This window comes from Acinetobacter sp. 231_lipA (genome assembly GCF_058243005.1).
The window spans coordinates 2,767,536-2,825,206 of sequence record NZ_JBZAYU010000001.1 but is presented as its reverse complement, the minus strand read 5'-3'; the positions used below and the strand labels follow the sequence as shown (position 1 = coordinate 2,825,206).

General features: G+C 40.9%; 61 protein-coding genes and 1 tRNA gene (2 of these 62 cut by a window edge). 29 read left to right on the top strand and 33 right to left on the bottom strand.

The features are described from left to right. Nucleotides 1-596: the 3' portion of an SDR family oxidoreductase gene (locus tag AC4CUX_RS13860; RefSeq protein ID WP_151836712.1), read on the top strand. Its footprint begins 256 nt before the window's first position; only the last 596 of its 852 coding nucleotides appear in the window; its start codon lies off the left edge, out of view; the stop codon is at nt 594-596. 52 nt (nt 597-648) lie between these two features. Here AC4CUX_RS13860 and AC4CUX_RS13855 read toward each other — a convergent pair whose 3' ends face one another. The 6 genes from AC4CUX_RS13855 to uvrB all read right to left on the bottom strand — a co-directional run bounded on the left by AC4CUX_RS13855 (nt 649) and on the right by uvrB (nt 7,918). Continuing rightward, a complete protein-coding gene (locus AC4CUX_RS13855; RefSeq protein WP_151836713.1) occupies nt 649-1,329 on the bottom strand; it encodes a hypothetical protein in 681 nt (226 codons plus the stop codon). Between the two features lie 8 nt (nt 1,330-1,337). After that, entirely contained in the window at nt 1,338-2,054 is a 717-nt protein-coding gene (locus AC4CUX_RS13850) for an MFS transporter (protein ID WP_151836714.1), read from the bottom strand. Between the two features lie 288 nt (nt 2,055-2,342). Further along, the gene (locus AC4CUX_RS13845; protein WP_004980374.1) at nt 2,343-3,800 is read right to left on the bottom strand and encodes a glyceraldehyde-3-phosphate dehydrogenase; all 1,458 of its coding nucleotides are present in this window, start codon (nt 3,798-3,800) and stop codon (nt 2,343-2,345) included. Between the two features lie 323 nt (nt 3,801-4,123). After that, complete coding sequence (gene rarD, locus AC4CUX_RS13840; protein ID WP_151836715.1) at nt 4,124-5,059, bottom strand: EamA family transporter RarD; 936 nt, start codon at nt 5,057-5,059, stop codon at nt 4,124-4,126. 149 nt (nt 5,060-5,208) lie between these two features. Continuing rightward, nucleotides 5,209-5,793, bottom strand: a complete 585-nt coding sequence (locus AC4CUX_RS13835) for a lipocalin family protein (protein WP_004693638.1) — start codon at nt 5,791-5,793, stop codon at nt 5,209-5,211. A gap of 103 nt (nt 5,794-5,896) precedes the next feature. After that, nucleotides 5,897-7,918 carry an excinuclease ABC subunit UvrB gene (gene uvrB / locus AC4CUX_RS13830; protein WP_151836716.1) on the bottom strand — a complete coding sequence of 674 codons (2,022 nt, stop codon included), beginning with the start codon at nt 7,916-7,918 and terminating at the stop codon, nt 5,897-5,899. Nucleotides 7,919-8,093: 175 nt separating this feature from the next. Between uvrB and AC4CUX_RS13825 the strand changes: the two genes are divergently transcribed. The 3 genes from AC4CUX_RS13825 (at nt 8,094) to AC4CUX_RS13815 (ending at nt 11,391) form a co-directional block, all read left to right on the top strand. Next, a complete protein-coding gene (locus AC4CUX_RS13825; RefSeq protein ID WP_151836717.1) occupies nt 8,094-8,885 on the top strand; it encodes an A1S_2505 family phage non-structural protein in 792 nt (263 codons plus the stop codon). A 330-nt stretch (nt 8,886-9,215) separates the two neighbouring features. Then, nucleotides 9,216-9,749 (top strand): hypothetical protein, encoded by a 534-nt coding sequence (locus AC4CUX_RS13820; RefSeq protein ID WP_201950918.1) that lies wholly within the window; start codon nt 9,216-9,218, stop codon nt 9,747-9,749. A 196-nt stretch (nt 9,750-9,945) separates the two neighbouring features. After that, nucleotides 9,946-11,391: a sensor domain-containing diguanylate cyclase gene (locus tag AC4CUX_RS13815; RefSeq protein ID WP_201950916.1), complete on the top strand. Its 1,446-nt coding sequence runs from the start codon at nt 9,946-9,948 to the stop codon at nt 11,389-11,391. 63 nt (nt 11,392-11,454) lie between these two features. Here the strand turns inward: AC4CUX_RS13815 and AC4CUX_RS13810 are convergent, their stop codons facing one another. Beyond that, nucleotides 11,455-11,634, bottom strand: coding sequence for a hypothetical protein (locus AC4CUX_RS13810; protein ID WP_004693646.1), 180 nt, complete (start codon nt 11,632-11,634; stop codon nt 11,455-11,457). Between the two features lie 217 nt (nt 11,635-11,851). Between AC4CUX_RS13810 and AC4CUX_RS13805 the strand changes: the two genes are divergently transcribed. Next, nucleotides 11,852-13,078, top strand: coding sequence for a pyridoxal phosphate-dependent aminotransferase (locus AC4CUX_RS13805; protein WP_005399684.1), 1,227 nt, complete (start codon nt 11,852-11,854; stop codon nt 13,076-13,078). Nucleotides 13,079-13,179: 101 nt separating this feature from the next. Here the strand turns inward: AC4CUX_RS13805 and AC4CUX_RS13800 are convergent, their stop codons facing one another. After that, nucleotides 13,180-14,049, bottom strand: coding sequence for a DMT family transporter (locus AC4CUX_RS13800; protein ID WP_151836720.1), 870 nt, complete (start codon nt 14,047-14,049; stop codon nt 13,180-13,182). 131 nt (nt 14,050-14,180) lie between these two features. Further along, nucleotides 14,181-14,600: a GFA family protein gene (locus tag AC4CUX_RS13795; protein WP_151836721.1), complete on the bottom strand. Its 420-nt coding sequence runs from the start codon at nt 14,598-14,600 to the stop codon at nt 14,181-14,183. 341 nt (nt 14,601-14,941) lie between these two features. Between AC4CUX_RS13795 and AC4CUX_RS13790 the strand changes: the two genes are divergently transcribed. Further along, nucleotides 14,942-15,376 carry a PaaI family thioesterase gene (locus AC4CUX_RS13790; RefSeq protein ID WP_062032408.1) on the top strand — a complete coding sequence of 145 codons (435 nt, stop codon included), beginning with the start codon at nt 14,942-14,944 and terminating at the stop codon, nt 15,374-15,376. Between the two features lie 69 nt (nt 15,377-15,445). Here AC4CUX_RS13790 and AC4CUX_RS13785 read toward each other — a convergent pair whose 3' ends face one another. Continuing rightward, entirely contained in the window at nt 15,446-15,904 is a 459-nt protein-coding gene (locus AC4CUX_RS13785) for a hypothetical protein (protein ID WP_201706341.1), read from the bottom strand. Nucleotides 15,905-16,155: 251 nt separating this feature from the next. Between AC4CUX_RS13785 and AC4CUX_RS13780 the strand changes: the two genes are divergently transcribed. Beyond that, nucleotides 16,156-16,231: transfer RNA gene (locus AC4CUX_RS13780), tRNA-Asn, on the top strand. Between the two features lie 797 nt (nt 16,232-17,028). Here the strand turns inward: AC4CUX_RS13780 and AC4CUX_RS13775 are convergent. The 11 genes from AC4CUX_RS13775 to AC4CUX_RS13725 all read right to left on the bottom strand — a co-directional run bounded on the left by AC4CUX_RS13775 (nt 17,029) and on the right by AC4CUX_RS13725 (nt 26,274). Continuing rightward, nucleotides 17,029-17,682, bottom strand: coding sequence for a MiaE family protein (locus tag AC4CUX_RS13775; protein ID WP_201706340.1), 654 nt, complete (start codon nt 17,680-17,682; stop codon nt 17,029-17,031). Nucleotides 17,683-17,706: 24 nt separating this feature from the next. Further along, nucleotides 17,707-18,432 (bottom strand): pyridoxine 5'-phosphate synthase, encoded by a 726-nt coding sequence (gene pdxJ / locus AC4CUX_RS13770; RefSeq protein ID WP_195728888.1) that lies wholly within the window; start codon nt 18,430-18,432, stop codon nt 17,707-17,709. 13 nt (nt 18,433-18,445) lie between these two features. After that, a complete protein-coding gene (gene recO, locus AC4CUX_RS13765; RefSeq protein WP_004980401.1) occupies nt 18,446-19,156 on the bottom strand; it encodes a DNA repair protein RecO in 711 nt (236 codons plus the stop codon). A gap of 10 nt (nt 19,157-19,166) precedes the next feature. Then, complete coding sequence (locus AC4CUX_RS13760; protein ID WP_004693662.1) at nt 19,167-19,364, bottom strand: NF038104 family lipoprotein; 198 nt, start codon at nt 19,362-19,364, stop codon at nt 19,167-19,169. A gap of 35 nt (nt 19,365-19,399) precedes the next feature. Continuing rightward, a complete protein-coding gene (era, locus tag AC4CUX_RS13755; RefSeq protein ID WP_004693663.1) occupies nt 19,400-20,428 on the bottom strand; it encodes a GTPase Era in 1,029 nt (342 codons plus the stop codon). A gap of 6 nt (nt 20,429-20,434) precedes the next feature. Further along, on the bottom strand, nt 20,435-21,127 hold the full coding sequence (gene rnc, locus AC4CUX_RS13750; RefSeq protein WP_087010951.1) for a ribonuclease III: 693 nt from the start codon (nt 21,125-21,127) through the stop codon (nt 20,435-20,437). Further along, nucleotides 21,099-21,473, bottom strand: a complete 375-nt coding sequence (locus tag AC4CUX_RS13745) for a DUF4845 domain-containing protein (RefSeq protein ID WP_151837136.1) — start codon at nt 21,471-21,473, stop codon at nt 21,099-21,101. The genes rnc and AC4CUX_RS13745 overlap by 29 nt, the downstream gene beginning before the upstream one ends. A gap of 21 nt (nt 21,474-21,494) precedes the next feature. Then, nucleotides 21,495-22,322 (bottom strand): signal peptidase I, encoded by an 828-nt coding sequence (gene lepB, locus AC4CUX_RS13740; protein ID WP_151837137.1) that lies wholly within the window; start codon nt 22,320-22,322, stop codon nt 21,495-21,497. 20 nt (nt 22,323-22,342) lie between these two features. After that, nucleotides 22,343-24,160, bottom strand: a complete 1,818-nt coding sequence (gene lepA, locus AC4CUX_RS13735; RefSeq protein WP_005399692.1) for a translation elongation factor 4 — start codon at nt 24,158-24,160, stop codon at nt 22,343-22,345. Nucleotides 24,161-24,305: 145 nt separating this feature from the next. Further along, nucleotides 24,306-24,782 carry an acyl-CoA thioesterase gene (locus tag AC4CUX_RS13730; RefSeq protein WP_490792458.1) on the bottom strand — a complete coding sequence of 159 codons (477 nt, stop codon included), beginning with the start codon at nt 24,780-24,782 and terminating at the stop codon, nt 24,306-24,308. A 112-nt stretch (nt 24,783-24,894) separates the two neighbouring features. Next, nucleotides 24,895-26,274: a Do family serine endopeptidase gene (locus AC4CUX_RS13725; protein WP_195728887.1), complete on the bottom strand. Its 1,380-nt coding sequence runs from the start codon at nt 26,272-26,274 to the stop codon at nt 24,895-24,897. Between the two features lie 170 nt (nt 26,275-26,444). Between AC4CUX_RS13725 and AC4CUX_RS13720 the strand changes: the two genes are divergently transcribed. Both AC4CUX_RS13720 and nadB read left to right on the top strand, forming a co-directional pair. Beyond that, a protein-coding gene (locus tag AC4CUX_RS13720) for an IS4-like element ISAba1 family transposase (protein WP_088631513.1) occupies nt 26,445-27,535 on the top strand; the annotation gives its coding sequence in 2 pieces (ribosomal slippage) (nt 26,445-26,985 and nt 26,985-27,535; 1,092 coding nt in all). A 157-nt stretch (nt 27,536-27,692) separates the two neighbouring features. Next, the gene (nadB, locus tag AC4CUX_RS13715; RefSeq protein WP_151836250.1) at nt 27,693-29,327 is read left to right on the top strand and encodes an L-aspartate oxidase; all 1,635 of its coding nucleotides are present in this window, start codon (nt 27,693-27,695) and stop codon (nt 29,325-29,327) included. Between the two features lie 54 nt (nt 29,328-29,381). Here nadB and AC4CUX_RS13710 read toward each other — a convergent pair whose 3' ends face one another. The 4 genes from AC4CUX_RS13710 to pabC all read right to left on the bottom strand — a co-directional run bounded on the left by AC4CUX_RS13710 (nt 29,382) and on the right by pabC (nt 32,355). Further along, entirely contained in the window at nt 29,382-29,798 is a 417-nt protein-coding gene (locus AC4CUX_RS13710) for a PaaI family thioesterase (RefSeq protein WP_010326437.1), read from the bottom strand. An 87-nt stretch (nt 29,799-29,885) separates the two neighbouring features. Continuing rightward, complete coding sequence (tmk, locus tag AC4CUX_RS13705; RefSeq protein ID WP_151836251.1) at nt 29,886-30,485, bottom strand: dTMP kinase; 600 nt, start codon at nt 30,483-30,485, stop codon at nt 29,886-29,888. After that, on the bottom strand, nt 30,486-31,487 hold the full coding sequence (gene mltG / locus AC4CUX_RS13700; protein ID WP_373868112.1) for an endolytic transglycosylase MltG: 1,002 nt from the start codon (nt 31,485-31,487) through the stop codon (nt 30,486-30,488). A 55-nt stretch (nt 31,488-31,542) separates the two neighbouring features. Further along, nucleotides 31,543-32,355, bottom strand: coding sequence for an aminodeoxychorismate lyase (gene pabC / locus AC4CUX_RS13695; protein WP_490792457.1), 813 nt, complete (start codon nt 32,353-32,355; stop codon nt 31,543-31,545). Nucleotides 32,356-32,519: 164 nt separating this feature from the next. On the opposite strand from pabC, the gene AC4CUX_RS13690 reads away from it, so the two are divergent. The 8 genes from AC4CUX_RS13690 to AC4CUX_RS13655 all read left to right on the top strand — a co-directional run bounded on the left by AC4CUX_RS13690 (nt 32,520) and on the right by AC4CUX_RS13655 (nt 39,345). Continuing rightward, a complete protein-coding gene (locus AC4CUX_RS13690) occupies nt 32,520-33,530 on the top strand; it encodes a sulfate ABC transporter substrate-binding protein (RefSeq protein ID WP_201950898.1) in 1,011 nt (336 codons plus the stop codon). A 37-nt stretch (nt 33,531-33,567) separates the two neighbouring features. Next, complete coding sequence (locus AC4CUX_RS13685) at nt 33,568-34,173, top strand: RBBP9/YdeN family alpha/beta hydrolase (RefSeq protein WP_201950896.1); 606 nt, start codon at nt 33,568-33,570, stop codon at nt 34,171-34,173. 85 nt (nt 34,174-34,258) lie between these two features. Next, complete coding sequence (gene cysT / locus AC4CUX_RS13680) at nt 34,259-35,092, top strand: sulfate ABC transporter permease subunit CysT (RefSeq protein WP_004693816.1); 834 nt, start codon at nt 34,259-34,261, stop codon at nt 35,090-35,092. Continuing rightward, entirely contained in the window at nt 35,089-35,970 is an 882-nt protein-coding gene (gene cysW / locus AC4CUX_RS13675) for a sulfate ABC transporter permease subunit CysW (RefSeq protein WP_004693818.1), read from the top strand. Before cysT ends, cysW begins: the two co-directional genes overlap by 4 nt. Before the next feature lie 12 nt (nt 35,971-35,982). Beyond that, nucleotides 35,983-37,044: a sulfate/molybdate ABC transporter ATP-binding protein gene (locus AC4CUX_RS13670; RefSeq protein WP_004693820.1), complete on the top strand. Its 1,062-nt coding sequence runs from the start codon at nt 35,983-35,985 to the stop codon at nt 37,042-37,044. Between the two features lie 57 nt (nt 37,045-37,101). After that, the gene (locus AC4CUX_RS13665) at nt 37,102-38,025 is read left to right on the top strand and encodes a CysB family HTH-type transcriptional regulator (RefSeq protein ID WP_201950895.1); all 924 of its coding nucleotides are present in this window, start codon (nt 37,102-37,104) and stop codon (nt 38,023-38,025) included. Nucleotides 38,026-38,138: 113 nt separating this feature from the next. Next, entirely contained in the window at nt 38,139-39,116 is a 978-nt protein-coding gene (locus tag AC4CUX_RS13660) for an outer membrane protein transport protein (RefSeq protein WP_227556999.1), read from the top strand. 58 nt (nt 39,117-39,174) lie between these two features. Continuing rightward, entirely contained in the window at nt 39,175-39,345 is a 171-nt protein-coding gene (locus AC4CUX_RS13655; protein ID WP_227556998.1) for an outer membrane protein transport protein, read from the top strand. A 60-nt stretch (nt 39,346-39,405) separates the two neighbouring features. Here AC4CUX_RS13655 and carO read toward each other — a convergent pair whose 3' ends face one another. Continuing rightward, complete coding sequence (gene carO / locus AC4CUX_RS13650; protein WP_201950893.1) at nt 39,406-40,122, bottom strand: ornithine uptake porin CarO; 717 nt, start codon at nt 40,120-40,122, stop codon at nt 39,406-39,408. A 302-nt stretch (nt 40,123-40,424) separates the two neighbouring features. Between carO and dapD the strand changes: the two genes are divergently transcribed. The 6 genes from dapD (at nt 40,425) to AC4CUX_RS13620 (ending at nt 44,421) form a co-directional block, all read left to right on the top strand. Then, nucleotides 40,425-41,246 carry a 2,3,4,5-tetrahydropyridine-2,6-dicarboxylate N-succinyltransferase gene (gene dapD / locus AC4CUX_RS13645; RefSeq protein ID WP_004693827.1) on the top strand — a complete coding sequence of 274 codons (822 nt, stop codon included), beginning with the start codon at nt 40,425-40,427 and terminating at the stop codon, nt 41,244-41,246. A gap of 95 nt (nt 41,247-41,341) precedes the next feature. Next, nucleotides 41,342-42,052 carry a 7-carboxy-7-deazaguanine synthase QueE gene (gene queE, locus AC4CUX_RS13640; RefSeq protein ID WP_201950891.1) on the top strand — a complete coding sequence of 237 codons (711 nt, stop codon included), beginning with the start codon at nt 41,342-41,344 and terminating at the stop codon, nt 42,050-42,052. 43 nt (nt 42,053-42,095) lie between these two features. Further along, entirely contained in the window at nt 42,096-42,764 is a 669-nt protein-coding gene (gene queC, locus AC4CUX_RS13635) for a 7-cyano-7-deazaguanine synthase QueC (RefSeq protein ID WP_005399706.1), read from the top strand. 16 nt (nt 42,765-42,780) lie between these two features. Continuing rightward, on the top strand, nt 42,781-43,188 hold the full coding sequence (locus tag AC4CUX_RS13630) for a hypothetical protein (RefSeq protein ID WP_004980581.1): 408 nt from the start codon (nt 42,781-42,783) through the stop codon (nt 43,186-43,188). Between the two features lie 72 nt (nt 43,189-43,260). Next, nucleotides 43,261-43,953: a Dph6-related ATP pyrophosphatase gene (locus tag AC4CUX_RS13625; RefSeq protein WP_201950888.1), complete on the top strand. Its 693-nt coding sequence runs from the start codon at nt 43,261-43,263 to the stop codon at nt 43,951-43,953. Between the two features lie 9 nt (nt 43,954-43,962). Then, on the top strand, nt 43,963-44,421 hold the full coding sequence (locus AC4CUX_RS13620; protein ID WP_201950887.1) for a peroxiredoxin: 459 nt from the start codon (nt 43,963-43,965) through the stop codon (nt 44,419-44,421). Between the two features lie 72 nt (nt 44,422-44,493). Here AC4CUX_RS13620 and AC4CUX_RS13615 read toward each other — a convergent pair whose 3' ends face one another. Next, nucleotides 44,494-45,093, bottom strand: a complete 600-nt coding sequence (locus AC4CUX_RS13615) for a LysE/ArgO family amino acid transporter (RefSeq protein ID WP_114837103.1) — start codon at nt 45,091-45,093, stop codon at nt 44,494-44,496. A 118-nt stretch (nt 45,094-45,211) separates the two neighbouring features. On the opposite strand from AC4CUX_RS13615, the gene AC4CUX_RS13610 reads away from it, so the two are divergent. Then, nucleotides 45,212-46,102, top strand: coding sequence for a LysR family transcriptional regulator ArgP (locus AC4CUX_RS13610; protein WP_195728880.1), 891 nt, complete (start codon nt 45,212-45,214; stop codon nt 46,100-46,102). Between the two features lie 38 nt (nt 46,103-46,140). Here AC4CUX_RS13610 and AC4CUX_RS13605 read toward each other — a convergent pair whose 3' ends face one another. Together AC4CUX_RS13605 and AC4CUX_RS13600 are read right to left on the bottom strand one after the other, a co-directional pair. Next, entirely contained in the window at nt 46,141-46,737 is a 597-nt protein-coding gene (locus tag AC4CUX_RS13605; RefSeq protein WP_195728879.1) for a YceI family protein, read from the bottom strand. Between the two features lie 43 nt (nt 46,738-46,780). Then, complete coding sequence (locus AC4CUX_RS13600; protein WP_126036059.1) at nt 46,781-47,350, bottom strand: nicotinate-nicotinamide nucleotide adenylyltransferase; 570 nt, start codon at nt 47,348-47,350, stop codon at nt 46,781-46,783. A 104-nt stretch (nt 47,351-47,454) separates the two neighbouring features. Between AC4CUX_RS13600 and AC4CUX_RS13595 the strand changes: the two genes are divergently transcribed. Together AC4CUX_RS13595 and AC4CUX_RS13590 are read left to right on the top strand one after the other, a co-directional pair. Then, the gene (locus AC4CUX_RS13595) at nt 47,455-48,255 is read left to right on the top strand and encodes an enoyl-CoA hydratase-related protein (RefSeq protein ID WP_201706274.1); all 801 of its coding nucleotides are present in this window, start codon (nt 47,455-47,457) and stop codon (nt 48,253-48,255) included. A gap of 104 nt (nt 48,256-48,359) precedes the next feature. Next, complete coding sequence (locus tag AC4CUX_RS13590) at nt 48,360-49,115, top strand: nitroreductase family protein (protein ID WP_490792456.1); 756 nt, start codon at nt 48,360-48,362, stop codon at nt 49,113-49,115. A 232-nt stretch (nt 49,116-49,347) separates the two neighbouring features. Here AC4CUX_RS13590 and AC4CUX_RS13585 read toward each other — a convergent pair whose 3' ends face one another. The 4 genes from AC4CUX_RS13585 to purL all read right to left on the bottom strand — a co-directional run bounded on the left by AC4CUX_RS13585 (nt 49,348) and on the right by purL (nt 54,742). Continuing rightward, on the bottom strand, nt 49,348-49,662 hold the full coding sequence (locus AC4CUX_RS13585) for a YqfO family protein (RefSeq protein ID WP_201706272.1): 315 nt from the start codon (nt 49,660-49,662) through the stop codon (nt 49,348-49,350). A 4-nt stretch (nt 49,663-49,666) separates the two neighbouring features. Further along, nucleotides 49,667-50,437 carry an abortive infection family protein gene (locus tag AC4CUX_RS13580; protein WP_201706271.1) on the bottom strand — a complete coding sequence of 257 codons (771 nt, stop codon included), beginning with the start codon at nt 50,435-50,437 and terminating at the stop codon, nt 49,667-49,669. A gap of 124 nt (nt 50,438-50,561) precedes the next feature. Then, entirely contained in the window at nt 50,562-50,690 is a 129-nt protein-coding gene (locus tag AC4CUX_RS13575; protein ID WP_004693854.1) for a KGW motif small protein, read from the bottom strand. Nucleotides 50,691-50,905: 215 nt separating this feature from the next. After that, nucleotides 50,906-54,742, bottom strand: coding sequence for a phosphoribosylformylglycinamidine synthase (gene purL, locus AC4CUX_RS13570; protein WP_201950876.1), 3,837 nt, complete (start codon nt 54,740-54,742; stop codon nt 50,906-50,908). Between the two features lie 436 nt (nt 54,743-55,178). On the opposite strand from purL, the gene AC4CUX_RS13565 reads away from it, so the two are divergent. The 3 genes from AC4CUX_RS13565 to ruvB all read left to right on the top strand — a co-directional run. After that, complete coding sequence (locus tag AC4CUX_RS13565; protein ID WP_151836263.1) at nt 55,179-56,519, top strand: deoxyguanosinetriphosphate triphosphohydrolase; 1,341 nt, start codon at nt 55,179-55,181, stop codon at nt 56,517-56,519. Nucleotides 56,520-56,644: 125 nt separating this feature from the next. Continuing rightward, nucleotides 56,645-57,247: a Holliday junction branch migration protein RuvA gene (gene ruvA / locus AC4CUX_RS13560; RefSeq protein ID WP_151836264.1), complete on the top strand. Its 603-nt coding sequence runs from the start codon at nt 56,645-56,647 to the stop codon at nt 57,245-57,247. A gap of 247 nt (nt 57,248-57,494) precedes the next feature. Beyond that, nucleotides 57,495-57,671: the 5' portion of a Holliday junction branch migration DNA helicase RuvB gene (ruvB, locus tag AC4CUX_RS13555; protein WP_151836265.1), read on the top strand. It continues 828 nt past the right edge of the window; only the first 177 of its 1,005 coding nucleotides appear in the window; the start codon lies at nt 57,495-57,497; its stop codon lies off the right edge, out of view.

The following is a 57,671-nucleotide window of genomic DNA, read 5'->3' as shown; positions in this document are numbered from 1 at the left end:
AAGCAGTGATTAATGCTGCGAAAGTGGCAGGCGTACCTTACCTTGCTTATACCAGCTTACTACGTGCAGACACTTCCCCACTCGGCTTAGCGCAAGAACACCGTGAAACCGAAAAACTGATTCAAGACAGTGGAATCACTTATACCTTCTTAAGAAATAACTGGTATAGCGAAAACTACCTTGCAGGTGTTGCTCACACCATTGAAATTGGGACGCTTTTTGGCGCAGCTCAAGATGGCCGAATTAGCTCGGCATCGCGTATAGATTATGCTGAAGCTGCAGCTAAAGTCTTAACCTCAACGGGCCATGATAATAAAACCTATGAACTAGCAGGTTCAGAAAGTTTTACTAAAGCTAATTTGGCTCAATTCATCAGTCAGGCAGCACATAAGCCAGTCATCTATCAAAATTTGTCCGCCGATGACCTGCGTCAAGGCTTAATTCAAGCCAGCCTCCCAGCACACTTGATCGATGTGATTGTGTATGCCGATGTGCAAACCGCCAAAGGTGCGATGTATAGCGACAGCAAAGACTTAGAACAATTGATTGGACGTAAGGCCACCAGCATTCAAGATGCGATCAAAGCCGCACTTTAAGCCACTCTTTTAATATCCACATTCAAACACCACCAATGATTGGTGGTGTTTTTTATGGATGAATGTTCTTCACGGGCAGTGTCATATTCATCTCCAAGTTCGCAGTCGTACTTCGCTCTATGTTATACATGGTGGCATTGAAGCTTGCTATTTTGCGCATAGTCATTGGGTCATTCAAATTTAACTGTGGCGCAAACTGATGTAACACATGCAGTCGTACTTGTTCATCAAACTCAAAATAGACCAAGCCATTAAACATAATTTTGATCGGGACCTGATAGTCTTGCTTTAAATAAAATGGCACAGCCAGCTTAATTGGAATATCTAAAGTGAGTGGAAATTTAGGCAACAGTTTATTCTGATAAATTAGATCTGTAGTTGTCTCCAACGGCATGTTTTGATCAATCAGAACCTCGGTTTGATAATCAACCGATACTGAAACGGGTATTTCTACTTCAAACTCTAAATTTGCCAAATATTTCCCAGTCAAAGGCAGGTTGATTTTCTGATCAATTTTCAGCTGTGTATCTAAAGTCCCAACAGATTGGGTTTCTAAATAATTACCCACTTGGATTTTTGTCGGTAAGGAGTCTGATAGTTGAATTTGGGCTTCACTCGCAGACACTTGCATACTGGCTTGAATATTCAGGTACAACCAAAACAGCGCACCCACTAAAATTACAACGCACACAAAACTCAGTACAAGCCGCTTCGCAGACTGGAATATCCACATACTCCCTCCTATGGCTTCACGTGTTCTTGAGGTAGAGGTTTTTCACGCAGTAATTGCAAGCTATTAAGTGGAATTTTCAACTCACCCTGCTTGATTTCAATTGGTAATGTATTTTGTACATCCACCGACGCTTTCAATGCCGTTTTAATTGGAACGTTTAAATGGCCCTGTATTGGAATATTGGTCTTAACCACTGTATTTACTGGAATATGTAGATTTTCTTTCAGTACGGTTTTCACAAGTGCATCAAATTTGAGGTGTACCTGTTGTTCAAGTGGTACATCGATATGAATCGGCACATCCAACTGAATTGGAATATTTCCTTTTAAAGGTAAAGTCACATCTCGTCCCATGACTTTCACCTGTACCTTGGTATCTACAGGCATGCTTTGATTAATTTTCAAGGTTTCACGCACTGGAATGGTGGTTTTAATCGGCACCTGATTATCAAAATATACCCGTGGAGTCAAAGTTTGGGTCAGTGGAATATTCAGGTTTTCACGAATCGGTATTTCTGCATTCACGCGCCCTGTAACATCCACATCTAAGGCATCATGAATTTTAACCTCGGCTTGTAAAGGCTCTTGCAGATCAATACTGACCTTTTGATTTTCTAAGGGAATATAAATATTAAAGTGTTTAAACATCCAAATAGCGATAAGCACACCGCATACAGATGCCAACACAATGAATGCCAATCCACTTAGCACATGCTTCACTTGCAAATTCAAATTCCTTTTGTTTTATTTTCTTTTTATCTGACAAATATCATCCTTTTGTCAGCCTAGAAAGTCATTGAGGGCGGTATACCAACCAGACTCTATAATTTTTATCACCCTATTCTACACAGTATTCTAATTATTCTAAGTAAATTACTAGGGATTAAACATTCGCAACTCTTACCACTCAAGCCAATACTTATGTCACCCCAATACTCCTGATCAGCCTCAACCCACAACAACAGCGCAAAAAAAAGAGCCTCAATTGAGGCTCTTTTCAACTGATATTACAAATTATGCATTTGTTTCAGCTGGAATTTTTGGATAGCTTACGCCGCCCATTTGCTCTGCAATACGTAACACTTGGCAGCTATAACCCACTTCGTTATCGTACCAAACATAAGCAGTTAAACGGTTGCCCGAAGTGATTGTTGCTTGCGCATCAAATACACCTGCTGTACGCGAACCGATAAAGTCAGATGATACAACTTCAGTTGAGTTGGTATAACCAATCTGACCTTGAAGGCTAGAGCTGATTGAGATTTTACGAATGTATTCATTCACTTCATCACGATCAACTTCTTTATCTAAAGTTAAGTTCAAAATCGCAAGTGAAACGTTTGGTGTTGGAACACGTACAGAGTTACCTGTCAGTTTACCTTGAAGTGCTGGAAGTGCTTTAGCAACTGCTTTAGCCGCACCAGTTTCAGTAATCACCATGTTCAACGTTGCAGCACGACCACGACGGTCTGCTTTATGGTAGTTATCAATTAAGTTTTGGTCGTTTGTAAACGAGTGAACTGTTTCAACATGACCATTCAACACTGTGTATTTGTCATGCAAAACTTTAAGTGTTGGTGTAATTGCGTTGGTTGTACAGCTTGCAGCAGAGATAATCGTATCTTCATCGAGAATGTCTGCTTGGTTCACACCAAACACCACGTTCTTCATGTCGCCTTTACCTGGTGCAGTCAAGATCACACGTGCAGCGCCTGGGCACTTAAGGTGTTGAGCAAGACCTTCCGCATCACGCCATTTACCCGTGTTGTCGATCACTAATGCATTGCTAATACCATAATCGGTATAATCAACTTCAGTTGGGTTCGACGCATAAATCACTTTAATGAATTGACCGTTAGCAATGATTGCTTCGTTTTCTTCATCAACTGAAATCGTACCAGAGAATGGACCATGGATTGAGTCACGACGTAATAAAGACGCACGTTTTTCCAAATCACCATCAGATGACTTACGAACCACAATCGCTTTTAGGTTCAAACCACGGCCAAGACCAGACTGACCAATCATTAAACGTGCAAGGATACGACCAATACGACCAAAACCGTAAAGGACAACGTCACGACCTTCTACTGAAGTCGCACGACCTTCTACAGATTTAACAGCGGCTGCAACAAATGCATCAACATCGCCACCTTGCTCTTTAAAAGCAACGGCTAATTTGCCTAGATCAATTTCAGCAGTACCGATATTTTCAATTTTAGCCAACGCTTCAAGAATTGGGAACGTGTGTACAACTGAAAGCTCAACGTCCATCATACGAGTGAAACGGTGCGCTTTTAAAATTTGGATAACTGAACGGTTAACTAAAGAACGTCCAAACACTGAAACCACAATATTTTTTTCACGGTAAAGCTGACCGATCAAAGCGATCATTTGTTCCGCGATTTCTTCACGGTTTTTCCAGCGACCTTGGTGTTCTGCGTGTAGGGCGATGATAGTCTCTTTGCTCACAGATACGTCCTCTAATTAATTTAATCTAAGCATAAATTTTAAAACCCAACAATTGTAAAGGATTTAGCGCCAAGTTTGAATCGAAAGCTGTAAATGCATGATGTTTTTTGTCGTATATTCATTATTAATTTAAGAAATGATTGCATTTAGTCTTATGATTTTGCAGTATAAAAATTAAAAAATTATTTTTTCAGATAAAAAATAAGCAGTTACACAAATGATGTTTTATCAAACAGTCAACTATTCTTGAAGAGCAAGAAACAAATTAGAAACTTGCTGATCGCCCAAATTCCAGCCCACTGACAGCTCCGAACATCATCAAATTAGTCTGAATGTTGCTGTTTTTCAAAATGCTCAATATTTCGTTCGAGCTGTTTTTTATTTTGTTGCTGTTTATATAAATGCAACACACCTTCAATAATAAGCAATAAGACTGCGAACCAAATTGGAATATAAGTAAACCACTCACCTGCCTCTATACGCTCTCCCATGGCAACTGATGCTCCTGCCAGTAAAACTGGCTCCAAATAACTCAGCAAACCAAAAATCACAAAAGGTAAATAACGACTCGCGAGTATATAACTTCCGAGCCCCATCGCACTTAAGAAACCCAGTCCGATGACCGCCAAAATAAGATGTGAAAACTGTTGTATCAAAGCCAAACTATCGCTATGCACAAAGCCCAAATAGAACGCGACAGGTAAAATTAAAAACAGATCCCACCAGAAGCCACCCAAATGATCCGTTTTACAAACACGGCGCAGGAAAAAATACAAAGGATAAGCCAAAGCGATATAGACCGTTTCCCATGCCATGCTACCAATACGCCAAATTTCATGTCCTACCCCAAGCACAGCAAGGGCCACCGCGGCCATTTGCCAGCGGGATAGCTTTTCCTTGTAAAGGATGCAACCAACCAACACCATGACCAAAGGCAGTAAAAAATAGCCGAGCGACACCTGTAGGCCGCGACCATTCATGGGCCCCCATAAAAATAGCCACAACTGCGTGGTACATAAAACCGAACTAAACAATAACCAAGCAAACATCCAAGGTTGTTTAAAGATACGCTTAAACAACTCCGAAATGAGTTTTAAATCGCCACTCCACCACATGAACGCGGTGAGAAATGGCAAGGTCGAAAGCATACGCCAAGCAAAAGTTTGTTCACTATCTAAAGGCTTTAAAAAAAAGGTATAAAAATACAAAACCCCAAAAGTGACGGATGCTAAAACCGATAGTGCAACACCTTTATACATCCTTCACTCCACATTGATTTACACGATTTTTTACCAAGTTCCGATTATAAAGCGTTCGACTGTATAAAGCTTTATTATTCAAGTTTTAAAATACGTATATGAAACTAAAAAAGCCATGCTTCAGCATGGCTTTCAAGGCTTAATAGATTTTACTTTTGCAATTGTTTGGTATGAATCAGATCATTCAAATCATAACCCACTGACTTTGCATATTCTAAGTACTCATTAATGACTTTTTGGTCTGGTTGAGGCGAACGAGAAAGTACCCACATATACTTACGTCGTGGCTCACCCACTAAAACCGTTTGATAGTCATCATCAATTTTTAAAATCCAATAATCCCCTCGTGCCACAGGTAACCAACGCACCGCCTCAGGTAAAAAACTCACTTTCAACTTACTATTAAAAGGTGGGTTTTGTACAAATGCTTCACCTATGGACTGCATCAGCTTGCCATCTTGAGCATAACAGCGGTTATCTACTGTCACATTGCCATTTTCATTCAGGGTATAGGTAGCCGAGACATTACTTCCGCATTTATTTTGGAAGTACATGGGCTTACGTGCAATTTCGTACCAAACACCCAAATAACGGTCTAATTCAACCTTATCCACCACGGCTAAGGGTTTGCTCTGGGCATAAGCCATGGTTGCCATGCCTAACCCGACTAAAACAGCACCACCTACAGCAATTTTGGCAAGCGTAAAACCCGCCTTTGGAAGATTTGCAGACATAAACTGTACCTTTAATATTTCAGAATTTATGATCTAAAAATAAACATCTCTTTAAAAAATAATGCTTTCTGCCCAAATTACTGTAGCGTTATGTAAATGCAACTTAGGTTAGAAGTTGTGCTTTTAAGCGCAAAATTTCATCTCGCAGACGTGCAGCTTGCTCAAACTGTAGCTCTTTAGAAGCTTTTAACATTTCTTTTTCCAGCTTGCTTAAGTGCTTGGCAAGAAGTTTCGGATCGGACAGCAAATGCTGCTCATCTGCACTGAGCGTTTGGTGTTGATCTGTGATACCACTTTCAACTTGATCGTCTGTAAGCACTTCACCTGTATCAATATCCTTTTTATTTTGTCTGATGGTGCTACGCGGAATAATGCCATGCAGCTCATTAAAAGCCATTTGTTTTTCACGACGGCGGGCAGTTTCATCGATGGCTTTTTGCATCGAATCGGTAATCCGATCACCATATAAAATCGCTTTGCCTTTTACATTACGCGCTGCACGACCAATGGTTTGAATCAAAGAGCGCTCAGAACGCAAGAAACCCTCTTTGTCCGCATCCAAAATCGCCACCAAAGACACTTCAGGCATGTCCAAGCCTTCACGCAGTAAGTTAATCCCGACGAGGACATCATAGACACCTGAACGTAAGTCATGAATAATTTTCACCCGTTCAACGGTATCAATATCTGAGTGCAGATAGGCAACCTTGACGCCATATTCTTTTAAGTACGAACTTAAATCTTCTGCCATACGTTTGGTTAAGGTGGTAACCAAAACGCGCTCATCTAGATCTTTACGGATATTGATCTCAGACAAGACATCATCAACTTGAGTCAATACCGGACGCACTTCAATTTCGGGGTCAATCAACCCTGTAGGACGAACCACCTGCTCGGCCACTTGTTCGGCTTTTTCAAGCTCGTATTTGGCTGGTGTGGCACTGACATAAATTGTAGCTGGGGTAATCCGCTCCCACTCTTCAAACTGCATTGGACGGTTATCTAGAGCACTAGGGAGACGGAAACCATAATTCACCAAGTTTTCTTTACGCGAACGGTCACCTTTATACATCGCGCCAATTTGCGGCACAGTCACGTGTGACTCATCAATAATCAGTAAGGCATCGTCAGGAACATAATCAAATAAGGTTGGCGGCGCTTCGCCCGCAGGACGACCTGACAAATGACGTGAATAGTTTTCAATACCGTTGGTATAGCCCAACTGCTGCATCATTTCCAAATCATAACGGGTACGTTGTTCAATTCGCTGTGCTTCAAGCAATTTGTCATGTGCACGGAAGAATCCTAAACGATCTTTTAACTCTTCACGAATCGTCCCAATAGCGCGTTCTAAATTATCTTTCGGTGTTACATAGTGACTTTTTGGATAAATTGTTACACGCGGAACTTTACGTACCAGTTTGCCTGTCAGTGGATCAAACCAACGAATCAAATCGACTTCATCATCAAACAACTCAATCCGAATTGCGTGCTGGTCCGATTCCGCAGGGAAAATATCAATAATTTCCCCACGAATACGATAGGTACCGCGTAAAAACTCAAGCTCATTACGGCTATACTGCATTTCCACCAAACGACGAATGATGTCATCACGCGCAATACGATCACCCTGTACAATATGTAGCAACATGCTCATATAGGCATTGGGATCACCCAAACCATAAATAGCAGAAACTGAAGCAACAATAATTGCATCGCGACGTTCTAAGAGCGACCGTGTTGCAGATAAACGCATTTGGTCAATGTGGTCATTGATCGCTGAATCTTTTTCAATAAATGTGTCTGAAGATGGCACATAGGCTTCGGGTTGGTAATAGTCATAATAACTGACAAAATATTCGACGGCATTGTTCGGAAAGAAAGATTTGAACTCACCATAAAGCTGTGCGGCTAAGGTTTTATTATGTGCCATGACAATGGTCGGACGTTGCGTCCGCGCAATCACGTTGGCCATGGTATAGGTTTTACCTGAACCCGTAACCCCAAGTAACAACTGGTCGTGATAGCCCTTTTCTATTCCAGCAACAAGCTTTTCGATGGCTTGCGGCTGATCACCTGCGGGTTGGTAATTGGTGACTAAATCAAAAGGTTGTTTCTCACTCACAGACATATCCCAAGATTTGCTTCTTCAACCGACTATTTTAACAGATTCAATCCCGAGCAATTCTTGCTTTTAGATTTTTAATGTAATTTACTGAAAATATTACAAAGATTTTTCACTTGACCCTCCCGTATTTCAAGGGCAACATGAAGTGAAGAAGAGCGAAAAATCAGAGCCTATGACTTACCAATATCATGACGAAAGCATCGTCAAAAACCTAGATGAACATACCGTATTTGTGTTTGGTAGTAACATGGCAGGTCAACATGCGGATGGTGCTGCCCGAACTGCACTTGAACACTTTGGCGCAATAAAAGACGTCGGACGTGGTTGGTCAGGGCAAAGTTATGCCATTCCCACCATGAACGAACACTTACAGCAAATGCCGCTCTCGCAAATTCAACACTATATTGATGACTTTAAAATCTATACCAAAAATCACCCTAAAATGACTTACTTTCTAACCTCTATAGGCTGCGGTATTGCAGGTTATAAAGTTGAAGAAATTGCTCCTATGTTTAAAGGCATTTCTCATAATGTTATTTTCCCTGCATCATTTCGCCCATTTGTGGAAAGAACACTACCACGTCTAAATAAAAAGTTTTTGCATACCATTTTTAACGATGCTGTGATTTTCAGCACCCAAAATGATGACATGCTGATTCAACATTTGGCCTTAACCGATAATGAAAAAAGCTTAGCCAAAATTATTCTCAACACACGCATGTATCCAACTGACAGTAATGGTCGCGATCGTGTGTTTGAAATTGAAGATATTCTACATGCGCTGTCGGGGAAAATATTTGATTTTGAGACCAACGCTGAGGGGCGCATGCTTTTTGGTGGTGCCATTCTAGCGCTGTTGGAACTTTATAATATCAATGAACAAGACTTCATTGAGGTTTGGCAAGGCACACGAGAAATCGCACCGCCGAAACCCGAACATCGTGCGCGGAAAGCCTCACGTTAAGTCCAATCTTTTCAAAAAGCCAATCCATCAGATTGGCTTTTTAGTTAAAAATAATAGAGTTATTGGAATCTTCCCTCCCCCCCAATCACCAACTACTACAAAAATAGACAGCTTAAAGCTCTAAAATCCAGAAGAAACAAGCATGCACTTTTCAGTATGGTTATTGCCGTTGTCATTCTGATTGCATTTTATCAACTGCCTCAATTTCAGTATTTTAATTTTATAAATCTATCCCCAGTCTACTTTATCTTCATTGTATGCTTATCCTTCCTCAAAAAGACAAAGAACGAACAACCGAAAAAGAGCAACCTCCTGTTAAATATTTTATTCATGACGGCGCCCTTCTTCATCATTAATGTTTTTGCACTTTCCAGTCTCAGCAAATTTACTGACTATTCGGCTGTGCGTATTGCACACCATATACCCAACCCACAACACATCGAGGGCCAAATTCTCTTAAATAGCTACACTGTGGGCTCTGGGCGTAATAAATCACATTATGCAGATGTTGTATTAAATGAGCCTTCTCAGCAGCAACCACTAAGACTGGTCTGTAATTTTATGGATCGCTTTAAGAGCTGCCCGCTCTTAGAAGACTTTCAACAACAAAAAGTCAGTATCCGTTATTATTCAGACAGCCGTCAGTTTATCTACCCAGAAGTTTTGGTGTTATCGGTCACAGCGGACAATACAACCATCAGCAGCCAAGACTTCATGCGCATCTACCAACAACAACGAAGCAATTTTTTGATGTATTTATTCTTCATGGTATTGATTCCAAACCTGTTGGTGATCAATTTATTTTGGCGCGACCATCAATATCAACAATTACAGACTTTTCGCTATCGACCTCAAAGCATTTAGCGCTTATGACTATCAGCATACACACTCTTTCAGCTCCAAAACCATTAGTTTCTATGAGCAATCAATATGCATTTTTTGACTAAATCACTCCATAAACTCACATAAATTTTAAAAATAACTTTTTTTATCACATTATTTTAAAAAGTTTTTTTAGCGCTTATACTGCTTTAAATTCCAACATAAAAACGAGATATAAATGCAATTATTGGACTCTCCTATTTTTGAATTATCTCCCATTGCCATGTGGTTAGAAGACTTTAGCGAAGTACAAAAACAATTCGATCTTTGGCGGAGTGAAGGTGTTGAAGATATTGCGTCTTTTCTGTTGGAAGACAAATCACGTATTTTAAGTTGTGCGCATAAAATTAAAGTCCTGCATGTCAACCCGCAAACTTTAAAACAATTTGAAGCCCAAAGTTTTGAAGACTTAACCGCAAACCTTGCGCAAATTTTTAAAGCAGATATGTCAAGCACTCATTTAAATGAGTTGGTTGCGCTTTGGAATGGTGAGACCTTATTTGAAAATACTGCAGTAAACTATACACTTACAGGTCATCGGCTTGACATTCGCTTGCGTGGAACAGTACTTCCTGGTCATGAACACGATCTTTCATTGGTTCTGATCACCACGGAAGACATCACACCTTATACCCATGCGCAACGTTTAGAAGAAAAAAGTCGTTTAATTGCTGAAGCACGTTTTCAATACTCGCCTACTTCACTTTGGGTTGAGGACTTTAGCCGAGTCAAAGCGCGTTTAGATCATTTACGTCGTTTGGGAATCAGTGACTTTAAAACTTTCCTTGATGTCCACAATGACTTTATTAATGAATGTCTCAGAGACATCATGGTTACCGATGTCAACCAAGCCACACTAGATTTGTTTGCTGCACGTGACAAAGACCATTTACTTAAAAATTTGCATAAAGTCTTTCAGAACGAAACCCAACAGACCTTTCGACATCAGCTGCTCGAACTGTGGGATGGCAATATTCAACATAACTGCGAGGCGGTCAATTACGCACTCGATGGCAGTATTCGCCATGTGCTATTACATTTTGCCGTGTTTCCAGGCTTCGAAGACGATTGGGGTATGGTTCAACTGGCGCTCACCGATATTACTGCACGTAAAAAAGCCGAGAATTATCTTGAGTACTTAGGCAAACATGATGTCTTAACCAAACTTTATAACCGCTCTTTCTACAGCACCGAAATCAACCGACTTGAGCGCAACAACCTACGCCCTGTGTCTTGTATTTTCCTAGATATGAATGGCTTAAAAGCCATCAATGACAACCTTGGTCATGACCAAGGTGATAGCTTATTACGCCGCATGGGTAATACCCTGAATCAGTTAATTGAAAATACCCAATACTCTGCTTCAAGGATCGGTGGTGATGAGTTCGTGGTGCTATTACCTGCCGCCGATGAAGCCGCATTGAACCACTGTATTGAAAGTTTGCATGAGCTTTTAATGGTGGATAACCAATTTAATAATCATCAACCGATTAGTGTGTCGGTTGGCACTGCTACCAGCCATCCAAATGAGAGGGTTGAAGATATGCTTAAACGTGCAGACACTGCGATGTATGAACACAAAAAAACCTACTATGCAGAAAATGATCGACGAGTTACCAATTAGAATCCACCGAATGATCAATAAAAAAGCGCCCTAATCAGGACGCTTTTTTATCTCAATGGCGAATCAACGTTTACCCATTGAACGACGGGTACCACGTGGTGGCATCCAAGTACGATCTGCATATTGTTCAGGTTTTGGACGAACCTGATTATGTGCAACATCGTCAGCACTTTGTTCTGCATTTGGCATTGGGAATGGGAGATTCACCAAAGGTTTTTTTGAAGTAGGCTGTTGCTTACTCATGACCATCACTCTCATCAAATTGCGCTTATTTTAAAGTTTTTTTCATAAAGATGCGAGAAACTTCCTAATTCTGTACATTTTTGAAATCATTACTTCAAAATTGAATTTTTTTTATGTTTTTTGCAGAAAATCTGTGTTTTTAAACGCCTTGCTTGAGTTTTTTAAGCTAAGATAGTGTGCTTTTTATTTTTTAAACCCTATAAGAAGGAATACTGCCGTGGACGTACGTCTCTCTGATCGTGTTAATGCCATCAAACCGTCCCCAACTCTTGCTGTTACCAACAAAGCTGCTGAATTAAAAGCTGCTGGCAAGAACGTTATTGGCTTGGGCGCAGGTGAACCTGACTTCGACACCCCACAACACATCAAAGATGCAGCAATTGCAGCGATTAACAACGGTTTCACAAAGTACACCGCTGTAGATGGTACGCCTGGCCTTAAAAAAGCGATTATTGCAAAATTCAAGCGTGACAATAACCTTGATTATGCTGCAAACCAAATTTTGGTTTCTTGTGGCGGCAAGCAGTCATTCTTTAACTTAGCATTAGCTTTGTTAAACAAAGGTGATGAAGTGATCATCCCTGCACCATTTTGGGTAAGCTACCCAGATATGGTAATTATCGCTGAAGGTGTTCCTGTTATTGTAAAATGTGGTGAAGAACAACGTTTCAAAATCACACCTGCTCAACTTGAAGCAGCGATCACAGACAAAACTCGTTTAGTGGTTTTAAATAGCCCATCAAACCCAACAGGTATGATCTACACTAAAGCTGAATTAGAAGCTTTGGCTGACGTTCTTCGTAAATACCCAGAAGTTTATATCGCTTCTGACGATATGTACGAACCAATCCGTTGGGATGACGAATTCTACAATATCGCAACAGTTGCACCAGACCTTTATGACCGCACAATCGTGTTAAACGGTGTGTCTAAAGCGTATGCAATGACTGGCTGGCGTATTGGCTATGCAGCGGGCCCTGCTAAGCTCATTGGCGCAATGAAAAAAATCCAATCTCAATCAACTTCAAACCCAACTTCAATTTCACAAGTTGCTGCTGAAGCTGCGTTGAATGGTCCTCAAGACGTTCTTGAGCCAATGATTGAAGCATTCAAACGCCGTCATGACTTAGTTGTTAGCGGTTTGAACGACATCAACGGTATTTCTTGCTTACCTGCTGATGGTGCATTCTATGCATATGCAAACATCCGTCCATTAATTCGTGCGAAAGGCTTAAAATCTTGCACAGAATTCTCTGAATGGTTATTGGAAGAAACTGGCGTTGCCGTAGTTCCTGGTGATGCATTCGGCTTAGGCGGTTTCATGCGTATTTCTTATGCAACTGCTGATGAAGTACTTGTAGATGCGCTTGCACGTATCAAAAAAGCGGCTGATTCAATCGAAGGCGTAGATGCTGCGATTGCTTCAATTGCTGCTGAAAAATAATTTAACCTTTTAAAGTTAGATTAAAAAAACCCGCGAAGTTCGCGGGTTTTTTTATTTTAAACAAAATCTAAAAATTTGCTCTTAAGCCCGTTTAAATAATTTTAGAAACGTCTAGTACCAGCAGAATCTATGGTATCTACGTCTTTCTTGCTAGATGACGCCGAAATCACCAAGGCAATGCCTGCCAGAATAATCGTCGCAGAAATAATGATTCGGAAGCTCAATGCTTCCCCAATAAACAATGCTCCACCCAGAATCGCCAAACATGGCACGGACAATTGCACGCTACTGGCCGTGACCCGATCAATTTTCTTCACTATTGCATACCAAAGTACATATGCCCCACTCGATGCCAAACCACCAGATAAGAGCGCCAACAGCATACCTTTTGGCTGGATAAAACTCTGTGTGTAAAAAAATAAATAGACCAAGACAACAAAAGGAATCGCCACTACAAAATTTGCCAAGCTACTGGCCAGTGGATTATGCATATTTTTACCTGCGATGCTATACATCGCCCAACCTATGCCTGAAAACACCATCAATGCAGCATAATCCAAAGGGGGTGCCGAAGCCCCTGGAAGCAATAAAATCAAAAGACCTAAAATAGCAATCGACAACCCCAACCCGCGTCGCAAATTTATTTTTTCACCATGACACAGGCCATAACTGACCATACTTAACTGCACTGTCCCAAACAGTAGTAATGCACCTACACCCGCATCGATATGCAAATAGGCCAGTGAAAAAGCCACAATATATAAGGCAAGAAAAAATCCGTTTTTTATACTCCACTCTATTTTGGCCTTATGAGTAGAGAGCATATACAGTAGAAATAACACCATTGCACCGCTACAGACCCGAAGTAAGCTAAAACTCATCGGGTCAATCTGCTGCTCAGCCAACGCTAAACGACATAGCACTGAATTGGCTGCAAAGGCCAACATCGCAATGGAAATTTTAAGCAGCATGTTTGAGCATCCTTATTCAACAGCCTGCTTTAGATATATCGAATATATCTTATTAAATCTAGAGAGTTTTGCTCATGAAATTTATCAGTAATATCAATGTGCAACTCAGATGATTCAACCTGAATACCTTATTATTTAGCATCATCTGGTGAAAATAAAGCAATCACATCAGCTTCCGTGAGCTGCTCCGTAGAATACTTGAATTGGTAAAAATCAGGCTTATTATCAATATAAATTTCTGTTGTAAGCTTTAAATCTTTTGGCTGTACTTCCATTGCAAATACATTGATATTGCAATAGCTGCCGTCCTGAGTTCGCCAAAAAAGTGACGTGCCACATTCGCTACAAAAACCACGCTCCCCCCAATCCGACGACTTGAATAATTTTAAATATTCTTGATTGTCAAACTTTAAACTACTAGGTTCGACATCAATACTCATGAGCACCCCGCTCGACTGCTGGCGGCACATAGAACAATGACAAGCATGCACATCATGATTTTTGAGTGCGGCTTGGAACTTGGTTTTACCGCATAAACAGGACACGTTCATTGTGAGTTCCTTCTTCATATGAAGACTGTGTAAATTACTAAAACCTTGTTTATCTTATATATAAATACAAAACAAAAGAGTGTATAAATTTTGTGCACAACTTTTTATACAATGATCACATCTAGCTTGCTCAGTTCCATCAACACTCAAATTATCAAAATGAATAATCCTAAATCTTTTCCCTACAATATGTTCATAGCATGAGCTCAATCCATGATTACGATTTCGTTGATTTTGTACTGATCAATCCAATACTGAATATTGACGAAAAGACTGAATTTTGTTTAATTGGACAGCAAGTTCCGAAAAGGAACTCATAGATAAATATAGGAATGAACAAGATGAATCCCAAAGAAATGACAGGACTACAACTCTTAGAAGCCATGTGTACAGGAAAAATTCCACCTGCAAGTATCAGTGAAACCATTCCCATGCAGCCTTTTGAAGTTTCTGAAGGGAAAATTAGTTTTAAAGCAAAAGCAGATCATCGCCATTTAAACCCGCTTGGTGGCGTGCATGGTGGCTTTGCAGCAACAGTACTCGACTCAGTGACGGGTTGTGCCGTACATACTATGCTTGAAGCTGGTGTTGGCTATGGCACCATTGATCTGAATATTAAAATGTGCCGACCGATTCCAAGAGACAAAGAACTACTTGCCATCGGCAGCGTGATCAACATCAGTAAGAACTTAGGTATTTCTGAAGGTAAAATTGTAGATGAAGACGGTAAACTCTACGCCCATGCCACAGCCACCTGTATGATTATTCGCCCCTAAAAACGAAAGGCACTGATAATATTCAGTGCCTTTTTCATGTCAAAGAAAACTTTAATGCAGCACGACAGATCAAATTGCGGTTTTAAACGTCTTCAGCGTCTGCAATTTTGAGGCATCAGGACGCTCAGCTCCTTTATAAATACAATAGTATTTAAACGCGCTGTCTAAACTTACGTCTAAGCTTTTGTCTTCAGCAGCAGACCAGACTTTTGAACGATTACTGCCTGATAAAGCACTGCCTGACAACTGATACAAATACAGATCATGTTCTCGCTGCACAGCCTTTTTAAGAGTAGTCGTCGACTGTGTTGAAAGCAACTGACAAGGACTGTTGACCAGCCAACGCTCACTAAACCAAAGTTGTAATAAATCACCCAAATACAAGTCTGTACAACCGACTGGCCAAACATCAATATAGGCTGACTCTACAGGGGTATAGTATTGTTCAGGGTTTGAAATAATAAAGAGATACTGATCTTGATAATCAGCTAGGTTTGCAAAAATATCGGAAATGGTAAGCGTATTCATTCGCTTTCTCCTGTTTAGCCATTTTAGTGCTGGCAAGTTGGTTATAAATCCACACTGTTTAAGTTTTCACTTAAACGCTCTGTTGTTGAAATCAGACTATCAACGACTTTTCAACATTGCAAGCACTTCAATACGATTTTTTTGAAAATGATTTTTTTTGTTCAAATAAAGAGCATCCAATATAAAAATGACAGCAACATGACATTTTAGACTTGACCCACTATGAAATGTCCTTATAATCGCATGCAGATTCTCCAATAGCTCAGTCGGTAGAGCGACGGACTGTTAATCCGCAGGTCCCTGGTTCGAGCCCAGGTTGGAGAGCCAAATTCAAGAAGCCCACTATATGTTGTGGGCTTTCTTCTTTTCTACGTCTTAAAAGTTTCGCTGCTTAAGATGTAAATCTTCCAGCTAAACCCAACAGAAAGCCAGAACTAAAGCATTCTCGAAAAATAACTTATCTTAGAAACACTAAAAAATGATTCACAAGAAAAATCATGAGCATATTTAAAATACATATGGATGTTCGTTCAGATCACTTCCCGATCACAGCAATTGAAATGAAAAAATGAGAGGAGCAAATTTTTGGTGAATTTTTAGCCCAACATCTTGCTAAACAACTCAATCAACAACAACTCGAAATCTCTACAATTCACAATGAAGATTGAGGATACTTACTTAGTTTTAGTCATCCCACTTTATTAGATGTAATCGTTATGAGAAAAATGACAACTTATTTTTAATTTTTATTCACCCATCACAACCAATCATTAAAAAATATTTTTTTAAGAAATTAGATCTTTCAACCCAATTAAGTCATGTCTCTGAGACTTTGCGAAATACTCTTTCTGATGCAACAATTTTTCATGACGTGCAATGGTGGAACATTGAAGATATAAAAAAGTACAATAAATCATCGTCAAAATTCTAAGCACACCTACTCAAATAACTCATTCCACTGACTCATATTTCGCGATTTTATTGAAAGAAATTACAGCTCTCAATACATCATATCTACCCTTCTTTAATAAAAAAGCCCAATCGATAAAGATTGGGCTTTTTAATGAGTCAGGACCATCTACACTGAAAATCTGCATAAACTGTAGCATTCACCCACTTTATTCCTAAGCCGCTTCCACAGGCACACCACTATGGAAACGGAACACATCATCAGATGTACTAATTAGCTCTTTTTCGACATTACGGATATGATCAATACGGGCTTGAATATCTTCTTTCGGATTTTTCAATTTCCCCGTTTGCGCAACCTCTAAAGCCAAAGCCAAGTAGTCTTCATAATGGCGTGATTCAGACTTTAGCAAGTAGCGATAGTAACGACCTAATTCTTCATCCACCAAAGGTGCTAACGCGTAGAAACGCTCACATGAACGTGCTTCGACAAAGGCACCAATGATTAAAATATCAATTAAAGCCTCGGGCTCATAAGTCCGCACTTCTTTACGTAAACCACCCGCATAGCGCCCAGCACTCAGATTGCTCCACTCTAGCCCGCGCTTTTTCATAAATTCAAGCACTTGCTCATAATGCAGCATTTCTTCACGAACCAGTTGTGCAAGCTTGACTTGCAAATCGGTAAAAAAACTATAGCGAAACATCAGGTTCATTGCTGTACCTGCAGCTTTCTTCTCACAATTCGCGTGGTCTTGCATCAGCACATCAAGATTATTCAGTGCTTCAGTCAACCAAGCTTTAGGTGTTTCACAACCCAAGAAGTCCATGACGGGCTTCATGAGTTCATCATAATCGATATTCGACATATTCAAATCTTAAAAACTTTAAAATTAACGTGCAGCTTTAATCACTGCTTTCATTTCGCGTACAGCTTGTTCTAAGCCGACAAAAATAGCATCGGCAATCAGTGAATGACCGATGTTTAATTCATGAATCTGTGGAATTTGCGCAATTGGCGTCACATTTTCAAGGTTGAGTCCATGCCCAGCATTGACTACTAACCCTTTCGATGCTGCATATTCAGCACCTTTTACAATACGTTCAAGCTCGTGTTGTTGAGCTTCTGGTGTTTCTGCATCAGCATAAGCGCCTGTATGAATTTCAATGGTTGGTGCACCACAAGCAACTGCTGCATCAATTTGTGCAAAGTCAGCATCAATAAACAATGACACATCACAGCCAATCTCAGACAGGGCATGAGTTGCTGCTTTGACATCGTCAAAATGTCCAACCACATCCAAACCACCTTCGGTCGTCACTTCTTGGCGCTTTTCAGGAACGAAACACACATGGTGCGGTTTAATTTCTTTGGCAAATGCAATCATTTCATCTGTAACTGCAAGTTCCAAATTCATACGTGTTTTTAGTGCTGGACGCATACGACGCACATCATCGTCCTGAATATGACGACGGTCTTCACGTAAATGCAAGGTAATCCCTTCCGCCCCTGCTTGCTCACAGATCAGTGCTGCATTGACTGGATCAGGATAAGAAGTCCCACGCGCTTGTCGTAAAGTTGCCACGTGGTCAATATTTACACCAAGTAATGCAGCCATATTCATTTCCTAATTACGATTGAGTTTGAGTGTTCTGAATCCACAACTGACGACTTTTTAACGGGCGATCGCCCAACAATGAACTGATCATTTGTCGATACAACTTGGTCAGCAATTGTAACTGTTCCAAACCAAAATCCCTACCCTTTTCATATTGGCACATGCTTAAAATTTGCTGTCCATTTAAGGTCGCTCGCGAAGCTTGTGCAGTAGGAATAAAGCCTTCATTCAGCTGGAATATATAGTTGAGTGATGCTTGAATTTCTAGTTGATTGGCATCGGTCGAAAAATCTAAGGCATAACCTAAATCTTCCAGCAGTTCATGCTCAAACTGTCTTAGAATTTGTTTTAAAAACTGATTAGGATCGGCTTGCTGCGCCAGTTGTTGTAATTGCGTTAGCGTATGCGCATATTGAGCAAAACTTTGCTCCATTTGTACTTCGAGAGGACACAGCCTGAGTAGGATCTCATTGAGATAAAAACCTGAAAAAAAAGCATCCCCGAAGAAAAAAATCGGCTGATTGACAATTTCAAGTTTTGTAAAATTTTTGAGCTCAGATTTGCCCGAAGCTTGTAAACAAATCGGCTGATATTGTGGCGGCGGAGTTTGTCTTAAAATACCATCAACTCGCCCATGCTCTTGGGTAAATAAATGCACAATATGACTACGTTCACGGTATTTTCTATGGTGAATTAAATAACCATGCAGTACTTCATTGCGCATGAGAAATTAACTAATCTTTTTTATCTTTATCATTCTGTTCACTGTCTTCATCATCCCCATCTGGGATAACAGCACCAACCACAGCTGCGGTTCCTTTCACCACACCTTTTGTGGTTTTATACGCAATCTTTACAGGAACGGTGACAATCTTGTGTATACAACCTTGCAAAAACAACATACAAGCCATTACTGCGAACACTTTGACCATAACACCATCCCTATAAAAATTTGTTTTCTTAAAACTTAGATATCGCTATAACCTAAGCTTTTCAATGCACGTTCATCATCAGACCAACCGCCTTTCACTTTAACCCAAAGGGTCAGCATGATCTTTTGTTCAAACATTTTTTCCATATCGATACGGGCATCCATACCGATTTTCTTAAGCTTAGCGCCTTTTTCACCAATCACAATCGCTTTTTGGCCTGGACGGTCTACAAAAATCGTTGCATCAATATACGTACACGCTGGTTTTGGACGACCTGTTTTTTCATTTACCGTTGCTTCTTCAGTCTTAAACGACTCAATTTGCACGGTTAAATCATAAGGTAGCTCCTCACCTAACTGACGCATAATCTTTTCACGGATAATTTCTGATGCCAAGAAACGTTCAGAACGATCTGTCAGCTGATCCAATGAATACATCGGTGGCTGGAAAGGTAAATATTTTTCAATGGTATCGCGCAGATGGTCTAAGTTTGCACCACGTAGTGCAGAAACAGGAACAATCTCAGCAAAATTCATTAATTTTGCACGTTCTTGAATCAAGGGTAATGCATGGTTTTTATTTTCAAGTGTATCAATTTTATTGATCACCAGAATCACCGGCATCTCAGCATTTTTGAGTTTTTCCAAAACGAGCTCATCGTTTTGAGTCCACTTGTCTGCATCTAGAACAAACAATACCAAGTTGACATCACGCAATGCAGAAGACGCAGCACGGTTCATCATTTTATTGATGGCGCGTACTTCTTTTTTATGCATCCCTGGTGTATCCACAAATACCGCTTGAGATTTTGCACGTGAATCAATTCCCACAATTTTATGACGTGTGGTTTGTGGTTTACGTGAAGTAATCGATAATTTTTGACCCAACAAATGGTTCATCAACGTAGACTTGCCTACGTTTGGACGACCGACAATTGCCACAAAGCCGCTACGAAAATCTGTTGGGATTTCTGTGCCTTGTTCGCTAAAAAACTGGCTAATTAAATCATTACTGTCGCTTTGCGACTCGTGATCAGCATCGATGTGATCGGAAGAATTTGACATGGCAGATTACTGCTCCAAAAGTTTTAAAATATCCGCCGCAGCAGCTTGTTCAGCAAAACGGCGACTGGTGCCCTCACCATTTACAACAGACAACCCATCCACTTTACATTCCACCCTGAAATGCTGATTGGGTGCATCACCTTGAATATCGACCACATCATAAACTGGGAGAGCTTTTTTTCGTGCCTGAAGATATTCTTGTAAACGAGATTTAGGATCTTTAAGTTGATCGGTTGGCTCGATATGATCCAAATATGGCTCGTACCATTTTAACACAATCGGTTCCAACACCGTTAAATCACTACAATCCACATAGATTGCACCAATAATCGATTCAACCGTATCCGCAAGGATGGACTCGCGATGATGTCCACCTGATTTTAACTCGCCTGTACTTAAAATTAATGACTGGCTCAGTTTTAAATCATTTGCAATTTTACCTAAAGCTTCCTGACGAACCAAGGTTGCACGCATACGCGTCAAACGGCCTTCGTTCTCAGTTGGATAAGCTTTATAGAGATAATTTGCAATAATCATCCCTAACAAAGAATCGCCTAGAAACTCTAGGCGCTCATAGTTGTATTTGTGGCTCACCGATCGGTGGGTCAGTGCAAGCTGAAGTAACTCAGGTTGTTTAAACTGATAACCGATACGGCTCGCTAAGCGGGCTTCACTTAGCTTGGACTGAGCTTTGATCAAAACTTTTCTCGAACTTTAATACTAAATCTATATTCAGCAAGAATGGTTTTCTTACCTCATACTCCTTTTTCACCTGCAACCCTTCGGTATTAGTGACTTGCATAATTTCTTTAATCTTCACATCACGAATACCATTCATATCTAGACGTTGCGAAAGTTTACTTTCGAACTCCGCGGGCTGAATATTTTTCGGGCTATTTTGAATAACTTCCTCAATTTGGCTATTGATCATCCGATCATCAAAATAAGGAGCCCAAACTGCAATCGCCACTTTCGCCATAAATGCAAACCCCATGATTGCAAATAAAATGGCGATATAAGATGCCCCTTGTTGATTCTTGCGCATTTTTTATTTTCCGAATCGATATTAGTCAATGCTACCGTTACGGTTAAATGACGGCAACTTAAAGCCAGGCTCTTTATGCATCCAAATATAAAATGCACGACCTGTTAGGTTCTGTTCAGGAACCATTCCCCAGAAACGACTGTCAGCACTTTGGTCGCGATTATCCCCCATCGCAAAGTACTCACCTTCTTTTACTTTCACTTCCCAATATAAACCATTTTCAGCAGAGTATTTACCATTTTCTACAAAGTTAATATACGGTGCTTGGCGTGCAACATTAACACCCTCTAACTCACGCATGGTAAAGGTATGCTTGCCAATGGTTTCTTTATGATATATCGAAGTAGGCGTATCTAAACTGTCTTTTTCACGGCTAAATTCAACAGGCACTTTAGCAATTTTTTGACCATTAATGGTTAATTGGCCATGATCAAAAACAATGTGATCGCCAGGAATACCAACCACACGTTTGATATAGCTGATCGTCGGTTGCGGTGGATAACGGAAGACTATCACATCGCCACGCTCAGGCTCACCCACATCAATCACTTTTTTATTCACAATCGGCAGGCGCACACCATAGTCAAACTTGTTGACCAAGATGAAGTCACCAGTTTCTAATGTCGGCACCATCGAGTCCGAAGGAATATTAAAAGGTTCATAAAAGAATGAACGTAAGCATAGAACAATCGCAAGGACTGGCCAGAAATCATAAGCCCACGTAATGACAAAATTTTCATTTCCCTTACCTTTCGTCGCTCGTTGTTTAAATACAAACTTATCGAGCAACCACACCAAAAAGAAAATCAGTGTGACAGGAACAAGTATCAAATTAAAATCAAAATCCATGGGCTTATATTCCTACCTTTTTATCTTTCTACTTTCAACACAGCCAAGAACGCTTCTTGTGGGATTTCTACACTTCCCACTTGCTTCATGCGTTTTTTACCTTCTTTTTGCTTCGATAGCAGTTTCTTCTTACGAGAAACGTCGCCACCATAACATTTCGCCAATACGTTTTTACGCATTGCCTTTACGGTTGAACGAGCAATAATTTGTGCGCCAATGGCTGCTTGAATTGCCACATCAAACATTTGACGTGGAATCAAATCTTTCATTTTTTCAACCAATGCAATACCTCGGTGACGCGCATCTTGACGGTGACAAATCATTGCCAAGGCGTCTACTTTATCGCCATTGATCAATACATCGACTTTTACCAATGATGAACTCTCAAAGCGTACAAAGTTATAATCGAGCGACGCAAAACCACGTGAACACGACTTCAATTTATCAAAGAAGTCCATCACCACTTCCGCCATTGGAATTTCAAAGGTAATTGAAACTTGGTTCGCCATAAACTTCATGTCTTTTTGAACACCACGGCGTTCCACACATAAAGTCATGACATTACCCAAATACTCTTGCGGTACAAGGATATGGCACTCAGCAATCGGCTCACGTAAGTCTTCGACCGTTGAACCATCTGGCATTTTAGATGGGCTATCGATATAAATCGTTTCACCATTCTTCATCACCGCTTCATAAATCACAGTCGGTGCAGATGAAATGAGGTCTAAATCATACTCACGCTCTAAACGCTCTTGCACGATTTCCATATGTAGCATGCCTAAGAAGCCACAACGGAAACCAAAACCTAAAGCATCTGAGCTTTCAGGTTCAAAGAATAACGCCGAGTCATTGATCTGAAGTTTATGCAAAGCTTCACGGAACGGTTCAAATTCACTGGAATCAATTGGGAACAAACCTGCATAAACCTGCGGCTTCACTTTTTTAAAGCCTGGCAAGGTTTTGACTTCTGGTGTGTTGGCAAGGGTAATCGTATCACCCACTGGAGCACCAAAAATATCTTTAATCCCTGCAATTACGAAACCAACTTCACCCGCTTCAAGGATGTCTGTCTCAGTATGCTTAGGATTGAAAATACCCACAGAAGTAATGATGTGCGTTTGGCCTGTTGATTTCATCAACATCTTGTCGCCCTTACGCACACGACCTTCTTTCACGCGCACCAAAGAAACCACGCCTAAGTAGTTATCAAACCAAGAGTCGATAATTAAAGCTTGTAATGGCGCATTACGATCACCAGTAGGTGCAGGAATGACATTAACAAGGGTTTCTAAAACGCTATCAATCCCAAGACCTGTTTTTGCCGAACAGGTCGGTGCTTCAGTTGCCTCAATACCAATGATGTCTTCAATTTCTTGAATCACACGTTCAGGCTCAGCCTGCGGTAAATCAATTTTGTTGAGCACTGGTAGAACTTCAAGACCTTGCTCAATTGCGGTATAACAGTTCGCAACTGACTGTGCTTCCACGCCTTGCGCTGCATCTACAACCAACAATGCACCTTCACAAGCAGCCAATGAGCGTGACACTTCATATGAAAAGTCGACGTGCCCTGGTGTATCAATAAAGTTCAATTGATACTCTTGACCATTTGGATGAGTGTAATACAAAGTAACCGACGCAGCTTTAATGGTAATACCACGCTCACGTTCAAGTTCCATGGAGTCAAGTACTTGAGCTTGCATTTCACGATCTTGCAAACCACCACAGGTTTGAATAAAGCGGTCAGCGAGCGTTGACTTCCCGTGGTCAATGTGAGCAATAATACTGAAATTACGGATATTTTTAATATCAACAGATTTTTTAGCTTGCGCCATGGGCTACCTTGAACAAAATGAAGCGTTATGCAGACAAATTTCGATGCACAACAAAAGCCGAATAGAAATTGCGAAGGATTATAACAGATGGTTTTTTTAAAGTATCCATATTAATACGCTTCCTTTTCACAACTCTGACGCTTTTTTACGTGTTTTCGCTTTTCACTGGGCTTTTTGAATAATCCATTGAAAAATCTAGAGCATTCACATCTTTTGCAAGCGGTTGGTAAGCCTGGGTAAAACTGGGTGACATACGTTTCGCACGTCCTGTTTCAATCTCTACGCAAGCCCACTTGGTTTGTGCAACAAATAAAATACTATTGTCTTTGGGTCTATAAAACACATATTGGCGTGATGAATATAATGCGATTATATCATCAAACCATGTACGTAAGATTATTTCATCCTCTTCAAATGCAGCTTTTCGGTACTGCACATGATGCTCAACTGCAACCATGGCATGTTTTAACTCGATATATTCTTTTAAGCCTAAACCCAATGCATCAATATGTGCTGTTGCGACATCCTGCATCCAATGCATATAAACCACATTATTCACATGGCCTAACTGGTCGATATGTTCTGCTTGTACCTGAAGTCTTAAGTCAAAAATACTACTCATAAACACTCTATTTAATCTAAATATCCTTATGAAGATGGCAGTGTACGCAAATAACAGACATCATCAAATTGCAAAAAATAAAAAACCACTCCGAAGAGTGGCTTTTTTTCGCTTATTGGATGCGCATCCCTAAAATGGCCGGTGTGCCTTGTCGGATGATTCCAACGCGGGCAACCTGACCTTTTTTCAACTCAGATGCCGCTTGGACAAAATCATTCGTGTCTTTTACGACTTTATTATTAATGTGAGTGACCACATCACCAGCCGCCATGCCTGACTGTGCTGCTGCGCCACCACGTTTCACTTCTTGAATTAACACACCACCTTTCACATTGAGCTGTGACAATTCAGCAGGTGCTAAATTTCGGATAGCAATACCTAACACAGGCCCTTTACTTTGTGTGACTGTATCTGATTTTGGAGGTGTATCATCAGGTGCTGTGGTTAATGTTGCCGATATATTACGCTTTTTATCATCACGCAGTACTTCAAGCTGTACCGTTTGATTTGGCATAGTACGATTTAAATAGTTCAATAACTCAGAGGTCCGTGAAATCGGCGTTCCATTGAATTTTAAAATAATATCGCCTGCTTTTAGCCCAGCTTTCTGTGCAGGTGAATTTGGCTGAACATTGGTAATCAATGAACCTTCAGGTTTTGGCAAATTATAAGACTCTGCCAAATTGCGGTCTAGATCTTGTAGATTGAAGCCTAAATAAGAGCGCGTAACTTTACCTGTTTTCTTAAGTTGGTCAGCAATATCCATTGCGACATCAATTGGAATCGAGAAAGACAGCCCCATATAGCCACCCGTACCACTGAAGATACGCGAGTTCACCCCAACCACTTCACCCTGCTGATTGAATAGCGGGCCACCTGAATTTCCTGGGTTGAGAGCCACATCGGTTTGAATAAAGGGTACTGATGTCTCCCCCATCATATTACGCATTTTCGCACTCACGATTCCCGCTGAAGCCGAGTAATCGAAACCAAACGGTGAACCGATCGCAAGCACAGGTTCGCCTACACGTAGTTGATCAACATTGCCTGCACGGAGTGATGGAAAATTTGTACCATTTACTTTAAGCAAGGCCACATCAGTTCGTTCATCACTCCCCACCACGGTCGCATCCAGTTCACGACGGTCATTAAACATAATCGTGACTTTAGATGCATCTTCTACGACGTGGTGGTTTGTCAGTAAATACCCATCTTTACTAATAAAAAATGCGCTGCCATAAGCCGTTTTTTCTTGCGGCGCTTGCTGCTGCGGAATAATGACTTGATTACCAAAAAAACGCTTCAAAATCTCAGGTATTTGCTGCTGCAGTAACTCTTCTTGAGTCATCTTTTTAACCACATTTACACTAACTACAGCAGGGCTGACTTGCTCAACTAAGTTTGAGAAATCAACAGGTGCTGCTTGTGTTTGCACCGCAGCCATTGTGCATGCAACAGCAAAAAAACCAGTTTGTATCGAGCGACTTTTCATATCAAGTATTGACCTATATGTTTGTTATCAATTTATGTATTAGCGTTTTTAGCATAATCTTTGTCTATCTTGGGTAATAATATGTTCTATTATGTTTGTCTCTGTACACGACAAAAATAGATAACTCATTGAAATAATGTCATAATAATTGTTTTCTAACGACGAATACTATGACACATCTCAATGAGTTATATCTTATCTTAAACAAATATCTAAAATGGAACAAGTCACATTTAAAGTGCTTTGCGCTCATCATGCTTGTGATTATTTTAAAGCAAACATGTAATCTTTCTTCTGCATCTAAAGCCTTGCCCATCAAGTGCTTACCACAATCATTTTATCGACGTATGCAGCGCTTCTTTGCAGGTCAGTATTTTGATTATCGTCAAATTTCTCAGTTGATTTTCAATATGTTTTCATTCGACCAAGTGCAACTGACTTTAGATAGAACCAATTGGAAATGGGGAAAACGAAATATTAATATCCTGATGCTCGCAATCGTTTATCGTGGAATAGCGATACCTATCCTTTGGACATTGCTTAATAAACGTGGAAATTCAGATACGAAAGAGCGCATTGCTTTGATTCAACGCTTTATAGCCATTTTTGGTAAAGACCGTATTGTGAATGTGTTCGCAGACAGAGAGTTTATCGGTGAGCAGTGGTTTACATGGTTAATTGAACAAGACATCAACTTCTGCATTCGTGTTAAAAAAACTTCATTGTCACCAATCATTTAGGAAAGAATCATAAAATTAGTGATTTATTTCGCCATCTTAAAGTTGGTCAAATTGAATGTCGTAAACGACGGATTTTGGTTGGTCGGGTGAAACTATATATAAGTGCACTACAGTTAGAAAATGGAGAGCTTTTACTCGTCGTTTCTCCTCAGTTTAATGCCAATGCTATTCAGGATTATGCATTACGCTGGGAAATTGAAACCTTATTCAGTTGTCTCAAAGGACGCGGGTTTAATCTTGAAAATACGCGCTTGACAGACCCTAGACGAGTGAAAAAATTGATTGCGGTGTTAGCTATAAGCTTCTGTTGGTGTTACTTAACGGGTGAATGGCAACATGATCAAAAAAAAGTGATAAAAATAAAGAAGCATGGACGACTCTCAATGAGTTTATTTCGCTATGGTTTAGACTATGTTCAAATGGCGATTCAGCGTTTAATTGGTTTTGGGAAAAAAGAAGAGTTTAAGGAAATTTTGGCAATTTTAAGAAGGCAGAACCCTGATAGGATAAGGGTTCTGTGAAATTTGTCGTGTACAGAGTATGTTTGTATAAACAAGAGCTTAAAATTTGCTTAAAAAATACGTTCTTTATTTATATTTTCCATCAATTGTAGAGATTTTACCCTTGCCTTTTCGTGAAAAAAGCGCTGTCATTAGCGAACTTTTTCCAAATTAGCTGATGGACATGTCTAATTTAAACACAACACATCATTTTGATGTGATTATTGTGGGAAGTGGCGGTGCAGGCCTGAGCTTAGCCTTATCGTTGCCTCAACATTTCAATATTGCTGTTCTTGCAAAATCAAATCTGACCGATGCCAGTACCTTCTATGCGCAAGGTGGCGTTGCCGCTGTTTTAGATGAAACGGATTCCATCGAACAGCACATTGATGACACAATGATTGCTGGTGCTCACTTGTGTGAGACCGAAGCCGTAAAGCAAACCGTTGAAGGCGGTAAACCTTCTGTTGATTTTCTACTAAAACACGGCGTGCAGTTTACCCTTGATGATCAAGAACAATTGCATCTAACACGTGAAGGTGGACATTCTCAACGCCGTATTATTCATGCCGCAGATGCTACAGGTCGTGCCATTTCAACCACCTTAGTTGAACGTGCGATTGAAAAAGACAACATCACCATTTTTGAAAATTACATCGCTATCGATTTAATTACCTCTCAAAAACTGGGCTTAGAAGAACAAAATCGTGCATTAGGACTCTATGCACTCGATGAAAAGACTGAAAAGGTACATACCTTTTTAGCGCCCTTCACCGCGCTGGCGTGTGGCGGTGCCATGAAAGCCTATCTGTATACCTCAAACCCAGACATTGCAACAGGCGATGGTATTGCCATGGCGTTTCGTGCGGGTTGCCGCGTGGCCAATATGGAATTTAACCAATTTCACCCAACCTGTTTATACCACCCACAAGCGCGCTCTTTCCTCATTACTGAAGCAATGCGTGGTGAAGGTGCTTATTTACGTTTACCCGATGGCGAACGCTTTATGTTGCGCTTTGATGAACGTGCAGAACTTGCTCCACGTGACATTGTAGCGCGAGCGATTGACTATGAAATTAAACGTTTAGGTATTCGTCACGTTTGGCTCGACATTAGCCATAAGCCCGAAAGTTTTATTAAAGAACATTTCCCAACCTTGTACGCACGCTTACTCGAACTCGGCATCGACATTACCAAGGAAATGATTCCTGTTGTTCCTGCTGCGCACTATACCTGTGGCGGTGTGGTGGTTGATGAACATAGTCAAACTGACATTGCAGGTCTCTATGCGATTGGGGAAACCTCATACACAGGTTTGCATGGCGCCAACCGTATGGCCAGCAACTCACTGTTAGAATGTTTTGTTTATGGCATGAGTGCGGCAGAACACATCGAGAAAAGTTTTGATTCAGGTTACCAATCCCCAACTGCTCCGTCTTGGGATGACTCGCAAGTGATGAATCCTGATGAAGATGTGGTGATTTTGCAAAACTGGGATGAACTCCGTCAAACCATGTGGAACTACGTCGGTATTGTACGTACCACGAAACGCCTTGAACGTGCGCTACACCGCATTGAAATGTTGAAGCGGGAAATTACCGAGTATTATCAAGATTACCAAGTCAGCAAAAACTTGATTGAACTACGTAATTTAGTTTTAGTCTCCGAAATGATCGTGCGCTGTGCCATGGAGCGTAAAGAATCACGCGGTCTGCATTACACTTTAGATTACCCTGAACTGTCGAATGAACTGCGTAAAACCGTACTCACCCCTTTAAATTTTAAAGTTGAAACCCCTTTAGTGAATAACTAATTTTAAAAAAAATAAAAGCCTGATTCGTCAGGCTTTTTTTATGCGATCATTATTTTAAGATTTGGGTGGAATAGAATAAGTTCCCACCACGTGTGCAATGGGTTCATCCTTACCCACTGAATACAACCACACATCCCCAACCACCAATGCTTTGCCAACTTTCATTAACTTACATTCACCGCGGATATTTGTAGAGGCTGCGGGTTTACTTAGAAAATTGACCGATAAATTGGTGGTCACGGTTAAACCGACCAGCCCAATTTCCCCTAAAATAGCGATATACAATGCATAGTCTGCAAGAGTCATCATGGTTGGGCCTGAAACCGTTCCACCCGGTCGCAAATCGCGCTCATCGACCTGATATACAACTGTTGCTGCACGCTCAGTGACAGATTCGATACGACATTTTTCTAAACTTTGCGGAAATTCCTTTTCTAAAAAAGCCACAATCTCAGTTAAGTTACTTTTCATTTTTCCTTCAATATACAGTCCTTTGTCACTGACTATAAAAGAAAAATGCATTTCACTACAGTCTGAAATAACATTTCAGGCATATTTTTAGTTTAAATATTGCAACGCTTGTGCAAAAACCTGCTCGGGTGACTGGGTTGCATCCAAGCGTTTGACCCGCTCAGGATACTGCTCCCATAACTGCTGATAACCCGCTCTGACTTTTTCAAAAAAAGTGACTTTTTCTTGTTCAAAACGGTCCAAAGCCCCCCGTTCCCGCGCACGAGACATGCCTGTTTCAATCGGGGCATCGAGCCAAAATGTAATATCAGGCATATGGCTGACAAAGTTCTCATTCAGTAGTTGCAGCTTCGACTGGCTTAAACCACGTCCTGCACATTGATAAGCAAAGCTGGCATCGGTAAAACGGTCACACAATACGGTTTTATGTTCCGTTAAAGCAGGCATGATCACTTGTTGTAAGTGCTGTGCACGAGCCGCGTACATCAGCAGCAGTTCAGTATCATTCGACATCGACTCTTCATGATTGACTGATAATAATAGTGAGCGAATTTGCTCAGCCATCGGTGTACCACCTGGCTCACGCGTTAAAACAACACTCTGACCTTGTTGTTCTAGATGCTCATAAATTTTGCGAATCAGTGTGGTTTTACCGACACCTTCTGTGCCCTCAAAACTAATAAACATCTATTCATCCTTCTTGGTTTTTAAAACGCTGAGATATTCTTTTACAGCTTGGTTGTGCTGCTCTAAAGTCTCACTAAATGTGTGCCCACCATTACCCGTTGCAACAAAGTAGATGTTTTTGCTGTTGTCTGGATGCATGGTAGCTTCAATGGCTTTTTTACTTGGTAAAGCAATTGGCGTAGGGGGTAAGCCATTGATGGTATAAGTATTATAGGCTGTTGGAGTACGCAAGTCTTGGCGGGTAATATTGCCTGTATATTTATCGCCCATGCCATAAATCACGGTCGGATCCGTTTGCAAACGCATGCCAAGTTGAAGGCGACGCGCAAACACACCCGAAACTTGCTCCAGTTCACGGTCAACATTGGTTTCTTTTTCAATAATAGAGGCCATGATCAGGGCTTCGTATTTGTCTTTATACGGCAAATTCGCCGCACGGTTTGCCCACGCTTCATCTAAAGCTTTCATTTGGCGTTTGTATAAATCCGTTAAGATTTTTTTGTCTGACTCCCCTTTGGCGAAGAAGTAAGTATCGGGGGCAAAAAGCCCTTCAGCATGCGTATACGGAATATCTAAGGCTTTTAAAAGCTGATCCATGGATAAACTGGAGACTTCCTTTTTAACCAATGCATCCTTCTTCAACGCCTCGATCAACTGTTTAAAGGTCGTCCCCTCAATCACCAATATACGATTCATCTCGGCATTATCGACATTGGAAATCATATCCAAAACTTGGCGAATACTCATACCTTCACGCACTTCATAAACACCGGCTTTCAACGTGTCATGAATAAATATTTTTTGGTAAAGCTTTAAAATAATAGGAAAACTAGCCATGTCTTCTTTGGCTAAGCGGTCAATAAAACCGGAATAGGTATCACCAGAGTTAATTGCCAATAACTGCTTTTTACCCTCAACAGGATAAGATTTAAATAAACTCGACCACAGTACAATCATCAATAAAACAATGATGCTCACAGCAATCAATAACAACCCTTTCATTTTTCGTTGGGGTGGTTGCGTTTTCTTTTTCGATTTGGTTTTGGCTGCGGACATACTACTGCATCTGATTAAGTTGAAGACGATGGAACAAATCTATACACGGCTGAACATCTAAGTGCTGATGATTCAAACTTTTGGCTATTTTCATAGGACTCAAGGCATTGCAGAAAAATAAACTTTGAAAGCGTGGAATTTCTTCCATATCAATCATTCTCAGCTCACAGCTCATTCCTTGTTGCTGCATCCGTGCCAATATTTCGGCACGCATGACACCATGTACGCCATTATAACGAAGTTCGGGACTAATCCATCGATCATTTAGCAGAATGAAACAATTACTACTCACACCTTCAACGACAGAACCTTGCACATCTGTGACCAAAGCTTCCAACCAACCGTGTTGTTCTGCCTCATGCTTAAGTAAAACTTGTTCTAAACGGTTTAAGCTTTTCACACCCACCATTTGCGGCATACTTAACCCCATCGCATGTTGCAGTACCCCTGAATCAATTTCGCTGTATGTCAAAACCTCTGATGCTTGCGGATAGAAAAATACCCAAACGTCAGCAGGATGTGCTGGCAAACTATAACCGCGCTGCCCTTCACCCCGACTAATAATAATTTTCAGCGTTCCGTTTAAGTGTGCATAGGTTTGTTTTAATTGTACGATGCTGCGCTGAATAAAGGCTAAATCTGCTGACAACAACAGTCTTTCACAGGCCAATTTCAAGCGTGCTATGTGTAGAGACTCTAGCTCAATCACACCCTCACGGATACGCGCTGTACTAAAACAACCATCTACATAGTGAAATGCACGATCTAATAATTCTATTTGTTTGATTTCTTGTGCATTTTTATAGCAATGCATGCCAATCTACCCTGAAACAATCTTCTGCTTTAGTTTAATGAATTCTAGGCTGAACTCTTTTTCTTTTTTATTCATATAAAATTCATTTTTTATTATTTTTTTTGCAATAAGACTCACAGTATTCTTGCCTCATGTTTAAGAACGTTTAAAATTTGAGGTCTCACATGAGCTTATCTAAGTTAAAAATTGGGGTACTAGCAGCGCTAGTTTCAGTCACATCTTTTGGTGTTGCAGCAAAAGATTTCCTTAACGTGTCGTATGATCCAACACGCGAACTGTATGAAGATGTCAACAAACAGTTTGGCGCTTATTGGAAACAACGCACAGGACAAGACATTAACTTCAAACAGTCTCACGGCGGCTCGGGTAAACAAGCCCGTTCGGTAATTGATGGTTTAGGTGCAGATGTTGTGACACTTGCTCTTGCAGCAGATATCGATGTGATTGCTGAAAAAGCAAAACTTTTACCGCCCAACTGGCAAAAGAAATTACCCAATAACTCGACACCATATACTTCAACTATCGTGTTCCTCGTCCGTAAAGGTAACCCACAAGGCATTAAAGACTGGGGCGACCTTGTTAAGCCGGGTGTTGGCATTATTACACCAAATCCAAAAACCTCAGGTGGTGCACGCTGGAACTACTTAGCAGCTTGGGCTTGGGCGAAACATCAACCTGCGGGTAACGATGCAAAAGCACAAGAATTCGTGCGTAAAATTTATAAAAATACCAAAGTTTTAGATTCAGGTGCACGTGGGGCAACCACAACCTTTGCTGAACGCGGTATCGGTGATGTTCTATTAGCATGGGAAAACGAAGCACATTTAGCGATTCGTGAACAACCGGGTAAGTTTGAAATCGTGACGCCTTCGCTATCTATTTTGGCAGAACCACCCGTTGCCATTGTTGAAAAAAATGCGGAAAAAGACGGCAATCTGAATCTGGCAAAAGCATATCTCAACTATTTGTATTCACCTGCTGGACAGGAAATTGCGGCGAAAAACTTCTATCGCCCACGTAATGCAAGCGTCCTGAAAAAATATGCAACCACTTTCAAACCGTTGAAGTTGGTGACCATTGATAAAGAATTTGGCGGTTGGACCAAGGTACAAAAACAGCACTTTGAAAATGGTGGTGTATTTGACCAAATTGTGAAAGCCAATACGACGAAATAAAACCGAGTCCAGTAAATAGCTGTAAGGGAGCATCGACATGATTCATACTGTAATTGTACCGGGCGTGGGTGGAAGTGAACATGACCACTGGCAATCGTGGTTACAACGTCAGCTCAAGTCATGCTCTCGTGTCCAGCAGCAGGATTGGAATAAACCCGTACTCCATGAGTGGATTGAGCAATTTTTCAAAACAGTTCAATCCATTCAGGAACCGATTCAAATTGTGGCGCATAGCTTTGGCTGTTTAACGACAGTCGCTGCTTTAGCACAGCATCCTGAACTAAATCAAAACATCAAAAATTTAGTTCTGGTTGCACCGGCCAACCCTGCTCGCTTTGGTGATGCTGGTTTTGCTCGTGAGAGCCAAAACGACTATCAACAGTATTTCCACCAACTCAAGCTACAAGTTCCTACCCAAATGATCATCAGTGAAAATGATCCTTGGCTCAATTTTCAAGATGCGCTGCAACTGGCAAAAGCATGGAAAATTAGGCCTAAGAACTTGGGCCAAGTTGGACATATTAATGTTGCGTCAGGTTTTGGGCCATTTCCTGAAATTTATGATTTTTTGATTTCAGAAAATGTGCTAAAAAACATTAGTTTTTACAATGAAAGCAAGTATTTATTTAAATTTGCAATTTAAACACTGTAAATGATACTTGTGCCGAAATTCAGTTTTATTTGAGCTGACTCTTTTTAGGTCAGCTTTCTCTCTTTGAGGAGTAATCATGTCGCAGCGATCCCGAGTGCTGCCAGGATTTGGTCTTTCTCTAGGCTTTACCCTAGCATATTTGTCATTAATCGTTCTCATTCCGTTGTCCGCTGTTTTTATTAAATCTTTAGGCATTGGTTGGGATGGTTTATGGGAAATTTTAAGTTCAGAACGTATTTTAAAATCTTTGCAGCTCAGTTTTAGTACAGCCCTGATCGCCGCGTTTATTAATGTGGTTTTTGGTCTCCTTCTAGCGTGGTGTCTGGTTCGTTATCGTTTTCCGGGTAAACGCATTGTAGATGCCTTGGTCGACTTGCCGTTTGCCTTACCCACCGCGGTTGCAGGTATTGCACTCACCTCGCTTTATGCGCCTACAGGTTGGATCGGTCAGTATCTTGAGCCTTTAGGGATTCAAGTGGCCTATACCCCAATTGGTATTACATTGGCACTGATTTTTATTGGTATTCCTTTTGTGGTGCGGACTGTGCAACCTGTTCTCAGTGACTTGGAAACAGAGTTAGAAGAAGCAGCATCAGCATTAGGTGCCAACCGTTTACAGATTGTGACCAAAGTGATTTTACCGATTTTATTTCCAGCACTCATCACCGGTTTCGCACTTGCCTTTGCACGCGGCGTCGGTGAATACGGTTCAGTGATCTTTATTGCCGGGAACCAACCGTTTAAAACAGAAATTGCACCGCTCATGATTATTTCGCGCCTAGAAGAATATGACTATGCAGGTGCAACCACGATTGCAGTCGTCATGTTGGTACTGTCTTTTGCCATTTTATTCCTGATTAACTTGTTACAAGCATGGGCAAGCCGTCGTACAGGGAGAACAGCACGATGAATATCAACAGTAATGCGCTTGCTGAAAAGCTACAATCGCGTGATGCAACACGTGAGCCAACTTGGGTTCGCTACACCCTGATTACGATTGCTCTGCTGTTCTTTTTGAGCTGTTTGATCTTACCGCTGATTTTGGTGTTCGTTGAGGCCTTTAAACAAGGGGTCGGTGTCTATGCACAAGCCTTGGTTCATCCAGACACGCTCTCCGCAGTCAAACTCACTTTATTAACCGCGGTGATTGCAGTTCCACTAAATGTGGTATTTGGTGTTGCAGCAGCTTGGTGTGTGGCCAAATTTAACTTCCGTGGTAAATCCATCTTAACCACAATTATTGATATGCCATTTTCAGTATCCCCTGTTATCGCGGGCTTAATGCTGGTACTGATTTTTGGTACGCAAGGTTGGTTTGGTAGTTGGCTCATGGATAACGACATTAAAATTCTGTATGCCGTTCCTGCCATTGTATTAGCAACGATCTTTATCACCGTTCCTTTTGTTGCACGTGAACTTATTCCGCTCATGGAAGCTCAAGGTACGGAAGAAGAAGAAGCTGCTATTGTACTGGGTGCATCAGGCTGGCAAACCTTCTGGAAAGTAACCCTACCCAACATCAAATGGGGTTTAATTTACGGAGTCATTCTGTGTAATGCACGTGCAATGGGTGAATTTGGTGCGGTATCGGTCGTTTCAGGTCATATTCGTGGTGAAACCAATACTTTGCCTTTACATGTCGAAATTCTCTATAACGAATATACCTTCAGTGCGGCTTTTGCTGTGTCTTCCCTCTTGGCGCTTTTAGCGATTGTGACTCTAGTTTTAAAAACATGGGTTGAGATTCGCCAAGAAAAGCAAAACAAACATAACGATTCAACAGTTTAAAGGAATGACCTCATGAGTATTCAAGTTAAAAATATTGAAAAACACTTTGGTGCGTTCCATGCGCTGAATAACATTTCTCTCGATTTTCCTGATGGTCAATTGGTTGCATTACTCGGCCCATCAGGCTGTGGTAAAACCACTCTGCTTCGTATTATTGCGGGACTTGAGTCCGCAGATGGCGGTCAAGTCATCTTGGAAGGTGAAGATGCAACCAATGTACACGTACGTGAACGTGAAGTTGGCTTTGTATTTCAGCACTATGCCTTGTTTCGCCATATGACCGTATTTGACAATATCGCCTTTGGTCTCCGCGTTCGCCCACGTGCAACACGCCCATCTGAAGCTGAGATTAAAAAACGTGTCACGCGTTTACTGGACTTAGTCCAATTGGGGTTCTTGGCAGATCGTTACCCAGCTCAACTTTCTGGCGGTCAACGTCAACGTATTGCACTGGCACGTGCTTTGGCAGTTGAACCACGCGTACTGTTACTAGATGAACCTTTTGGTGCTTTGGATGCAAAAGTACGTAAAGAGCTCCGTCGTTGGTTACGTACTTTGCATGATGAACTTCATATCACCTCTATCTTTGTAACGCATGACCAAGAAGAAGCTTTAGAAGTCGCGGATCAAATCATTGTGATGAATAAAGGGAATGTTGAGCAAATTGGATCACCCCGCGAGGTTTATGAAAAGCCAGCAACGCCATTTGTGTTTGACTTCTTAGGTCAAGCGAACCGTTTCGAAGGCCAAAATAACGCAGGGACGATCCAAATTGGTGAAGACCGTATTCAATTAGATTCTTTACGTAATGCACCTTCGGGCGACGTGATTGCCTTTGCCCGTCCAGATGAATTAAGGATCCATGCACAGCCGCAAGACAATGCCATCCAAGCAACGTTCGTTCGAGAATTATGGATCGCGGGCAAAGTGGTTGCAGAGCTCCATGATCGCCAAGGCAAACTGATTGAAATCTCACTGACTTCTGAAGAAGCAAAATTACACCAATTTAGACCTAATCAAACGGTATGGTTAAGCCCATCAAACTTGCATTTATTTGCAAAACCTGCGGCTTAAGACCAATTGAATGGGGCATGTTGAATGCCTCATTCATCATAAAAGAGATCCAAAACTATGAACTTTCAACAACTCAGAATTATTCGAGAAACGGTGAGACAAAACTTCAACCTCACCGAAGCCTCTGCTGCACTATATACCTCTCAGTCAGGCGTCAGTAAGCACATCAAAGACCTAGAAGATGAATTAGGCGTACAGCTTTTTATTCGTAAAGGGAAACGCTTACTGGGTTTAACTGAACCAGGTCAAGCACTACTGGGCATTGTTGAACGCATGTTGGTCGACGCAGACAATATTAAACGTCTTGCAGATGATTTTAACCGTGTCGATGAAGGCACTTTGACGATTGCAACTACACATACGCAAGCGCGTTATGTGCTACCGCCGATTGTTAATCAATTCAAAAAAGAGTTTCCAAAGGTTCATCTTATTTTGCAGCAAGCCAGCCCTATTGAAATTACCGAAATGCTTCTACAAGGTGAAGCTGATATTGGTATTGCAACTGAGTCACTCACCACTGAGGACAATCTGGCTAGCGTGCCGTTCTATAATTGGCAGCACAGTATTATTACCCCGCAAAATCACCCACTGGCAAGCAAACAAAATATTAGTATTGCAGACTTGGCGGAATATCCACTGATTACCTATCACGGCGGTTTCACAGGCCGTTCAAAAATTGACAAAGCTTTTGAAGATGCAGGTGTAGATGTCGACATCGTAATGTCTGCTTTAGATGCCGATGTGATTAAAACCTATGTTGAGCTTAATATGGGTGTTGGTATTGTCAATAATGTGGCCTATGACGTTGAGCGTGACTACCGTTTAAAACAAATTCCAACTGATATTTTTGGTCTCAATACCACATGGATTGCAGTGCGTAAAGGCCACCTCCTGCGTGGTTATGGTTATGAATTTATCTCGTTGTGCTCGCCAGATGCAGATATTAAAGCGCTCAAAAGAGTAGCTTATCCAGAAGACTAAAACGCTTTTATTCTAAAAAGAGACCTCAGAGTCTCTTTTTTTATTTCTAAATCCATATACTTTAAATGGATATGGTGTATGATTTGATCAATTGATAAAAATATTAATGAGCAATGACAGTGAATATAAATCTGTTGGGCTCTCCATTACTTTGTTTATGTTTATATTCGTCGGGATCATGCTTTGCTGCTGCTTTTGAACGTTCAGGCCAAACGATACAACCCTTTTTTGAACATGGAAATTATGCAGAAATTTCTCTGGCTTATATTGACCCAGATGTTTCTGGCCAAGTTCAACAGATCGAGACACTGCAACAGTTTGGCATCACTGACTTTTCAACAGGCAATTTAAGCAATGAACAAGTAATGCTGGGAGCTGCACTCAAACTACAACTTAATCCTCAGTTTAAATTTGCTGTCATTTATGACCAGCCTTTTGCTGTAGACATCGATTATCGCTATCGCCCAAAGATTTACGGTGAAAGTTATGAGGTTGAATCTGCCGATATCGACTTTGAAAGTCATAATCTCAGCTCGCTTTTAGGCTACCAATTCAACCCACAATGGGAAATCTATGGTGGTTTCAGCTATCAAAGCTTTGCAGGCTCTTTAAAAGCGAAAGGTCAGGCCTACTCTGTGTTTGATGGCTATGATGCCGAGTTTAAACAAGATGAAAGCTTGGGCTGGTTAGCAGGTATTAGTTATCAAATCCCTGAATATTATTTTAGAACATCGTTGACTTATCGCTCAGCGATTAAACATGAAATTACTACAACAGAGTCTATCGAAGTCGGCATAGATACACCCAATGTGATGGAAGTGAAAACACCACAATCGGTAAATCTTGATTTCATGACAGGACTTCCCAATCAAAATATCTTGTACGGGACAATACGCTGGGTAAATTGGCAAGACTTTGTCATTCAACCACCCAAATTTAAAGCTGTGATCGATTATGTTGCGATATTTTACCCTGAAGCCACAGACGTCAAACTTATTCAGTACAATGAAGATCAATGGTCTGCAAAACTCGGCTTAGCACACGTATGGAACAAAAAGTGGCTGAGTACTATGGAACTACTCTGGGATTAATAATCCTGCATCTACCCTTAACCCAAGTGATGGGTACCAAGGTATTGGGCTAGGCAGCATGTACACATATAACACTCAGTTTGATATTGCGGCTGGTCTATATTATTTGCATTTTAAGAAGTCCAAAACATCTTCCGACTCAAATCCACTGGCAAACATTACAGGACTTTCAGCGCTGAATGATAATGATGCATGGATCTTTGGACTCAAATTTGCTCATCATTTTTAAAGGCTTTAGCTAAAATCAGACACAAAAAAAACGAGCCGCAGCTCGTTTTTTTTATGTTAATTACCAGTGGTAACTTACACCCAGTTTAGCAACTGGCATCCACTCGTATTTATCATCGTTACGTACTTCATTGATGTGCTCTGCCACTAAAGCTGCATCAACATTGTCACCACCTTGATATTTTACGTTCGATACTGTTGGGTTGCCTGTATAGTATGCACCGACTTCACCAAAGACACCCCAGTTTTGGTTAATTCGAGGTGAATAACCAATACCTAAATATGGTGAGATATTATTGCTATAGTCAAGATCATAGCTTAATTGGTTTAAACCTGTATCTTTCCCATCAACTTTGATCGTTCCACCATCATTACGGGCTTGTAGACCATATTGTTGATCAACATAGCCAACACCCGCGGCAATATATGCAGCCTGCGCCCATTTGTTAGTACTTGCACCCCATGGACGAATTTCTGCATTTAGATAAGTCAGATTGTTATCCATATCGACATCGTAATTTACATCGTCAACTTCCACATCATCCGACCACGAAATGTCACCACCGTTGTAACCTAATGCTAAACCCACATATGGGTTAGCTGTCCACAACAAAGCGCCGCCATAACCTGTTGTACCAACTTCAGCACGAACACCAGTAGGAATTAATTTATTTTGGTCAAAAGCATAACCATCTTTTACGACTGCATCATCAGCAAAAGCTGTACCTGCGACTGCTGAGATTGCTGCTGCGATTGCAACTAAACGTAATGATTTCATGTTTTTTCTCCTCCAAGCAAAGATATTTTTACATCAATTACCATTTTTTGATGAGGTCATCTTAGAACAGTCTCGGACTGTTTTTTATTCAAGATTTGGGCTGTTTTTGTTATTTTTTGATACATTTTAGATTTTATTGTTGTTGTAAATCACAAATCTTTACTTAATTTTTCTACCCATATAGCCCTAAAAGTCGTATTTCCAATCATTCATTATTATTTCCGATCCTATGCTGTTTTTTCATCTATTCTCTGCACAATTTAGTGTAAAATCAGGAAAATTTTTTTTCTGGAAGGAAGATCATGTCTCAGCTTTCAACAATTATTGAACAAGCGTTTGAAGACCGTGCGAATTTTACAGCAGCGGACTGTCCTGCTGAAGTTCGTGCAGCAGTTGAAGAAGTCATTGCTGGTTTAGATAACGGGACATTACGTGTTGCTGAAAAAATTGATGGTGAGTGGGTTGTTCATCAATGGGTGAAAAAAGCTGTACTTTTATCATTCAAACTAAATGACAACAAACCAATTGAGTCATGTGACCTTCAATTCTACGACAAAGTAGATACTAAATTTACAGGTTGGACTGAAGAACAGTTTAAAGCGGCTGGCGTACGTGTTGTTCCTCCTGCGGTTGCCCGTAAAGGTTCTTTCCAAGCGAAAAACGTGGTGTTAATGCCTTCTTATGTGAACATTGGTGCATATGTTGACGAAGGCACCATGGTTGACACATGGGCAACTGTTGGTTCATGTGCTCAAATTGGTAAAAATGTTCACTTATCTGGTGGTGTAGGGATTGGTGGTGTTCTTGAGCCACTTCAAGCAAACCCAACGATTATTGAAGACAACTGCTTCATCGGTGCACGTTCTGAAATCGTAGAAGGCGTGATTGTAGAAGAAGGTTCTGTAATTTCTATGGGCGTGTTCATTGGTCAATCGACTAAGATTTTTGACCGTGCAACTGGCGAAATTCACTACGGCCGTGTACCAGCAGGTTCTGTTGTAGTTGCAGGTAGCTTACCTTCTAAATGCGGTACTTATAGCCTATATGCTGCAATCATCGTGAAAAAAGTAGATGCACAAACACGTTCTAAAACGAGCTTGAACGACTTACTACGCGACGAATAATTTTTAGTTGTCGTGCGGAACTAAAGTTCCTCATCTCTACGGTTAAGACTAGCCGTAGAGATTTTTGTTTTTCTAACCTGTGGTTTAATTTTGCTATGAATACGCTTCGATCTTCTGCTATCCCTGTTTCTGATCCTTCTGCGGGTCTACGTATCACGGAGATCTTTTATTCTTTGCAAGGAGAAGCCAACACCTCAGGACTGCCAACAGTTTTTATTCGTTTAACGGGTTGTCCACTACGTTGTACTTACTGCGATACGACCTACTCGTTTGAAGGTGGCGAACGCCAATCTTTAGATCAGATTATTCAAACCACACTTGATTTTAAAACCCCTTATGTCTGCGTGACAGGTGGTGAACCTCTTGCACAGCCCAATGCCTTGCCTTTAATGCAACGTCTTGCTGACCTCGGCTGTGCAGTCTCTTTGGAAACCAGTGGCGCTTTAGATGTGTCTAAGGTTGACCTACGTGTTTCAAAAGTATTAGATTTGAAAACCCCAACTTCAGGTGAAGTTGCACGAAATTTGCTTTCGAATCTCGACCATTTAACCCAGCACGACCAAATCAAGTTTGTAATTTGTAACCGTGAGGATTATGAGTGGTCAAAACAGCAAGTTGAAGACTATAAACTCAATGAAAAAGTCAGCACAGTATGGTTCTCTCCTGCTTTTGCCGTTGAGAAAGGTGCTGCTCGTTTACCTCAACTTGCACGTGACTTAGCGCAATGGATATTAGAAGACCATCTCCCTGTTTGCTTCCAACTCCAACTCCACAAGTTGCTTTGGAATGACGAAACTGGTCGCTAATACATTGCCTATTCATCTTTAATTTATATTTGGAGAAATTTGTATGCGCCCTCGTGCCATAGTTTTGTTATCTGGCGGTTTAGACTCAACAACTTGTTTAGCATGGGCGCAAGCACAGTATGACTGTACAGCGCTCAGCTTTATGTATGGTCAACGCTCAACCACTGAGCTCGATGCCGCACGCGAACTGACAAAAAAAGCAGGCGTAGAACATCGTGTCATTAATATCGACTTAGGTAATTTGGGCGGTTCTGCGTTAACAGACCATAGCATTGATGTTCCAGATCATGAACAAGTCGGTATTCCTGTAACTTATGTTCCAGCACGTAACACGATTTTCTTATCTTATGCCCTAGCAGCAGCAGAAGTTTTAGATGCTGAAGCCATTGTGATTGGTATTAATGCTGTTGATTATTCAGGGTATCCTGACTGTCGACCTGAATTTATTGAGGCATTTGCCAACATGGCTCGCCTTGCAACCAAGGTTGGCGTTGAAGGAAAACCTCTTAAATTTGAAACACCTCTGTTACATTTATCCAAAGCAAATATTATTCGCTTAGGTATAGAACATGGCGTAGACTATAGTCAAACGGTGTCTTGCTACCAAGCAGATGACCAAGGACGTGCTTGTGGGAAATGCGACAGCTGCCGTCTTCGTAAAGAAGGTTTTGCAGATGCTGGCGTAGCAGACCCAACGCGTTATATACCGTAACGACAAGGTACAGTTTATGAAAAATTTAAAATCAAACATTTTGCTTTCTACATTGGTGTCTGCAGCTGCATTGTTCGCTACAGCTTCAAATGCTGCTGAATCGAACAAATTACAAGAAGCGTATAAAAGCAGCAATGTAAAATCGGCATTAATTAATGTTTGTAAAGAAGAAACTGCAAAAAGCAAAAAGCTTAGCGCAGCAGAAGTAAGCAAATACTGTACTTGTGCAGTTGAAGCTGATGGTAAGTTGACCAATGCACAAAAATGGGAAATCCAAAGTGCGATCAACCAAAAGAAAAGCCCGTCTACTTTAGCTTTTGTACAAAAGCAAAATAACGACTTACAAACATGTTTCGGTCCACAGTTAACAGGTAAATTAAAATCTTTAACTGAAGAAGCCATGAAAGCTGCTCCGAAAAAATAATTCACTGAATGTGAATGAAGCCTGCTCTATGCAGGCTTTTTTATATGTGCAAAATAGATAGAACCTGAAAATATGCTCACCCAATGGAATACACGCGCCCAAAATCGCAAATTTGTTGCGTCATATAGTGGTGGAAAAGACAGCAGCCTTGCTTTATACCAAGCGATGCAAATGGGTGAACCTGTTGCATTAATTGTCATGTTAGAAGAGCAAGGTCTGAAGTCACGCTCACATGGGATGTCCCTCGGTATTATTCATGCGCAGGCCAAAGCAATTGGACTTCCCATCTACAGTGCCTCTGCGACGTGGCAAGACTATGAAAACCAGTTCATTCAACTGTTACAAAAAGCTCAAGCTCTTGGAGCAGAAAGCTTAGTTACAGGTGATATTGATTTAATGGCACATGCCGAATGGAATCAATCTGTGTGTGATAAAAGTGAGCTCAGGTTATGTATGCCCCTGTGGCAACGTCCGCGTTTAGACATTGTGCATGAGTTTATTCAGCTTAGTTTTCAAAGCATCATCGTTACGGTCAACTTAAGCTTAGGCATGACAGTTGAAGACTTAGGTCAAGTGCTCAGCCTTGAATATATCGATGAACTGGTTGCAAGAGGCATTGATCCATGCGGCGAAGCGGGTGAATTCCACACTACGGTGATTGATGGCCCAATTTTCAAACATCCACTTTCGGTCGTTAAAGGTGATATTCTGTATCATGAGAATTATGCCTTTTTACCACTTGAATTAGAACAACGCGACATTTAAGGATAGAACATGACTGATAGCATCCAACTTCCAAATCAGAACTTTCCAACCACAATGGGTGAAGTGAACTTAACTGAAGTGCCGACTGAGTGGCTGATTGTGTATTTTTACCCGAAAGATTCAACGCCTGGTTGCACAACTCAAGCCGTTGATTTTTCATGTTTAAAAGATCAGTTTGATGCCTTACAAACCACGATCATTGGTGTTTCACGTGACTCGGTTAAAGCGCACCAGAATTTTACAGAAAAGCAGGCTTTAACCATTAATTTAATTAGCGACAAAGAAGAAGTGCTGTGTAAACACTTTGATGTGATTAAAGAAAAAAATATGTATGGTAAAAAAGTGATGGGTATTGAGCGCTCAACTTTTATTTTCCATAACGGTAAGCTGGTTAAAGAGTATCGTAAGGTAAAAGCTGCGGGACATGCTGAACAAGTTTTAGAAGACTTAAAAGCATTACAAGCTTAATGTACATCAGCCCGCAAATGCGGGCTTTGTTTTTTGTGATTTTTTAATTTATAGTTTTTATTGCACACGCTTTTATTTCACAAGCAGTGAAATGGCGATTCCCCACATCACCAGAGCAATGATCGCATCTAGCACATTCCACGCTTTCGGATTTGCAAAAATAGGGATAAGCACACGAGCCCCATAGCCCAAAGCAAAGAAAAACAACCAAGACGCACACACTGCTCCTAGAGCAAAGTACGCAGGTTGCTCAAACTGTGTTGAAATTGAACCCAGTAAAATAACCGTATCTAAATACACATGCGGATTAAGCCAAGTCAGCGCCAAACACAGCAAAACAATATTCACTAGTTGATGCTTTTCAATGGGACTTGCCTCCAAGCCCTGCTGTGATTTGAATGCCCGCAGTGCATGTTGGAATCCATAACAAAACAGGAAAAGTGCCCCTGCCCATTTGGCAAACTGAATAATTTCAGGATAGTGCTGAAGCACTTTTGAAAAACCCGAAACGCCTAAGACAATTAGAATAGAATCCGACAATGCACAGACAAAACATACCCAAAAAACAAACTGCTTTTTAAGCCCCTGTTTTAGCACAAATGCATTTTGAGCCCCAATAGCAATAATAAGGCTCATCCCAACTGCAAGCCCTTGTACATATGTACTTAACATTTTGACTTTTCAACTTAATTGATGATGTCAGGATTATCTTTCATTTTTAGTTAAATTAAGTATTATTTAGAAAATATCAATATAACTAAAATATTTTTAGTTTAAAGTGAGTCCCGATATGCTGAATCATAAACAATGCGACGCATTTTTAGCTGTAGCAGAAACAGGAAGTTTTGACCTTGCTGCTGAACAGCTATGCATTACTGCTTCAGCCGTCACTTTACGCGTACAAAGCCTAGAAAAAAGTTTGGGGCATTTATTAATTGTGCGCGAAAGACCTTGCCGCCCGACACAAGCAGGTCAATCGCTGCTACATTATTTGCAACATAGCCGACTGTTAGAGCAAAGTTTCATTCAGAACCTCACGGGTCATATGAACACCTCTGCCTTTTATCAAATCAACATTGCAACCAATGCCGACTCCTTAGCGACATGGCTGTTGCCCTTGCTACAATCAACATTAATTGAAAAAAAGATCGTGGTGCATTTTCAGGTTGATGACCAATCACAAACCCATCACTTACTTGAAGCCGGTTTGGTAAATGCCTGCGTGACAGATGAATCACAAGCCATGAAAGGCTGCGTAGCGGAATACATTGGCGATATGAACTATCGTTTTGTTGCCACGCCTACTTTTGCACAGCAATGGTTTAAACAAGGTGTCAACCGCGAGTCTCTACGTGCAGCTCCTGCACTGATATTTAACGCAAAAGATCAACTCCACACCACGTATATCCAACAAAAGTTTGGACTCAATCCAACTCAATATCCACATCACTTTATTCCGTCTTCCAGTGCATTTTTTGATGCAGTTACGATGGGACTCGGCTATGGTTGGTTGCCCTATTACCAAGCCAAACCGCGTTTGCAGGATGGCTCATTGGTTGAGTTAGATGCTCAACTCAATATTGATTTACCTTTGTATTGGCATCATTGGAAACAGCAGTCGGTGCAGTTAAATCTGCTGACAGATCTCTTGATTGAACAGGCTCAAGCAGCAATGAACTAAAATAACCCTGAATATAAGTCTTTGAGATCATGGAGCCTCTATTGCACTTTCCACTGCCCTGACAGTTGAATATTCACTTTTTCGCCTACACCTCCCATGGCTTTTTTCATGCCAAAGTCACTTCGATTAATCACGGCTGATGAGTGAACATCCAGTAGATTGGCATTATTGGCACTCGGTTTTAAGGTGGTGCTAAAGCTAACAGGCTTGGTAATGCCGCGAAGTGTTAAGTTTCCGGTAATATTATATTGACCGCCACCCAAGTCTTTAAAACTGGTGCTTTTAAAATTAGCGCTTTTGTACTTAGATGCATAAAACAAATCTTCACCCAAAATCATATTTTTCAGTGAAGGCTTGCTCAAGCTTAGGCTATTTACATCCATCACAAAATTCGTTGAAGCCTGCTGTGGTGCCTTGGCATCAAACTGCATACTGGATTGCACCCGATTAAACTTAGCTCTTACAACAGTTACACCCAAGGATTTAATTTCAAAACCTACATTACTCTGAGGTGTCAATGTCCATGACTGGGCTTGCACTTGAGTGCTGAATGCAAATGTAACACCTGCAATCATCAAAGCATTTTTAATGACCGTATGACTTGCAATCTGTTTCGTCTGTTGTTTTCTATCCATGGAACTCGATCCTCGTCGAAATATTTTTATTCGACTGAGAACATTAGTCTAAATTGGATAGGTCCTGAGTTAAAAATTTGTGTTGTAACTGTTTATATATTTCACTTTGTTGGAATTTATGTAAAAACTCACTGGTCCCCAATGGAAACGCCTGCTCTAAAATATCGCCTCGATAATAAGCCTCACGAACAGGTGTTGCAGACATCGCGTCTTGTAGACTATCGAGCTCAACCATTTGCCACTCAGGAAAAAGCTGTAAATAATACGAGGAATCATCTTTAAAATGGCCAATCAGTCCAACCTTCGCCTCAGGTGTGACTACATGATTCACTAATTTTTTTACCAATTGCACCCATTTAACATCATTATAAACATCAATTACATGTACAAAGTGAATCCGTTTTTGATGTGCTTCTGAAAAGTTCGATAAAATCATTTCTTCACGTTCAGATGCTAAAAATGGATTTTTCGTATTTCGTTCATTTTGCGCAGAGCCTAAAGCCAAAATGACATTTTCACTTTGCTCTAAAGCAATCTTGATGGTTTGCATATGTGCCAAGTGAAATGGCTGGAAGCGACCAATGAATACGAGATAATCAAATGTATATGGCATAAATCTTTTACTTTTTTATGAACTGGTCAGTTGTGTCGATCATAAAATTATGCGACATAATGAGCCCATAAAATTAAACCAAACTTTCTAGCAAGGATAGTACGATGACACTGAGCTGTATTCAACAACCTCATCAACATTTGAATGCAAAACTAGACAATGGCGTACTGACATTAGCCATTCACCGTCCTGAAGCAAAGAATGCGTTGTATGGCGAACTTTATTTATGGATTGCAAAAGCTTTAGATGAAGCAGATCAGGACAATAGCGTTCGTGCCGTGATTCTACGTGGTGAAGACGCAGACTTTACCGCAGGCAACGATATGCAAGACTTTATGAAATCTGCTGCACAAAAAGGTCAAGCACCTGCATCTGAAGGCCCTCCATTTATTTTACTCAAATCTGCTGCGAAGTTTTCTAAACCGTTGATTGCTGCTGTACGTGGTGTGGCGATTGGTATTGGAGTAACAATCTTATTACATTGTGACTTGGTTTATAGCGACAACACTGCCCTATTCCAAATTCCATTTGTCAGCCTTGGTTTATCACCTGAAGGGGCTTCAAGCAAATTATTGGTAGAACAAGCTGGCTATCATAAAGCAGCAGAATTACTGCTGACTGCTCAGAAGTTTGACAGTGTAACTGCGGTTTCTGCAAACCTTGTGAACAGTATTGAAGATGATGTGTATGTAGCGGCTACCAAAAAAGCAGCACAATTGTCCGCTTTACCTTTAGCCTCTTTAGTACAGTCTAAAGCGTTAATGAAGCACAATGTAAATGAAATTGTGGCTTGGATTGATCATGAAGCTGAAATTTTTATGGATCGCGTGGGTTCACCCGAAATGATGGAAGCTGTAGCTGCATTTATGCAAAAACGTAAACCTGATTTTTCCCAGTTCAATTAAAGCTTCATAACTTGACTGAAAAAACCACTACGTTTATTAAGACGCAGTGGTTTTTTTACTTTTAGTCCCAACATATTTTAAAACCCAATCTGGAAATACTTCTTATGTCGAACACTACAGAAAAAAAACGCTATTTTGAGCCTGCGCCACAAGACATTGATGTTGAAAATTTTAAAAAAGTTATTCAAAGTCGTCGTTCTGTGCGTAAGTTTACGGATAAGACCATTCCAGCCGATATGCTTGATGACTGTTTAGATTTGGCACTGCTTGCACCAAATTCATCCAACTTACAGCCTTGGACTTTTTATGTGGTGCAAAACCCAACGAAGAAAAAACAACTAGTCAAAGCTTGCCTAAATCAGCTTGCGACAAAAACTGCGTCAGAATTGATCGTGTGTGTCGCGCGTACAGACCGTAATGATGAAATGGCAAAACGTAATATTACCGAGTTCCCTTTTCCTGAAGCGCCTGCAAGTGTACTCAAATATTACAAGTTTATTCCTTATAACTATAAGACAGGTTACTTAAATGCATTAGGTAACTTTAAGAAAGTGGCTTTCAAAATAGCACGTAGTTTAGACAAACAACTGCCTGTAACCGCATTTAATCAAGCCGATGCCAAACTTTGGGCAAGTAAAACCACAGCTTTAGCATGTGAGAACCTTGTTTTAGCTTTACGTGCCTACGGTTTTGATAGTTGTATGATGGAAGGTTTTGATGAGCCTTTGGTGCGTAAATTGTTAAATCTGAATGATCAGCAATACCCTGTGATGGTGATTGGTGCAGGTGAGCGTGCAGAAGATGGTGTGTTTTTCCCGCAGTATCGTTTTGATCGTGAGTTATTTATTCAGAAGGTTTAATATTAGTTTTCTCAATGGAATCCTTTCATTAAAGTTTTAATTTCAGGATTAACCTTCGGTTTTGCCTACTTTTCTTTCGGGAAAAGTAGGCAAAACCATTGTCATTCGCAAAACTCGTTCTATTCCGCCGTTTATCAATTTAGTCGCAGAAACTTTATCTGATAAATTAAGTCCTGCCTCAAACAGTTGCGAATGCCGTTAGCGTGTCTAAAATATATTTTTAGGTTCATCATTAAAGTACATCGACCATCTGAATAAACTCAAAAGCTGGCTCTTCATAGGGATGGCTTAATGTTAAAGCCTTTGCCACAGCAGAGGCTTTTTCCTCTGGAACAATGGTTTCCACCCGCCACTCTGGAATTTTCTCCAAAGCATCCAACTCACCTATAAACGGATTTGCGTCTTTTACAGGTTTAAACTGGCCTGTACCCAAAACTTGCCATGCACAGTGTTCATAGTTTCCTATACCACCTGCCCCTGCTTCAAAAATCGCAAGTTTGGTAGATTCAAGATGAGATTCTGGAACATAGTAAATAAGTTTGAGCATGGAACTAATCTTTATGAGAATTTGATAATTTTTCGGACTCGGCTCTTATATCCCAAGTTGAGAAAAGAAACACCGACATGGTTCCTGCTAAATTCACTGCTAATTCTGCATGTCTCGAAGATGGTTTAAAATTCTTCTGCCCTTGTCCATGTGCATCACCAACTTTATTTCTTAATGCACCTAATCCCTCAACAATAGAACTACAACCGCCCAAAATCTGCTTAAAAGTTTGCTCTGTATGTTGTGATGGAGATAGGTTCAACTTTTTGTTTAATAGACGGTACAAATGATTAATATCAGGACTATTTCCATAATCAACATTGAAGTCATCCAATATATGCTTACAAGTAGATTCCAATAATGTTCTCGACAACGTAATTGCCCCTTCGGGATCTGTACTTCGTCTTTCTAAAGCTTTACCCCATATTTGATGAATGTAATCAGAACTTAAACCTTCAATTTTATTCATCACTAGATGGTCTAATGGAGTTGTATCTAAACTTTCCAAGACATCGAACAATTCATTAAAATCATCATAGATATGTTGTTTACATTCCTCATAACCATTAAAAGTATTTTTTAAATAGTCATTCGCCTGATCTAAAGATCTAGAATTTTTCACTAATGTTGGAAGATAAGGTTTTAGATTATTAATTTTAATCAGCTCATTTCTCAATTGAATAAATGCTTCGTCAGAGCCTTGCTCTAATTTGTCTAAGACTCTAGAGATGATTAACTCTTGTAATAATGAAACTGTTTTTATTAAATCTGTCATTTTTAGTCTTAAATATTCAAACTTTAAATATTTTATAAGTATATAAAAATAAAGCCATAAATATTTTTGAATATCTTATCATCAATAAAAATCCACCTTTCGTTGGTTCTTTAACTTTCAAAAATCACATCTGCAATGCATAACCCAAAATCAAAAAGATCAATTGCAAGCTCAAAATCACAGCAAACAACTTCCATCCTTTTTTACGCAATGCAGACTTATCGACTGCTTCGTATGTAACTGTTTTAATCATGTCATCACCTCATACATGAGTGTTGATACTGAAATTGTTTAGTGATCCATCTTTCTTCTATTTTGCATGATATTTGTGCATTTATTACACAATATCACTTTTACATAAATATAAAAGCAAAATCTAAACCAACTTCAGCGGGAGAATTAAAAAAATAAAAAACGATTCAATAAAAAAGCCACCCGAAGGTGGCTTTTCAAAACCCAGACTTCAGATTAACCAATGAACTTACGTGCATTACGGAACATACGTAACCATGCACCGTCTTCTGTCCAATCTTCAGGCTTCCAAGAATGCTGTACCGCACGGAAGTTACGTTCAGGGTGCGGCATCATAATCGTTGCGCGACCATCTTTCGATGTGACACCTGAAATCGCTTCTGGTGAACCATTCGGGTTCATTGGATAGTGTTGAGTTGGGTTACCTTGGCTATCGACATAACGCAAGATTACTTGATTACCTGTATTTAATGCAGCCAAGTTATCCGCGCTTGTCACCACACGACCTTCACCATGTGCAACTGCGATCGGCAGGATTGAACCTTCCATACCTTCTAACAATACAGAGTTCGATTTTTCAACACGAACATTGACCACACGTGCCTCAAACATCTCAGAAGTGTTGCGGTGAAAACGTGGCCAAGCTTCAGCACCCGGAATCAGTGGTGCCAATTGCGACAACATTTGACAGCCGTTGCAAATACCAAGAGAGAACGTTTCGTCACGGTTGAAGAATTTTTCAAATTGGTCACGAAGTTTCGGGTTGAACAAAACTGATTTCGCCCAGCCACCACCAGCGCCCATTACGTCTCCGTAAGAGAAACCACCACATGCCACAAGACCTTCAAAGTCATCTAGGCTGATACGACCTGCAAGCAAGTCGCTCATGTGCACATCTACAGTGTTGAAACCAACTTTGTCGAATGCAGCAGCCATTTCCACATGACCGTTTACGCCTTGTTCACGTAAGATCACCATGTTTGGACGACGTTCGTTGATGTACGGCGCTTCGATTGGCTCATTCAAATCAAATGTTGGTTTTGCAATAATACCTGCATGTGATTTGTCCGTAATTAATGCAAATTCTTGATCCGCTGTTTCTACGTTGTCACGTAGACGCTGGATTTGATGTGATACTTCAGTCCACGCCACTTGCAAATCTGCACGTTCAAGCACTAAACCATTTACCATCAATTGATCGGTGTTGTTTACCGTACCAATAACCGCAATTGCATCGCGTAATGTAGATGCCGCAACTTCGTCTGCAAGTGTTGCCCAATCAGACGCGCTGATTTGAAGCACTGCACCAATTTCTTCTGCAAATAAACTTGCAGTTGATTGATCTTCTAAAGCCACACCTAGACGTGCTGCAAACATCATTTCTGCAACAGTTGCAAGCAAACCACCATCACCGATGTCGTGGTAAGCCTTAATTAAGCCGCGGTTATTCCAGTCTTGAACCAATGCAAAGAATGCTTTGAAGTCGTCAAAACTATCCACATCTGGTGTCACTGAACCAATCGCTTTATAGACCTGAGCAAGGATCGAACCGCCTAGACGGAACTGACCTTTAGAAAGATCAATACGGACAAGTATTGATTCTTCATTTTTCAATTCAGGCGTTAAAGTTTTACGTACATCCGTAACTGGTGCAAATGCAGTGATCACGCCTGACATCGGTGAAGTCACCGATTTGTCTTCGCCTTCGTCATTCCAAGTCGTACGCATAGACAATGAGTCTTTACCCACTGGAATTGCAATACCCAGTGCAGGACACATTTCCATACCGATGGCTTTTACACCTTCGAATAAAGCTTGGTCTTCACCTTTCTGTCCTGCTGCCGCCATCCAGTTTGCAGACAATTTAATGTCACTGATCTGGTCGATTTTTGCAGACATAATATTCGAGATCGACTCTGCAACCGATAAACGTGCAGATGCCGCAGGATTTAACAAGGCAACGGGTGGACGTTCGCCCATCGCCATTGCTTCACCTGTGTAGCCTTGTAAGCTTGTTGTAGTCACTGCTGCATCTGCAACAGGAACCTGCCAACGACCTACAAACTGATCACGTGCAACCATACCTGTAATTGAACGGTCACCAATGGTGATCAGGAATGATTTCGATGCAACCGTTGGATTTTTAAGTACACGGTAAATCGCATCTTTTAAATCTGTGACTTTAGATGCATCAAAGTCGTCGCCTTGACGTTCAATCGTTTCATACGAACGGCTCATACGAGGTGTGCCACCTAGCATGACTTGCATTGGCATATCCACGGCTTTGTTATCAAACAATGGATCGTTCACCGTCAATTGACGCGCTTCAGTTGCTTCACCTAAAACGGCAAACGGACAACGCTCACGTGCACATAATGATTCAAATAATTCTAAAGAACTTGGACGAATCGCCAACACATAACGTTCTTGCGCTTCGTTTGACCAGATCTCCATTGGAGACATGCCCGGTTCAAGCGATGGAATCTTACGCAAATCAAGAATCGCACCCAGTTCGTGGTCATTCACCAGTTCAGGCATTGCATTAGAGACACCACCTGCACCCACGTCATGCACAGACACGATTGGATTGAAGTCTTCCATGCGCCAGCATGCATCAATCACTTCTTGGCAACGACGTTCCATTTCAGGGTTTTCACGTTGTACAGAAGCGAAGTCTAGGTTTTCACCGAGTTTACCGCTGTCTACAGAAGATGCCGCACCGCCACCAAGGCCGATCAGCATTGCAGGCCCACCAAGGACGATCAATAAGTCACCCGGTTGAATCGCATCTTTTTCCACGTGGTCTGGACGGATGTTACCGTAACCACCAGCAATCATAATTGGCTTATGGAAGCCTTTTACATCGCCATTGACATTTTGTTCAAATGTACGGAAGTAACCATTTAATGCAGGACGACCAAATTCGTTGTTAAACGCAGCACCACCCAGTGGGCCTTCAATCATAATTTGAAGCGGAGATGCCATACGAGATGGTTTGCCGTAGTTTTCTTCCCAAGGCTGTTCAAAACCGGGAATATTTAAGTTAGACACTGTAAAGCCAGTTAAACCTGCTTTGGGTTTACCACCACGACCTGTTGCGCCTTCGTCACGAATTTCACCACCCGAACCAGTCGCAGCACCCGCAAATGGCGCAATCGCTGTTGGGTGGTTATGCGTTTCCACTTTCATCAGGATGTGAGCCGCTTGACTCTTGTATTTATAAACGTGGTGACCAGTCGCTTCATCTTTCTTTGGATAGAAACGCTGAGTATCAAAACCAACGATCACCGAAGCATTGTCTTTATATGCCGACAATACATCTGTTGGTGATTCTTTATAGGTGTTTTTAATCATTTGGAACAATGACAATGGCTGTTTTTCACCATCAATTGTCCATTCAGAACCAAAGATTTTATGACGACAGTGCTCAGAGTTTGCCTGAGCAAACATCATCAGTTCGATATCGTGTGGATTACGGCCGAGCTTGTTAAAAGCAGCAACCAAATAATCAATTTCTTCATCAGAGAGTGCAAAACCAAACTCAGAGTTTGCTTTTACTAAAGCGTCTTTACCCTGACCTAATATGTCAATTGCATTTAAAGGCTTTGGTGCAGTTTCAGAGAACAATGCAGCCGCGTCTTCAATTTGATTGAACACACTTTCAGTCATACGGTCATGTAAAACTTGTTTTACTGCATCCGATACTTCAGAAATACCTTTTAAAGTAAACAAAACACCGCGTTCTAAGCGGTGTATCGGGGTATTACAGTTAGCAAAAATATCCGTTGCCTTTGATGACCACGGCGAAATTGTGCCTACACGTGGCGTCACGAGGACTTGAACTTCATCACTTGTCGCTTCGCGAACTTGGAAGGTTGCGCCATCATTTAATAGCTGCAAAGCAGATTGCTGTTGTTGCTCGTCGAGCGCTTGGTCGAAAAGGTAAACCCATTGGCTTTCTATTGATTGAACAGAACTGATAGACGATAGACGTGTTAAAAGTTGTGTTTGCTTAAAAGAAGAGTGTGCAGGTGCACCGGCAACGATAAACATGCTGTTTTTGGCTCCACGGGCAGGTCTAGACAACCTACCTCAATGTGACTTGAAGAGAGCGCATATTCTACTGTGTATTGCCAAAATCAGCTAGTCGTCTACGACTTAAAAAAGTGAGATTTCTTTGTTTTAAAAGATCAATTTACTTTGACTTTAAAAATCAAACATGATTAGTAACAAATGTTTTAAGGGATAAATTTAAAAGATGCCCGACTTTTAGGCTTTGATTCGATTCTAAAAACCATTTTCAATTGATATTTAAGCTGCAAATAACGAAGTCGATAGCCTCCTTTAGAACAAACATGACTGCTTTAAGATGTTCTATTTCTGAAAACTTAATACTGCATAAATTAAAAGACAACTTATGTCGCAGCCCTCTAGAGCTCGTCACACTTTTTTGGCATGATGAAGCCAATAACTCACTGAATAACGATAAATGATGCAAATGCGTTGGTTGGAACTGCTCTCAACAGTTCGTATTGGAAGTAAAAAACAAAATACCGAATTGGCACGTAGCCCATTTCACAAAGATTATGACCGAATTATTTTTTCTCAAAGTTTTCGCCAACTGAACCGAAAAACCCAAGTCCATCCTCTGACTCAACACGATGGCATTCACACCCGTTTAACGCATTCGCTTGAAGTCTCCTGTATTGGCCGCTCTCTTGGCATGCTGGCAGCGGAAAAGATCAAAGATGAATTACCAATGTGGATTTCCCCTGCCGATGTTGGAGCCATTATTCAAGCTGCTTGTTTAGCACATGATATTGGGAACCCACCGTTTGGTCATGCGGGTGAATATGCTATTCGTGAATGGTTTGACGATGCATCACATGGCAACTTTTTAGAGAAACTTTCCGCAGAAGAACAAGCCGATGTGCGTCAGTTTGAAGGTAATGCCCAAGGTCTACGCTTACTGACTAAAATTGACTATCACCCTAATGATGGTGGCATGCGTCTGACCTATGCAACGTTGGGAGCTTACTTAAAATATCCGTGGCTATCGAAAACCATCGAATCACAAGGCAATACTCCTGCCAGTAAACGTGCCAAATTTGGCTGCTATCAGGCAGAAAAAGAAATCCTGCAACAAATCGCTGAACAACTCGGACTGATTCAACTGGGTGAATATCATTATTGCCGTCATCCGCTAACTTATTTACTTGAAGCCGCAGATGATATTTGCTACGCCCTGATTGATCTTGAAGATGGCATCATTTTAAACATGTTGTCTTATGAAGAAGTTGAACCGATTTTTTTAAGCTTGCTTGGTGAATATAGCGCACCAACTGAACTGTCGATGCCAGATACTACATGGCAGCAAAAAATTGCAGCCCTGCGCGGGCGCGTGATGAAACGTCTGGTTGAAGAAGTCACATCGGCTTTTGCTAAGCATCATTTTGAAATTTTACGCGGACAACTGGCCGGCAGCTTACTGCAATACTGTGCTGCTGATATTGAGTTAGGCATTAACCGTGCAAAGGATTTAGCCCGCGATAAAATATTTGAACACCCACAAAAAGCGGGTTTGGAAATTATTGCCCATCAAAGTTTGCAAAACATTTTAGATGCCTTTATTCCGCTGACAACACCGCATAAAACATTAAGTTTTAAAGAACAACGCTTAATGGCTATTTTATGTCGTTCTGGTGCGCACTTTGGTAGCAACCATTATGAAAATATCATGCAGGTCTTAGATATTATTTCTAAATTTTCAGACCACCAAGCGTATAACTTGTCTCAAGAGTTACAAGGCAATAAGGCAGGATTGATTTAAATGTGTCATCAACATCCAGTTTGATGATAAAGCCATCAACCTCAACTCAATTTTCCGTGAGCCTTTTGCCTTTCTGCGCAATGCTCACTACTATGTAACCATTGATAAAAAGTGAATCACACAACATGATCGGATGTCTTATTGGTGAAGTCTTCGCACTAGAAGCACCCACCGTACTTTTAAATGTAAATGGTGTCGGTTATGAAATTGATACACCACTCACCACATTTTGCCAGTTACAAAAAGGTCAGAAAATCACCTTATGGACGCACCTTGCAGTGCGTGAAGATGCTCAACTACTTTATGGCTTTTTGCATCAACAAGAAAAAATCATTTTCCGCACGCTGTTAAAGGTCAATGGTGTCGGCCCTAAAATGGCTTTAGGTATTTTATCCACGCTCAGCGTCGATATGCTGATTCATACTGTCGAACATGAAGATATCAACACACTGGTTAAAGTACCGGGCGTGGGTAAAAAAACCGCTGAACGCCTCATGATCGAACTACGTGATCGCTTTAAAGCGATGTCTTCAGGCACAGTGCCAAGCAACTCAACCGTTGAACAAATCCATTTCACAGGCAACTCTGCCGTGTCAGAAGCTGAAGCGGCCTTACAATCTTTAGGTTACAAACCTTTAGAAGCACAGAAATTGGTCAATGCTGCAAAAGGTGATTTTACTGAGGCGAGCGACATCATCCGTGCTGCACTCAAATCGATGAATAAATAATTCAAATAGACACACCAATACACCTAAATTGGATACACGAAGGCGACATGGATGTCGCCATGTTGGATTGGGATATAAGGACATATCCTCAATCCAACACAAGATTTACTTGCGGACTTTTAAATATATTTAAAAGCCCTCATTTTGATCTTTCAAAAGTAAGGCAATGCCTACACAATGGTACCTAAACACAAATCATAATTTGAGGCTGTGCCTCGAAAGTTTAGCCAGAGATTGATTTAACTATATGCAAGACCGTCTCATCGGTGGTTCCGAAAAACCCGAAGATCATATCGACCGCGCTATCCGCCCGACCTCACTCGATGACTACATCGGTCAGCCCGTGGTTCGTGAACAAATGGAAATCTTTATTGGCGCAGCACGTGGTCGTAGTGAAGCCCTTGATCACACCTTAATTTTTGGT

Bases quoted from the DNA above. Each gene is read 5' to 3' on its own strand.
- AC4CUX_RS13855 (WP_151836713.1), bottom strand. From the start codon at position 1,329: ATGTGGATATTCCAGTCTGCGAAGCGGCTTGTACTGAGTTTTGTGTGC.
- rarD (WP_151836715.1), bottom strand. From the start codon at position 5,059: ATGTATAAAGGTGTTGCACTATCGGTTTTAGCATCCGTCACTTTTGGG.
- AC4CUX_RS13835 (WP_004693638.1), bottom strand. From the start codon at position 5,793: ATGTCTGCAAATCTTCCAAAGGCGGGTTTTACGCTTGCCAAAATTGCT.
- AC4CUX_RS13825 (WP_151836717.1), top strand. From the start codon at position 8,094: ATGACTTACCAATATCATGACGAAAGCATCGTCAAAAACCTAGATGAA.
- AC4CUX_RS13820 (WP_201950918.1), top strand. From the start codon at position 9,216: ATGACGGCGCCCTTCTTCATCATTAATGTTTTTGCACTTTCCAGTCTC.
- AC4CUX_RS13815 (WP_201950916.1), top strand. From the start codon at position 9,946: ATGCAATTATTGGACTCTCCTATTTTTGAATTATCTCCCATTGCCATG.
- AC4CUX_RS13810 (WP_004693646.1), bottom strand. From the start codon at position 11,634: ATGAGTAAGCAACAGCCTACTTCAAAAAAACCTTTGGTGAATCTCCCA.
- AC4CUX_RS13800 (WP_151836720.1), bottom strand. From the start codon at position 14,049: ATGCTGCTTAAAATTTCCATTGCGATGTTGGCCTTTGCAGCCAATTCA.
- AC4CUX_RS13795 (WP_151836721.1), bottom strand. From the start codon at position 14,600: ATGAACGTGTCCTGTTTATGCGGTAAAACCAAGTTCCAAGCCGCACTC.
- AC4CUX_RS13790 (WP_062032408.1), top strand. From the start codon at position 14,942: ATGAATCCCAAAGAAATGACAGGACTACAACTCTTAGAAGCCATGTGT.
- AC4CUX_RS13785 (WP_201706341.1), bottom strand. From the start codon at position 15,904: ATGAATACGCTTACCATTTCCGATATTTTTGCAAACCTAGCTGATTAT.
- AC4CUX_RS13775 (WP_201706340.1), bottom strand. From the start codon at position 17,682: ATGTCGAATATCGATTATGATGAACTCATGAAGCCCGTCATGGACTTC.
- pdxJ (WP_195728888.1), bottom strand. From the start codon at position 18,432: ATGGCTGCATTACTTGGTGTAAATATTGACCACGTGGCAACTTTACGA.
- recO (WP_004980401.1), bottom strand. From the start codon at position 19,156: ATGCGCAATGAAGTACTGCATGGTTATTTAATTCACCATAGAAAATAC.
- AC4CUX_RS13760 (WP_004693662.1), bottom strand. From the start codon at position 19,364: ATGGTCAAAGTGTTCGCAGTAATGGCTTGTATGTTGTTTTTGCAAGGT.
- era (WP_004693663.1), bottom strand. From the start codon at position 20,428: ATGTCAAATTCTTCCGATCACATCGATGCTGATCACGAGTCGCAAAGC.
- AC4CUX_RS13745 (WP_151837136.1), bottom strand. From the start codon at position 21,473: ATGCGCAAGAATCAACAAGGGGCATCTTATATCGCCATTTTATTTGCA.
- lepB (WP_151837137.1), bottom strand. From the start codon at position 22,322: ATGGATTTTGATTTTAATTTGATACTTGTTCCTGTCACACTGATTTTC.
- lepA (WP_005399692.1), bottom strand. From the start codon at position 24,160: ATGGCGCAAGCTAAAAAATCTGTTGATATTAAAAATATCCGTAATTTC.
- AC4CUX_RS13730 (WP_490792458.1), bottom strand. From the start codon at position 24,782: ATGAGTAGTATTTTTGACTTAAGACTTCAGGTACAAGCAGAACATATC.
- AC4CUX_RS13725 (WP_195728887.1), bottom strand. From the start codon at position 26,274: ATGAAAAGTCGCTCGATACAAACTGGTTTTTTTGCTGTTGCATGCACA.
- nadB (WP_151836250.1), top strand. From the start codon at position 27,693: ATGGACATGTCTAATTTAAACACAACACATCATTTTGATGTGATTATT.
- AC4CUX_RS13710 (WP_010326437.1), bottom strand. From the start codon at position 29,798: ATGAAAAGTAACTTAACTGAGATTGTGGCTTTTTTAGAAAAGGAATTT.
- tmk (WP_151836251.1), bottom strand. From the start codon at position 30,485: ATGTTTATTAGTTTTGAGGGCACAGAAGGTGTCGGTAAAACCACACTG.
- mltG (WP_373868112.1), bottom strand. From the start codon at position 31,487: ATGAAAGGGTTGTTATTGATTGCTGTGAGCATCATTGTTTTATTGATG.
- pabC (WP_490792457.1), bottom strand. From the start codon at position 32,355: ATGCATTGCTATAAAAATGCACAAGAAATCAAACAAATAGAATTATTA.
- AC4CUX_RS13690 (WP_201950898.1), top strand. From the start codon at position 32,520: ATGAGCTTATCTAAGTTAAAAATTGGGGTACTAGCAGCGCTAGTTTCA.
- AC4CUX_RS13685 (WP_201950896.1), top strand. From the start codon at position 33,568: ATGATTCATACTGTAATTGTACCGGGCGTGGGTGGAAGTGAACATGAC.
- cysT (WP_004693816.1), top strand. From the start codon at position 34,259: ATGTCGCAGCGATCCCGAGTGCTGCCAGGATTTGGTCTTTCTCTAGGC.
- cysW (WP_004693818.1), top strand. From the start codon at position 35,089: ATGAATATCAACAGTAATGCGCTTGCTGAAAAGCTACAATCGCGTGAT.
- AC4CUX_RS13670 (WP_004693820.1), top strand. From the start codon at position 35,983: ATGAGTATTCAAGTTAAAAATATTGAAAAACACTTTGGTGCGTTCCAT.
- AC4CUX_RS13665 (WP_201950895.1), top strand. From the start codon at position 37,102: ATGAACTTTCAACAACTCAGAATTATTCGAGAAACGGTGAGACAAAAC.
- AC4CUX_RS13660 (WP_227556999.1), top strand. From the start codon at position 38,139: ATGACAGTGAATATAAATCTGTTGGGCTCTCCATTACTTTGTTTATGT.
- AC4CUX_RS13655 (WP_227556998.1), top strand. From the start codon at position 39,175: ATGTACACATATAACACTCAGTTTGATATTGCGGCTGGTCTATATTAT.
- carO (WP_201950893.1), bottom strand. From the start codon at position 40,122: ATGAAATCATTACGTTTAGTTGCAATCGCAGCAGCAATCTCAGCAGTC.
- dapD (WP_004693827.1), top strand. From the start codon at position 40,425: ATGTCTCAGCTTTCAACAATTATTGAACAAGCGTTTGAAGACCGTGCG.
- queE (WP_201950891.1), top strand. From the start codon at position 41,342: ATGAATACGCTTCGATCTTCTGCTATCCCTGTTTCTGATCCTTCTGCG.
- queC (WP_005399706.1), top strand. From the start codon at position 42,096: ATGCGCCCTCGTGCCATAGTTTTGTTATCTGGCGGTTTAGACTCAACA.
- AC4CUX_RS13630 (WP_004980581.1), top strand. From the start codon at position 42,781: ATGAAAAATTTAAAATCAAACATTTTGCTTTCTACATTGGTGTCTGCA.
- AC4CUX_RS13625 (WP_201950888.1), top strand. From the start codon at position 43,261: ATGCTCACCCAATGGAATACACGCGCCCAAAATCGCAAATTTGTTGCG.
- AC4CUX_RS13620 (WP_201950887.1), top strand. From the start codon at position 43,963: ATGACTGATAGCATCCAACTTCCAAATCAGAACTTTCCAACCACAATG.
- AC4CUX_RS13615 (WP_114837103.1), bottom strand. From the start codon at position 45,093: ATGTTAAGTACATATGTACAAGGGCTTGCAGTTGGGATGAGCCTTATT.
- AC4CUX_RS13610 (WP_195728880.1), top strand. From the start codon at position 45,212: ATGCTGAATCATAAACAATGCGACGCATTTTTAGCTGTAGCAGAAACA.
- AC4CUX_RS13605 (WP_195728879.1), bottom strand. From the start codon at position 46,737: ATGGATAGAAAACAACAGACGAAACAGATTGCAAGTCATACGGTCATT.
- AC4CUX_RS13600 (WP_126036059.1), bottom strand. From the start codon at position 47,350: ATGCCATATACATTTGATTATCTCGTATTCATTGGTCGCTTCCAGCCA.
- AC4CUX_RS13595 (WP_201706274.1), top strand. From the start codon at position 47,455: ATGACACTGAGCTGTATTCAACAACCTCATCAACATTTGAATGCAAAA.
- AC4CUX_RS13590 (WP_490792456.1), top strand. From the start codon at position 48,360: ATGTCGAACACTACAGAAAAAAAACGCTATTTTGAGCCTGCGCCACAA.
- AC4CUX_RS13585 (WP_201706272.1), bottom strand. From the start codon at position 49,662: ATGCTCAAACTTATTTACTATGTTCCAGAATCTCATCTTGAATCTACC.
- AC4CUX_RS13580 (WP_201706271.1), bottom strand. From the start codon at position 50,437: ATGACAGATTTAATAAAAACAGTTTCATTATTACAAGAGTTAATCATC.
- AC4CUX_RS13575 (WP_004693854.1), bottom strand. From the start codon at position 50,690: ATGATTAAAACAGTTACATACGAAGCAGTCGATAAGTCTGCATTGCGT.
- purL (WP_201950876.1), bottom strand. From the start codon at position 54,742: ATGTTTATCGTTGCCGGTGCACCTGCACACTCTTCTTTTAAGCAAACA.
- AC4CUX_RS13565 (WP_151836263.1), top strand. From the start codon at position 55,179: ATGATGCAAATGCGTTGGTTGGAACTGCTCTCAACAGTTCGTATTGGA.
- ruvA (WP_151836264.1), top strand. From the start codon at position 56,645: ATGATCGGATGTCTTATTGGTGAAGTCTTCGCACTAGAAGCACCCACC.